Below are 55,168 nucleotides of genomic sequence, written 5' to 3' on the forward strand. Positions count from 1 at the left end.
GTCAGTTCGCGTTTCATGTAGGCGTACAGCACCGGTGCGGCAATCACACCGCCCACCCCGAACAGCGCCTCCATCACGATCAGCGCGAGAATCAGCTCCCAGGCACGCGCATCGATGCGGCTGCCGATGATGCGCGCATTCACGAAGTACTCCAGCTTGTGCACCACCACCAGGAAGACGAGCGACGCCACCGCCAGCTCCAGCGACGCCGTCACGCTCATCAGCACGATGGCCGTGTTGGAGATCAGATTGCCTGCCACCGGAACCAGCCCGGCCACGAAGGTCAGCAGGATCAGCGACTTGGAATACGGCACGTGCTGCCCGAACAACGGCAGCGCCCCCAGCAGGTAGATGGCCGCCAGCGCCGTGTTAAGCGCGGAGATCTTCACCTGCGCGAACACCACCGCCTCGAACGCGGCCGTCAGCCGCCCCAATCGGTTCAGCAGGGCCGCAGCCAGCGGCTTGTGACGCGCCGGATCCGGCGTATCGGACCACGCCACCATCGCCCCCAGGATCAGCCCGACCAGCATCAGCGCACTGGCACGCAACCCGTCGATACCGATGGTCGACACTTGGTGCCCGTGCTCCTTGAGCATCTGTACGAGCTGCACACGCAGCTCAGACACGGACTGCGGCACATAGTCGACCACCGCCGCCGGCAGCGATTCGCGCAGGTTGTCGAGCACATCGGCAATGCGCGTGAGCATGCCCTCAAGCCCGTGGCCGTGTTCGACCAGGCGGCCGATCCCGATGCCAAGCCCGGCAAGAATCAGTGCCGCGATCAGGAACACACCGCCCACCGCGATCGCCTTGGCGCTCTTGGACAGCGTGCGCCGCTCACGCAGGCGCACCTCCAGCTTGCGCGCGAGCGCATGGACAAGAAAGCCGGCAATGGCGGCCGGCAGCAGATGCAGCCATAGCACAGACGCGATCATGGCGGCCACCAGCACATAGCTGACGGTATCAATGGTGCGGGAATGCATGGGCGGAGGAAGCATCGTCATGAGAACAGGCCGGCAGCGATGTTGATGGAGAGCGCGAGGATGCTCGTATTGAAGAAGAACGACAGCAGCGACTGCCCGAGCACCGCCCGCCGCATGGCGCGCGAGCGGATAGCGACGTCGGCCGTCTGGCTAGCGACCGCGATCGTAAAGGAGAAGTAGAGAAAATCCCAGTAATCGGGCTCGATCTCCCGGTCGGGAAACACCAGCGTCGGCTCGTTCGGCTTGTGGTAGTACAAATGCGCGTAGTGCACGGTAAACATCATCGGCACCATCAGCCAGGCACCTACCACCGTCACGCCGGTCAACGCGTAGTGCCACGCCTGTGCGTGTCCCGCTGACTTGGCCGTCACCAGTTCAAAGGCAATCGCCACCATGCTGGCGACCACGCCCAGGCAGACCACCGCCAGCACCGCAGAGGCACGCTCATCCTCACGACGGGCCACCGCGCGGATACGGCGCGGGTCGGCCTTGAGCATCATCACCGAGACCAGCACCAGATACGTCCACACGGCAACGTCCCAGCCGAGCAGCGCGCGTGTGAGCCAGCCGTGCGCGGTCGGCATCAGCACAGCAACAACGATGCCCAGCGCGAACGCACCCAGCAGGCGCGGCCGCGATGAGGCGAAGCGGGGGATCGGAAAGGACTCGTCCTGCGGGTTCACATGGGCCTCGTGCGTGCGTTCTGGCAAGGCGACATGGTAGCTGCTCAGGCTTGAACGCCCAATGCCGGTTCAGGGGCGCGTCAGGACGACGTGAGCATCGACGCGAGCGAACGCTTGCACTTCTCCTTCACGCGCTCGTGCGTCTTCAGTTGCTCGGCAGTGATGATGGCTTCCGGATAGACGCGGCACATGCCGACGATGGCGATATCCAGCGAGTCCGACGAGCCGGCCTGGAACTCGAACTGCTCGAGCACCGTGTCATCCGTATCGCGCACGGTGATCTGGAACGGGCCGGGGGTGACGAAGGTGGTGCAACCGGCCAGCATCGTGGCCGCCGCAGCCAGAGCGATGCACAGCATAGAACGGGTTTTGCCAACAAGGCGGCGGGCACGGGTCATCGAGAGCTCCAGGCGTGAATGCCAGTCAGACGCGGCGACACTATATCGGTTCACAAAAACAAAAACGCCCGCAAATGCGGGCGCTCTTACGAATTATGTGCGCTGGGCGTCTTCGCCCAGGCGACGGCCTCAGGCATTGGCACCGTCGGTGAACGTGTTGAACTTGTCGCCAACCTTGGCACCTTCCGTGTAGGTATCGAACTTGCCAGCACGGGCCAGTGCACCTTCGGTGTACGGATCAAACTTGCTGCCAGCCTTGGCACCTTCCGTGTAGGTGTCGAACTTGCCGGCGCGGGCCAGTGCACCCTCGGTGTACGGATCAAACTTGCTGCCGGCCTTGGCGCCTTCCGTGTAGGTGTCGAACTTGCCGGCACGTGCCAGTGCGCCTTGGCTGTAGACATCAAATTTGTCGCCCACCTTTGCACCTTCGGTGTACGGGTCGAACTTGCTGCCTGCCTTGGCGCCTTGCGTGTAGACGTCAAAACGTTGGCCGGCTGCGGCGCCTTGGGTGTACACGTCGAACTTCGTAGCGGCCAGGGCGGGCACGGTGGCCAGGGCGATCAGGGCAGCGATCAGGGTGCGTTGGGCTTTCATGATGTCTTCTCCAGATGGGCGCAGCGCGTCGGGCAGATATCCGGTACTTCTCTTGGACTGTTTCGCTGCGGCGCCGCATTCGATGGAGTCATCGTAGGCGAGCCTGTTCAGACAATAAATGTCGCGACAGACAATTTATTGTTGCTATATTAGAAATTACGGGAAAACCCGCATCACCATTGGTTTTGTGGCTTGCAGCAAGGCGTAGCGGGTTTGTTTGCGCAAACGGAAGATGTGACTTTTCTGGCAAAAGCCAGCTTTGTGCGCCCGCCGAACGGTTCGGGTTGCTTCACCTTCGTGCGGCGCACCAACTGCATGTGCGCCGCACAGATTGTCATTTCCCGATACAAACACGCACAGGTTTGTAGGCGGGCCTGTGCCACACTGCGCGACATTCGCTTTCGACTTCTTTATCCCCACACGATGAAACGCTTTCTGCTGGCCGTAGTCCTTCTTGGCACCGCACTCCTCTCTGGCTGCGGCGTGGTGGCAGCGCCTTGCCGGATCGCCTCGGCTGGGCTGAAGATGGTGCCGCTGGTGGGGCACGTGGCCGCAGCCCCCACCGATGCCTGTGCGGACATCATCGATTGAAAACAAGAGGCGCACGTCATAGTCCTGCGTACCCACCTATCCGGGAGCGACAAAATTGCATTCGCGAACTGATCGTGTGGGCTGAGGGCCAGGCCAGCCACAGCGATACCCAAGAGGGCTGTGGCGAGTCGATAAGCGTCACTTCGTCCGCCTGCTCTTGGGATAGGTCTGTAGAACACCGCAGACCGCAGGCATGGCTAGTGCCGATCGCAACATAGAGGCCCCGCTCGAGGTGACCATGAGATTCCGCGACACCGGAATCTACAGCTTGTCGATGCGCAATTTGGGAGTAAGCGCAACGGAGTGAATATCACGCTCCCTAATAGCGATGTCACGGCGGTGCCCAATTCACGCCACGACCTATTACAACGCTCGCTGCATGAGCAAGCAGTCGAGCCAACGCTCGAACTTGTAGCCCACCTTCTCCAGCACGCCCACCTCGCGAAACCCGCAGCGCGCGTGCAGCTTGGCAGACCCAGGGTTCTCATACCCGCCGCCCACCACGGCCACCATCTGCTTGAACCCGCGCGCCTGGCATTCCGCAATGAGCGTCTGCAGCAACAGCGTACCGACACCCCGCCCCTGCGCGGCCGCATCCAGGTAGATCGAGTCTTCCACGGTATTGCGATACGCCGGCCGCGCGCGGTGTGGGCCAGCGTAGGCGTAGCCGAGCAGTTGACCGTCGGCCTCGGCCACGATGTAGGGCATGCCAACATCCTGCAGCGCCTGGAAGCGTCGCGTCATCTCGGTCAGGTCGGGCGGGTCGATTTCAAAGCTGGCTGAACCGAACAGCACGTGCTGCGTGTAGATGGCGACGATGACCGGCAAGTCAGCCACCGTGGCCGGGCGGATGCTGATGGCGAGGGCAGCGGAAGCGTGAATGGGCGATGCGGAGGACATGGCGACAAATGCGAGCGCGAAAGCATCATTGTCGTGCCAATTTCACATGGCAGACATGTCCCCCAGCGTGGCAGGCAGGTATGTCTATCGGACGACGCCGGAATGCGGTAATTTGGCAGACGCATTTGCCACGCAGCGCGCCCTCCCGTCTTTCTATGCACGACCTGTTTCCCCTCCTCGCTGAATACGGTGCACTTGCCGTGTTCCTGAACGTGTTGCTCACGCAGGCCGGTGCACCGCTGCCCGCGGTGCCAACACTGCTGGTGGGCGGCGCGCTCACCATGATCGGTCCCCTGCACTTCATGGAGCTGCTGCCCGCTGCCGTCTCCGGCGCGCTGCTGGGCGATGCCCTGTGGTACGTGGCCGGCAGGCGCTACGGCCGACACGTGATGGCGCTGCTGTGCCGCGTGTCGCTGTCGCCAGATTCCTGTGTGCGGCGCACGCGCACGCAGTTCGAGCGCTGGGGTGCGCCGCTGCTGTTGATCTCGAAGTTTGTACCGGGGCTGTCGACGGTGTCTTCCGCGCTGCTGGGCACGATGCGCACGCCATTCAGCGTATTCGCGGGGTACAACCTGGCCGGCTCAGCACTCTGGGCGGCAATCTGGCTGATGCTCGGGCGCATGGCGCATGACAGCATCGACCAGGCGCTGCGCTTGCTCGACCAGCTTGGCAGCCGCGCCATCGCGCTGATCGTGGTGCTGGCAGCGCTCTACGTGGCTGGGCGTTGGCTGCAGCGCTGGCGTTTTCGCAAGATGCTGGAGATGGTGCGCATCTCGCCCGACGAGTTGCACGCGCTGATCGAATCGGGCTCAGCGCCGGTCATCATCGATGTGCGCAGCGACAGCTCGCGGCAACTGCAGCCGCAGCGCATTCCGGGCGCGATGCTGTACGACATGTCGAGCAAGCACAACGCCATCGAGATCGACGGCCCCGACCGCGAAGTCATCATCTACTGCGCCTGCCCCAACGAAGCCTCCGCCATCATGGTGGCGCGCACGCTGATGGGCCGCGGCTTCAAGCACGTGCGCCCGCTGCACGGCGGCATCGATGCTTGGGTGGAACGCGGCTACGGCGTGGAGCACGTGATCTCCGTATCGCCGGACACACTCACCGCGGCCGAAGCGCGCGCCTGAGTTCACGCCTTTTGTGGCGCCACACAGTCGGGCGCCACAAAAACAAAAAGCGCACCTTTCAGTGCGCTCTCCCGTAAGTACGGCAAACATGCGGTGCGCCAGCCCCCCGGCTCGGACACGCCGCATCGGTCCGTTTGCATCCACCCGAGGGCGGATGTGGCGAAGTGATCCCCGTTTGATCCCGTCTTCGCCGGTCGGACTTGACCCCCTTGTTATTCATCGCAAAGCCACCGTTGCTGCCGGTGCATTCGCGTTGTTATTTCCCGTCCTTTTCTCTACTTTCGTCGCCTTAACTTTCGTCACTCAGGCTGGCCATTGTCATGGCACTTCTGAGGAGTAACGGCAGGCCTTAACAGAACTTTAGGCATGGGCTCGCTACGCTCATGCAAACGTGTCGATGGCGCCGTCGTGACCGGAAGCACGCTGCGGCGCGGCGGCCACGGTGCTGGTGATATCCGCACGACCTTGCGCGTTGCTGCCATAGCGGCTGCCACTACCACCACTGCCACTGCCCGAACCGTTGCCCTGTGCCGACGCGCCTTGCCAGGCACCCTGCTGCTGGCTGAAATCGCCCGTGCTGACCGTCGTTTGCGCAAGCTGCATGCCGCCTTGCTGCATGGCATCACGCAGACGCGGCATGGAGTCCTGCACGAGTTCGGCCACGGCCTGGTGCTGGCATACGAAGCTGGCATTGACGGCACCGTTGTCGACATCCAGCTTGACATGCAGCCCACCCAGTTCCGCCGGGTTCAACTGCAGTTCGGCCGACGACTGACGGTGCACCTGCATGAAGGCAAGCTGGCTCGCCATGCTCTGTGGCCAGGCCGCGTCGCCAAACGTGGGCAGCGTGTGAACCTGCGCCGGCGTGATGGCGGCGCCGGCAACATTGCCCGCCGCGCCCGCGGTGCCAACCGCAAAGGTCGGCGCCGCAGCGATGGCATTGCCATCCGCACGCGCCAGAACGCCCTGGAACTGCGTACCACTGCCCTGTGCATCCGCCTGCGTGCCGGTGTTACCACCATTGCCCGCGCGGCCGTTGGCATCGGCCACGGCAGCCGCGGCGGTTTGCGAGACGTTGCTTTGCGTGTTGGATTCCGCACGCTTGGGCAAGCCATGCTCGCCGTTGGCGTTTTGCGTTGACGCGGCACTGCCAAGCTGGCGCACCGCAGGCGGCGTGTTGTCAGACACGGCACGCGTGCGAGCCAACGTCTGGGCCAGCGTATTGCCGTCGGGCAGCGGCGTGGCAGGCGGCGTTGGTGTGTTGTCGTTGGCGGCGGCGCCTGCGGTCTTGGCACCCTTGGCCGCCTGCAGCGCTGCCTGACCAGCCGGCGTAGTTGCGGCGGCGGCACCCTGCGCGCCATTGGCGGCAGCGTTCAGTGCGGCCAGCGCGGCGGCATCGGCTGCGTTTGCGTTGCCGGTGCCTTGTGCAGCCGTGGCGTTCGTATCGGCATTGGTATTCGACTGCGTGCCGAGCCGCGTCGCTGGCAGTGTTGTTGCCGATGCGGCAGCGGTCTGCTGGGCGACTTGCTGAGCCGCCTGTTGAGCCGCTTGACGTGCAGCCTCGATCTGCGCGGCCAACTGCGCGGCCGGATCCACAACGGCTTGCGCCGCAGCGGCATCCAGGTCCTTGGCATCGGCAGGTTGCGTCGGCTTGGCGCTGGCAGCGTCCTGCGTGCCGGTTGCCGGCACGGTCTGAGGAAGCGCCGTCGCAGCCGGTTTGATGTCTTGGCTATTGCGCGCGCTGGCGTTTGCAGCGTCCTTGCGGGCGATGTCTGCGCGGCGGCTGGCGGCATCGTCAGCCGCCGACTGTGCATCGGCACGACGACGCGCGGCATCCTGCGCCATGCGATCTGACAGCAGGTTGCCGAACATATCGCCGTTGGACGACGACGCACTCTGCGACTTGTCGGCGGCAGCATTGTTGCTGGCAGACAGCATGCCGCTCAGGTCTTGCGCGGCGGTGTTGGGGGTAGCACTCAAACCCACGTTGGCTCCGTCTTCCATCTGCGTACGTGTACGCTTGTTCAGTTGCCGCCCTGCGCCGCACGCATGCGGATCACCTTGGCGGCGTGTTCGTCGTTCTCGCGCTGGTCGCGGCGCTCCTGATCCAGGCGCTGTTCTTCGATGTGACGCTGGCGCAGGATGTCGAACGATTGCTCGCGGCGCTGCTTCTCGATCCAGTTGGCGCGGCTCGCTTCGAGCTGGTTCTCCAGCGCGTTGATCGTGCCCTTCTGCTGGTCCACGGCGGCGCCCAGCCGGTCAATGAATGCGGTGTAGTTGCGCAGGCGCGTGATGTCGATGCCACCCTCGGCGTTGGCCGTGTTCAGCATCTGCTGGTGATAGTTGTTGCGGTAGTCGGACAGCAGGGCCAGCTTCTGGGTGGCGGCCTCGCGCGTGTTCATCAGGCGGCCGACTTCCTGCGTGGCTTTTTCGGTGTCCTTCTGGGCCAGTTCCAGCACCGTATTGAGGCGGAACGGCTTACTCATGGTGGTCATGGTCGAACCTCCAGATTTCCACTACATCAACCCATCGGTTACAAGCTGCCTGGCTTTAGCCCGAGGCTTTGGCCAGGCTTACGTCTTCACACTGTCAAGCGAGCACCGCGTTCATCTTCTCCAGCGTGTGCTCACGGCTTTCGTTCTCAAACATGCCTTGCTGCAGAAACGCCTCCATGTCGGGATAGCGGGCGATGGCCTGGTCGGTCATCGGGTCGCTGCCGCGCGCATAGGCACCCACCGCAATCAGGTCGCGGTTGCGCTGGTAGCGGGCGTAGAGCTGCTTGAAACGGCGGGCGGTATCGAGCTGCTCGCGCGGCACGATGGCCGACATCACGCGGCTGATCGACTGTTCAACGTCGATGGCCGGGTAGTGCCCCTGCTCGGCCAGCTTGCGCGAGAGCACAAAGTGGCCGTCCAGAATCGCGCGCGCGGCGTCCGCAATCGGGTCCTGCTGGTCATCGCCTTCGGCCAGCACGGTGTAGAAGGCGGTAATCGAGCCACCGCGGCCGCTGGCGTCCACCATGCCGTTGCCGGCACGCTCCACCAGCGCGGGCAGCTTGGCAAACGCCGAAGGCGGATAGCCCTTGGTGGCCGGCGGCTCGCCGATGGCCAGGGCGATCTCGCGCTGCGCCATCGCATAGCGTGTGAGCGAATCGACGATCAGCAGCACATTGCAGCCGCGGTCGCGGAAGTACTCGGCGATGGTGTGTGCGTAGGCGGCGCCCTGCAGGCGCATGAGCGGCGAGTTGTCAGCCGGCGCGGCCACCACGGCCGAGCGGGCGAGACCCTCCTCACCGAGGATTTCGTCAACGAATTCCTTCACTTCGCGGCCGCGCTCGCCGATCAGGCCAACCACCACCACGTCGGCCTGCGTGTAGCGGGCCATCATGCCCAGCAGCACGCTCTTACCGACGCCGGAGCCGGCAAACAGGCCCAGGCGCTGGCCTTGGCCCACGGTCAGCAAGCCATTGATGGCGCGCACGCCCACGTCGAGCACATGCTCGATCGGTTTGCGCTTGAGCGGGTTCAGCGGTGCCGGGGCCAGCGTGCCCCAGGCCAGATCTTCCTGCGGCCCCAAGGGGCCCTTGCCGTCCAGCGGCTCGCCGTTGGCATCCACCACACGGCCCAGCAGGCGCGGGCCCACGGGCAGGAACTTGCTGTGCGCGATGGTCGGGTCGGCGGCGTCGGTCGGCACGTGCTGCGGCTCCAGCGGGAACACGCGCGCGCCGGGCACCACGCCCACCAGATCCGTCTGCGGCATCAGGAAGGCGCGCTCTTCAGCAAAGCCCACCACTTCGGCCAGCACGTAGCGTGCTGCCCCGCTTCCGTTCGGCAGTTCCACACGGCAGGCGCTGCCCACGGGCAGCTTCAGGCCGACCGCCTCCATGACCAGGCCAGCCACGCGCGTGAGCTTGCCGCACGTCACCACCGGGCGGGCCAGGCGGGCACGCTGCGCGGTCTGGCGCAGGTGCGCCTGCCACACGCGCACGTTGGGGTTGTTGGCAGCGGCTTGGGCGGTGGAGTGCACGGTCTCAAGCGACATGGAGCGCGCCTCCTGCCACACGCTCTGCTTCGGCGCGCTCACTGGCGATCCACGCGGTATCGCGGCCCAGCGCGCGGGTCAGTTCTGCCCAGCGGGTCTGCAGCGTGGCATCGGTCTCGCCAAAGCGGGTTTGCACACGGCAGCCGCCGCGCTCGATGGCGGCGTCAACGATGATGGTCCAGCCGGCGGCAGCCAGCTCAGCACCCAGCATCTGGCGAATCAGTTCGGCATCGTCCGCATGCACGCGCAGCATGGCGGGTGCCGGTGCGGTGGGCGCATCGCCCAGTACCTCGCGGACGAGCGGCAACACACGCTCGGGCTGCGCATGCAACGCACCCCGCAGAAACTGCTGCGCGAGCTGCAGCGCCAAGTCCACCAGCTCGTCGGCAACGTTGCCATTCAGTTGATCGATCGCGTCACGCACGGACTGCATCAGCGCCGCGATCTGCTTGGAATCTTCCTCGCCCTGGCGACGGCCTTGCTCGAAGCCATCCTGGAAGCCCTGGGCAAAACCATCGCGACGGCCTTCGTCGCGGGCAGTGGCCAGTTCGGCATCCAGCATCGCCTGCCATTCCTCTTCGGACATCGGCGGCTCTTCGGGTTCGGCCTCCGGCGGCGGGGGCGGCGGCGCGGCTTCAGCGGCGGCCTGCTTAGCCTGGCGCTCGAAGTCGGTCGGCTCCCATGGCTGGTATTCGACCAGCGTATCGCGCGGAATGATCGGCGGGCGCGGCATCTCAGCGCTCCATCACGAACAAGGAAGCCAAGCGCGCGCGATCAGACATACGCGTCCTCTGCCTTGCGGCCGATGGTGATTTCGCCCTCGTCGGCCAAGCGGCGCGCGATCACCAGAATCTCCTTCTGCTGCGCTTCGACTTCCGACACCTTGACCGGGCCGAGCACTTCCAGCTCTTCCTTGAGCATCATGCCGGCACGCTGCGACATGTTGGCGAATACCTTGTCGCGGAATTCCTGCTTGGCCCCCTTGAGCGCCACCACCAGCACTTCCTGGCTGACCTCGCGCAGCAGCGTCTGCAGGCTGCGGCCGTCCAGGTCGATCAGGTTGTCGAAGACGAACATCTTCTCGACGATGGCGTCGGCCAGTTCCGGATCGCGCGAGCGCACGCCTTCGATGACGGCGGACTCCACCGCGCTCGGCACCAGGTTGAGGATTTCTGCCGCCGTGAGCACGCCACCCATCGCGTTCTTCTTGCGGTGGTCGTTGCCTTGCAGCAGCTTGGTCAGCACGTCGTTCAGTTCGCGCAGGGCGCTCGGCTGAATGCCGTCGAGCGTGGCAATGCGCAGGATGGTGTCGTTGCGCAGGCGCTCGGTGAAATAGGTCAGGATTTCCGAAGCCTGGTCGCGGTCCAGGTGCACGAGGATGGTGGCGATGATCTGCGGGTGCTCGTTGCGGATCACTTCCGCCACCGACGATGCATCCATCCACTTCAGGCCTTCGATGCCGCTGGTGTCACCGCCCGAAAGGATCCTGTCGATGATGTTGGCGGCGCGGTCGTCGCCCAGCGCCTTGCGGAAGACGGTGCGGATGTACTCGTTGGAGTCCACGTCCAGCGGCAGGTCTTCAGCCTCGACAAAGAAGGCGTCAAAGGCGTCGAGCACGCGCTCGCGCGAGACGTTCTTGAGCGCGGCCATGGTGGCGCCCAGCTTCTGCACTTCGCGCGGGCCCAGGTGCTTGAGCACTTCGGCGGCTTCGCTTTCGCCCAGCGACATCATCAGGATGGCGCTGCGTTGGAGTCCTTCGGCGCTCATTCGTTACTCACCCATTGCTTGATGACGGCCGCGACGGCGCGCGGGTTCTGCTGGGCGACACGACGCATCGTCTCCAGCTTCTTCTCAAAGTCGTTGTTCTTGAGCTGCGGCAGGCTGTCGGGCATTTCGCCTTCCTCACCGGTGGCCGCCGACGGACCTTCCAGCTCCGGCCCGGCCGAAGCCGCGGCACCAGTGATGATCGGTGCGTTCGGGTCTTCGCCTTCGCGGCCCACAAAGGTGGGCGTGGCGGGCTCGGCCTTCTTGCCCATCGAGCGGATCGCCGGGCGGATCACCCCAAACACCAGGATCAGGAAGCCGATCGCCAGCGCCAGGTACTTGGCCCCTTGGATTGCGTACTGGATCATGTCCGGCTGCTTCCACAGCGGCAGGTCGTCCTTGGCCACCGGCAGCGTGCCCGAGAACTGGCTGTTCACCACGTTCACGGAGTCACCACGCTTGGCGTCAAAACCCACGGCATCCTTGACCAGCGCGTTGAGCTTGGTCATATCGGCGTCAGACAGCGGCTTCCAGGTCTTGCCATCGGCACGGTAGTTGACCACCACGGCCACCGACAGGCGGCGCACGGTACCGACTGCGGCGCGGGTGCGGCGCACGGTCTTGTCGACTTCGTAATTGGTGGTGGTGTCGCGGGTGCTCGACGAGTTGCCGCTGGTGGTCGTGCCGGTGGCGCCTGTATTCGCACCTGCGGCAGCGGGCTGCTGCAACGGCTGGCCATTCGGGCCCGTGGCGGCCGGTTGCGATGCCGGTGCCGGCGCGGTCGGCAGCATGCGCGGCGCGGTCGGCGGCTGGTTGGACAGCGCACCCGGCACACCACCCTGGGCGTCGGCCTTGTTCTGCGTGGCTTCAGCGGTATGCATGCTGCGCACGGCAGCGTTGGCCGGGTCCTGGTTCGGACGGTACGTCTCGGCCATCTGTTCGGTGTTGTCCAGATCGACGTCGGCCGTCACCTGGGCACGCACATTGTCATCGCCCACCACGGGGCCGAGGATGGCCTCAATGCGCTTGATATAGCCCTGCTCGATCTCGCGCACGTAGTTCAGTTGCGTCGGGTCCAGGCCCGAGGCGTTGTCCTGGAACGCGGTCGACAGCAGGCGGCCGGACTGGTCGACCACCGTCACGTTGGCCAGCGGCAGGTTCGGCACGCTGCTGGAAACAAGATGGCCGATGGCCTGCACCTGCGAGCGATCCAGCATACGGCCCGGATACAGCGTCAGCAGTACCGAGGCGCTGGGTTTGGCCTGCTCGCGCACGAACACCGAGGGCTTGGACAGCGCCAGGTGCACGCGGGCGGACTGCACCTCTTGCATGGCCTGGATGGTGCGGGCCAGCTCGCCCTCCAGGGCGCGCTGGTAATTGACCTGCTCGGCAAACTGGCTGGTGCCGAATTTCTGGTTTTCCATCAGCTCGAAGCCGGCCAGGCCGCCCTTGGGCAGCCCTTGCGACGCCAGCTTCAGGCGCGTCTCGTGCACATTGGCCTCGGGCACCATGATGGCCGTGCCGCCGTTGGCAAAGCGGTACGGCACGTTCATCTGCTGCAGGGCAGCAATGATGGCGCCGCCGTCGCTGTCGCTGACGTTGCTGAACAGCACGCGGTAGTCAGGGGCGCGGCTCCACAGCATCGCAGCCGCAATCACAGCCACCAGCGCGGCCCCGCCGATCATCATCAGCAGACGCGGCGACAAACGGCCGAGCGGGCCCAGAGAGCCCAATGCTCCCCCGTTCTGGCGCGTCATCGCGCCTTGGCCCACCGCCGGCATATCGACCGTACCGAGCGTGTCGGCGACAGCAACCGAATCGGCTGTCGTTGGCATCCCAAATCTCCTGACTGACTGCGTTGCTGGAGCAACCAAACCCGCAAAAAGGGCAAAGCTCCGTGGTTGCCATTATCGGCAGTGGGTAGGCAAGCAATTCGGCAAGAAGAGGGCCTTTTCCCGCTCTTTTGGGCGCTTGGGAACGGCAGGCGGGCGGCTACCTTTGCATCACCGTGGCGCCATAGCGGCCCGAAGTTCGCTCTTCGCCGGCCAACAGACGGCGCCACATGCAAGAGACGCAACAAAAGAGGAGTCCTCTTCACATGGATATTACGAACGCCAACTCGGTGGTGTCGCTGATGAACAGCGTGCTGGCACCGTCGAGCAAGGTCGGCGGTCTTGGCAGCGCCAGCGGCGCAGACGGCGATGGCGCCAAAGTCAGTGTCGACTTTGGCGCGGTGCTCAAGTCGTCGCTGGATAAGGTCGATGCCTCGCAACACAAGGCCGAATCCATCTCGCGTGGTTTCGAAATGGGCAACAGCGACGTGGATCTGCACGACGTGATGCTCTCGCTGCAGAAGGCCAACATCGACCTGCAGACCGCCGTGCAGGTGCGCAACAAGTTCGTCTCGGCCTACCAAAGCATCATGAGCATGTCGATCTGACGCCACACGCGCCGGATCTTTATTTTTGTCTGCACCAACTGGCAGTTGCCGTTGGGAGTCCGCATGTCCAAACACGCCAAACACCGCCGCACGGGGTCAACCCGATCCGAGATTGCGCTGGTGGTCATCGCCCGCAATGAGGCCGCCTGCATCGAGCGCTGCCTGCTGAGCGCCAAGCCACATGTCGACCGCATGATCGTGCTCGACACCGGCTCCACCGACGACACCGTGGCGATTGCCCAGGCATGCGGCGCGCAGGTCCACCATTTCACCTGGGTTGACGACTTCTCGGCCGCCCGCAACGCTGCCCTGGCCGCCGCCAACGCCGACTGGAACCTCGTGCTGGACGCGGACGAGTGGATCGAGAGCGGCACGGAAGAGCTGCGCGACGCCTGCACCTTCGGCCCGCTGTTGGGCGTGGTGTGCATCCGCAGCGAGTACGACCTCTCGGGCCACGTGGAGCACTCCAACAGCTGGATTGCCCGCCTGTTGCCGCGCGGCGTGCGCTACAAGGGCCGCATCCACGAGCAACCGGCCGCCAACCTGCAGCGCGTGCGCCTGCCGCTGGTGATCGGCCACGACGGCTACATGAACGCCAAGCTGGACCGGAAACGCGGGCGCAATCACGCCCTGCTGCAACAAGAGCTGGCTGAGCATCCGAATGATCCGTACATCCTTTACCAGCTTGGCAAAGACTTCGAGATCAACCTGAAAGACCCCGCACAGGCCGCCGCGCACTACCAGCGCGCCCTGACGACGGCACCCAAGACGGCGCCGTATCGGCATGACCTGTGCATCTGCCTGCTGGCGTGTCTGTCCAAAACCAAGCAACTGGATGCGGCCATCACCCTGGCTGGTGAGTGGATGGAGGAGTGGTCCGGCTCGCCCGATTACTTCTACATGCTTGGCCACCTGATGTTCGAAGCCGCCGCGCAAAACGCCGCGCAAGCCGAGAAGCAATGGCTGCCGATGGCGGAGTCCGCCTTTTTGAAGTGCCTGGAGATTGGCGAGCAGCCCAAGCTGGACGCCGCCGTGTTCGGGCGCGGCAGCTTTGCCGCCGCGAAATATCTGGCGCTGACCTACCGCGCCCAGGCCGACACACTGGCCATCAAAGCCAACCACTTTTCCAATCTTGCCCGGCAGATGCAGGAGAACACCGCATCCGCAGCCACACCGGTGGCCGCATGAATGGACGCACAAGCAGGCGCATCAGCGAGCACTGAACCATGAAAACAGTCATTCTTGCCGGCGGCCTGGGCACGCGCATCAGCGAAGAGTCGCACCTCAAGCCCAAACCCATGATCGAGATTGGTGGCCGCCCGATCCTGTGGCACATCATGAAGATCTACGCGGCCCACGGCATCAACGATTTCATCATCTGCCTGGGTTACAAGGGCTACGTGATCAAGGAGTACTTCGCCAACTACTTCCTGCACATGTCGGACGTGACGTTCGACATGTCCAAGAACGAAGTGACCGTGCATGAGCGCCATGCTGAGCCTTGGCGTATCACACTGGTGGATACCGGCGAGCAGTCCATGACCGGCGGGCGCCTGAAGCGTGTTGCCGCCTACCTCGACCCGAACGAGCCGTTCTGCTTTACCTACGGCGACGGTGTGTCCGACGTCGATATCACCAGCGAGATCGCCTTCCACCGCGCGCACGGCAAGATGGCCACCGTGACGGCCGTGCAGCCGCCGGGCCGCTACGGCATGCTCCAGCGCGATGGCAACCGCGTGACCGGTTTCACGGAGAAACCACCCGGCGACGGCGGCACCTGGATCAACGGCGGCTTCTTTGTGCTGAACCCGGCCGTCATCGAATACATCGCGGGTGAAGACACCCACTGGGAAGGCGAGCCGATGAATCGCCTGGCCGAGATGGGCGAGTTGAACACGTTCGAGCACCAGGGCTTCTGGCAGCCGATGGACACGCTGCGCGACAAGAACAGCCTGGAAGCCATGTGGCAATCGGGGAGTGCACCGTGGAAAAAGTGGTGATGCTCCACCCCGCTGCCTGGGCCGGCAAGCGCGTCTTCCTGACCGGGCATACTGGTTTCAAGGGGAGCTGGCTGGCGCTGTGGCTGTGTCAACTCGGCGCGGAAGTCTATGGCTATAGCCTGGCACCGGAAACCAACCCCAGCCTGTTTATGCTGGCCGAGGTGGAGTCCGCTCTGGCCAGCCATACGCTGGGTGACATTCGTGATGCGGGTAGCCTGCGTGAGGCCATGGCTGCGGCCCGACCCGACGTCGTCTTCCACCTGGCGGCACAGCCGCTGGTGCGCGCGTCCTACCGAGACCCGGCCGACACCTACGCCACCAACGTGATGGGCACGGTGAACGTGCTGGAAGCCGCGCGCGGCTGCACGAACCTGTCGGCCATCGTGGTGGCCACCACCGACAAGTGCTACGACAACCGCGAGTGGGCCTGGGGCTACCGGGAGACCGACGCGCTGGGCGGCCATGACCCCTACAGCGCCTCCAAGGCTTGTGCAGAACTCGTGGCCGCGAGCTACCGGCGCGCGTTCTTCGCCAACGGCCCGCTGCTGGCTACCGGCCGCGCAGGCAACGTCATTGGCGGCGGCGATTGGTCGGAAGACCGGCTCATCCCCGATGCCGAGCGCGCCATGCGTGCTGGTACACCGCTGGTCATCCGCTCACCGCACGCCACGCGGCCGTGGCAGCACGTGCTGGATTGCCTGCACGGCTATCTGGTGCTCGCGCAACGCCTGTTGGCCGGTGATGCATCCTGCGCCACCGCCTGGAATTTCGGCCCGGACAGCGCCGCTACGCGCACCGTCGAGCAGGTGCTGCAAGGCTTGCAACAACATTGGCCCGCGCTGATCTGGCAGTTGGATGCCAGCGCCGCCACGGGCAAGCACGAGGCCGGCATGCTGCATCTGGATGCCAGCCGGGCACGCCAGCAACTAGGCTGGCAGACAGCGTGGTCGTTCGAAACCGCGCTGGAGCACACCGCCGCCTGGTACCGCCAACTGCATGACAAGACCGCAGATGCACGCGCGCTGTGCGACCAACAGATCGACCGCTTCACCGCCGCCGCATCGATTGCCACATCCAGGAGCGCCGCATGAGCCGCTTCACCATCGCGCCGACACCGTTGGCCGGCGTGGTTGAAATCGACCGAAAGATCATCGGCGACCATCGCGGCTACTTCACCCGCTTCTTCTGCGCAGAAGAACTTGCCGCCGCCGGTTTCGACAGCCCGGTCGCGCAGATGAACCACTCCCACTCTGCCAAGCGCGGCACTGTGCGCGGACTCCATTTTCAATACCCGCCGCATGCTGAGATCAAGCTGGTGAGCTGCGTGCGCGGCCGCGTGTTCGACGTGGCTGTCGACCTGCGCGCGGGTTCGCCCACCTTCCTGCAGTGGCACGCCGTGGAACTATCCGCCGAGCGGCACAACAGCCTGCTGGTGCCCAAGGGGTTTGCCCACGGCTTCCAGACGCTCGAAGACGATTGCGAACTGCTGTACCTGACATCAACACCGTATGCGCAGGCCGCTGAAGACGGCCTCAACCCGAACGACGGCCGGCTGGGCATTGCCTGGCCACTCGCCATGACCGAATGTTCCGACCGGGACCGCGCCCATCCGCCGCTGACCAACGCGTTCACGGGGATTGACCTGCCGGCCCTGCGCAGCCACTGACGCCTGAACCACAGGAACAGCCATGACCCAGAAGATTCTGTATTCCAAGCCATCAATCACCGAGCTGGAAGTCGAGTACGCCACCGATGCCGCCCGCAACGGCTGGGGCGACCAGTGCTACGCCTATATCAACCGCTTCGAAAAACAGTTCGCCAAGTTTGTCGGCACGCAGTACGCCATTGCCACGTCGAGCTGCACCGGTGCCATGCACATGGGCCTGGCGGCGCTGGGCATCGGCGCAGGCGACGAGGTGATCCTGGCGGACACCAACTGGATTGCCACCGCCTCGCCCATCACCTACGTGGGTGCCACCCCGGTGTTTGTCGACATCCTGCCCGACACGTGGTGTGTGGACCCGGCGCTGGTGGAAGCCGCCATCACGCCGCGTACAAAGGCCATCGTTGCCACGCACCTCTACGGCAACCTGTGCGAGATGGACCGCCTGCTGGACATTGGCAAGCGCTACGGCATTCCCGTGATTGAAGACGCGGCCGAAGCCCTTGGCTCGCGCTGGGGCGCACATGCGGCGGGCGCGCAAGGCATCTTCGGCACGTTCTCGTTCCACGGCACCAAAACCATGACCACGGGCGAAGGCGGTATGTTCGTCACCAACGACCGTGCGCTGTACGACCGCGTGATGACGCTGAACAATCACGGTCGCGTGCCGGGCGGCAAGCAGTTCTGGTCTGACTTCATTGGCTTCAAGTACCGGATTTCGAATATCCAGGCCGCCATCGGCTGCGCGCAGCTTGAGCGGGCCGATGCGCTGGTCGCACGCAAGCGCGAGATCTTCGCGGCATATGCGCAGCACCTTGGTGGCATCAGCGGCATTGCGCTCAACCCGGAAGCACCCGGCACGCTGAACAGCTACTGGATGCCCACGGTTGTGTTTGACGAGTCGCTGGGTATCACGCGCGACGGGCTGCTGGCAGCGTTCTCGCGCCGTGGCATTGATGCGCGCGTGTTCTTCTACCCGCTCAGCCAGACCGAGCTCTTTGGTAAGCCGGCAGGCAACACGCCCAACAGCTACGCGATTGCGGAGCGCGCCATCAACCTACCGTCGTATCACGACATGTCGAGCGAGAATATCGAGACCGTGTCGCAGGTGGTGCTCGATCTCGTGCGCGAACATCAGGAGAAGCTGTCATGCCTGGCCTCCTGAGCCCGGAGCAAGTCGAGACCTTCCGGCGCGACGGCCTGCTGATCGTGCCCGGTTTCTACGCGCCAGCGCAGATCGAACCGATTCAACGCGCCATCTACAACGTGATCGGTCTGATCATCGAAAAGTACCGGCTGGACATCGCGCGCGTGCCGTTTGCACCGGACTGCTTTGACGACGGGTATCAGGCGCTGATCCAGGCCAAGCGATCCTACGGCGGCGAGGTGTACGACGCGGTCAAGCAGATCCCCGCGTTTGTACGCTTGCTGGCCGACCCGCGCCATGAGCAATTGGTATCGGAACTGCGCCCCGGCGCGCTGCCTGGCATTGCCGGCGGCGGCTACGGCATTCGCATCGATAACCCACGCGAAGAGAAGTTTCGCGCCAACTGGCATCAGGAGTACCCCGCGCAGCTGCGCAGCCTTGATGGCGTGGTGTTCTGGAGCCCGCTGGTGGAGATCACCCCCGAGATCGGTCCGGTCGAGTTCTGCCCCGGTTCGCACCGCGAAGGGCCGCTGCCGGTCGTCAGCGCAGACCCAGACAACGCCGGCAAGCAAGGCGCCTACGCGCTCATGCTCAAGGACGAGGCCGACTATCTCGCGCGCTATCCGCATGTATCGCCGCTGACCAAGCCCGGCGATCTGGTGCTGGTCGATTTTCTGGTGCTGCACGCATCGGGACACAACACCAGCCATCGGTCTCGCTGGTCAATGCAGTTCCGCTATTTCAACTTCCGCGAGCCGACTGGCCGTGCGCACGGTTGGAAAGGCTCGTATGCGAACGGTGTCGACTTCCGCACCGTCCACCCCGAACTTTGCGCGGAAAACCCATCATGAGTGCGCAACCATGCAACGTTTGCCAGACACCACTGGCAGCCCCGATCTACACCGCGGCCCCGCAAAGCTCGCTGTCTTCATTGCAGCGGTCGATGGAGGGCACGCTTGAGGTGTTCTGCTGCGCGGCGTGCGGCCACATCCAGACCGTCGAGCTGTGTGACAACGGGAGTTTCTACGACACCGAGTACGACATCCTCGTCAAGAGCGAGGAGGAAGATCAGATCTACGCGGTCGAGCACGGCGAGAAGATCTTCCGTGCCGATCATCAGGTGGCACTCCTCCAGCGCAAGCTGGCGTTGCCCGAAGGCGCGCGCGTGCTCGACTTCGGCTGCGCAAAGAGCGCCACGATGCGGCGGCTGTTGCAGCAGCGGCCGGACGTCAACGTCCACCTGTTTGACATCAGCGACCGCTATGTCGGCTTCTGGGAGAAATTTGTCAGCCCGGAACACTGGGCCACGTACACCATCCCGCCGGCATGGCAGGTCTCGTTCGATGTGGTCAGCTCGTTCTTCTCGCTCGAACACATTCCGGACCTGACAACCGCGTTGCGCACGATCCGCAGCCTGCTGCGCGAAGGCGGGCGGCTCTACGCCATCGTGCCGAACACGTTCACGAATACCGCCGACTTCCTGGTGGCGGATCACGTGAACCATTTCACGCGCACATCGCTGCAAGCCCTGCTCGCAACCCACGGGTTCGATCTGCTTGACCTGGATGAGCGTAGCCATCGTGGCGCGTTTGTCGTCACGGCCATGCGCACCGAGGTGGCTGACCGTGCCCCGTTCGCTATCGAGCCGCAGCCGCTGGCAGACACGATCGCGGCTGCCAACCACCTGGCCCGGTTCTGGCAGCACGCGGCGAACCATCTGGGCGATTTCGAATCGCGCCACCAAGGCGCCCCCGCGGTGATCTATGGCGCAGGCTTCTACGGCACCTACACAGCCAACAACCTGCAGCACCCGCATGCGCTGCGTGCCTTTGTGGATCAGAACCCCTATCTGCAAGGTTCGTCATTGGCAGGCAAGCCGGTGATTGCATTGGCCGACATTCCGGCGGAAGTTGAACTGGTGTATCTGGCCGTCAACCCGGTGATTGCCGATGAGGTCAAACACACCGTGGAGGCGGCATTTCCCAACCGCTTCCGCTACTTCCAGTTCCAGCCATGATTGCGCGCGGCAAACTCCTGCTTCGGGAATGGCGCGAGAGCGACATTGCGCAACTGCTGCCGCTTCGCAACGATGTGCCAATGCAGCTCCAGTTGATGACACGTCCGCGGCCCAACTCCGTGGCCAGCGTGCGCGACTGGTTGATCGGAAAATCCAAGCAGAGCGAGGTAGTGCTGTTCATCATTGCCAGCCAGACGGATGACAGCGTGTTGGGCTATCTCCAGTTGAACCACATCGATGCGGTCAACCGGCATGCTTCGCTTGGCATCTGCCTGGCGCAGGCCGCACAGGGTCAAGGGTATGGGCGCGCCGCATGCGAAGCGGCATTTGCCTATGCCAGCGAAACACTGTGCCTGCGCAAGATCACGCTGGAAGTTCTGGCCGAGAACACGCGCGCCATCGCACTGTACGAGAAGCTCGATTTCCGGCATGTCGGCACGTTGCATGCGCACTACCTGCAAGCCAATCGCTGGCATGACGTTGTTCTCATGGAGCGGATGCTGGCGCCATGAACGTCGTCATTACCCAACCGATGCTGTTCCCCTGGGTCGGCCTGCTTGAGCAGATCGTGCTGGCGGACGTGCTCGTCAACTATGCCGACGTGCAGTTCTCCAAGGGCAGCTTCACCAACCGCGTGCAGATCAAAGAGCCCGCCGGCACGCGCTGGATGACGGTTCCGCTGGAAAAATTTCACCTGGGCGCGCGCATTGACGAGGTCAAACCCGCCGTCAACGTCGACTGGCGCGCGCAGCATCTGCGCATGCTGGAGCAGGCCTACGAGGCCGCGCCTTATGCTGGCGACATGCTGGCGCTGGTGGGCACGGTGTACGCGGTGGAGTACCCGAACATGGGTGCGCTGGCGCTGGCCTCCATGCGTGCGGTGTGCGGCTATCTGGGCATCGAACTGGACCGCAAGTTTGTCGACTCGCCTGCGTTGAACATCCCCGGCCGCAACACAGACCGCGTGCTGGCCATCGTGCGCAAGTTGCAAGGCACCAAGTACATCACCGGACACGGTGCCAAGAACTACCTGGCCCACGCCGAATTCGAGCAGCACGGCATCACCGTCGAATACATGAACTACGCCATGCGCCCGTACCAGCAACTCCACGGCGCATTCACCCCTTTTGTCAGCAGCCTCGACCTGATTGCCAATCACGGCACGGCAGGCAAGCAATACCTGAGCCCACAGACCCTCAACTGGCGCGAATTTACCCATGAATGACATCGAAAAGTTCCAAGGCGAAGTCCAGCAGAACATCCGCTCGCTGGGGCAGGACAAAGACCTGCAGGCACTGTCGCGCATCTGGCTGCGTGAAGTGACCACGCACAAGTACCACTACAACTTCACGTGGATGGGCGTGCCCATCATCCAGTGCCCGCAAGATGTGCTGGCCATGCAGCAACTGATCTGGGAAGTGAAACCAGACCTGATCATCGAAACCGGCATCGCGCGCGGTGGCTCGATGATCTTCTATGCGTCGATGCTGGAACTGCTGGCCCAGAGCGGCCATGGCGACGGCAAGGTGCTGGGGATCGACATCGACATCCGCCAGCACAACCGCGAGGCGATCGAGGCGCACCCGATGGCGCGACGCATCCAGATGCTGCAAGGCTCCAGCATCGATGCGGGCATCATCGAGCAGGTCAAGCAGATTGCCGCGGGCAAACAACGGGTGCTGGTGGCGCTGGACTCCAACCATACCCACGACCATGTACTGGCCGAACTGGAAGCCTACGCACCGCTCACCAGCGTGGGCAGCTACTGCGTGGTGTTCGACACCGCCGTCGAAGACATGCCGCAAGCGATGTTCCACGATCGCCCGTGGGGCGTCGGCAACAACCCGAAGACCGCCGTGCATGCCTACCTGCGTGACCACCCGGAATTCGTGATCGACGCCGACATCCACCACAAGCTCCTGATTACCGTCGCACCGGACGGCTATCTGAAGCGCGTTGCCTGACCCGTTGTCAACGCATAGGTTCCTGAGATGGACTCCACCAAGACGACGCCGACCCACGCCATCGCGCTAAGCATCTGCATCCCGACCTACAACCGGGCGCGCTACCTGGAAAATTTGCTGGAAGAGTTGGTCGCACAAATCGGCGTGCTGAAACACAGCTATGAGCTGCTGATTGGTGACAACTGCTCAGGCGACGCCACCGAACAGGTCGTGGCGCGTTACCAGGATCGGCTGAACATCCGGTATTTCCGGCGCCCGTCCAACCTCGGTTCCGCTGAAAACCTGAACCAGCTCTACCGCAGCGCACAGGGCAAATACGTCCTCTACCACGCCGATGACGACCTGCCGATTCTGTCCGAGATCAACAACAACCTCGATATCTTCGAGCGCAACCCTGGAGTAGGCGTCATCTTCGCGCCGTGGATGATTCACGACCTGCCCGACCGGCGGGACATCATGCCCTTCTACCACCAGGACGACGACTATCTGATCGAGCAGCGGGACTACCCCAAGCTGCTGGCGCTGATCCTGTCGCACCACATCTTCCCGGAGATCTACCTGGCGCGCCGCGAAGTCCTCGACACACTGTACTTCAGCGCACCGGAACACGCGTTCTGGGCATTCGCGCACTCGGCGGAAATGCTGGGGTCGTACGCGCTCTATTTCAGCAAGACGCCGTTCTACCGATCCGTGACGCGTTACTTTGCTGACGAAACCCGCGCCCAGGCAGGCACGGAAGAGGTCAAGCACGCATGGGACCGCTATCGTGGCGGCTTGGAATACGTGTTCGGCAAGTTCTCGCACACACTGCAACCGCAAGAGCGGCAGGAGTGGCTAAACGCCATCAACCAGTTCGTCCTAACGCGCATGAAGGTAGCGCTGCGCCTGCGCACGAATGAAGGTGGCAACTGGATCGACAACTACTACATCGCCAACCGCGTTCGCGCGCTGGGTGAGGTGGCTGATCTGCCCGCTCCTTATGACCTCTACCGCGTCAACGCCGCGTTTGAATACCTGGCCAAGCTCGATCCGTTCAAGCCTCAGCCGCCGAAGTACGCCACCCTGCGCCGCGCGCCGCTGCAGATCTTCCATCACGCGCACGGTTTTGCCGGGACGGAGTTCCTGGTGCTCGACGACGACGCAGCCATTCCGCATCACACCATCGTCGTAACGCCAATTCCGATGGACATTCCGGTGCCAGCCGGCCGCGAAGTCCGCTTCGTGTCGGAACTCGAAACGCTCGCCAAATTTCCCTGAGTTGAACCCAGCATGGATTTCTCCAACGCCAATTCCGTGGTCTCGCTGATGAACAGCGTGCTGGCACCATCCAGCGCGGTCGGCAGCGGCACTGCCAGCGGTAGCGCCACGCAACCCAGTGTCGACTTCGGCTCGGTGCTCAAGTCGTCGCTGGACAAGGTCGATGCTTCACAGCAGAAGGCCGAGTCCATCTCGCGCAGCTTTGAGATGGGCAACAACGATGTGGACCTTCACGACGTGATGCTCTCGCTGCAGAAGGCCAACATCGACCTGCAGACCGCCGTGCAGGTGCGCAACAAGCTGGTCTCGGCATACCAGAGCATCATGGGCATGTCGATCTGACGTGACCCTGCCGTCGCTTGCGCTGCGCGGCCACATCGAGCGACGGCAAAAGCGCTTACAACTGCCGCCTCCTGCGCGTGCCCAATTCGCATGCCGTCCGTGGCAATATTGACGTCCCATTGCATTCGGTCACGCGCCAGCCGCCTGCCCAGGCTGCTGCGGCACGCGCCGCACAGGCGCCAGGACCGTCCCCGGGAGTCTTCCGTGAACGACGTGCTGGCGCTCGATCAGCAGCTCTGTTTTCCTCTGTACGCCGCCGGCCATCTGCTGACGCGCCTGTACCGTCCGCTGCTCGACGAGCTGGATCTGACCTATCCGCAATACCTCGTGATGCTCGCCTGCTGGCAGCAGACACCGTGCGCCGTGGGCGATCTGGGACGCACGCTGTACCTGGATACCGGCACGCTCACACCGTTGCTCAAGCGACTGGAAGAACAGGGTTTGCTCACACGCACGCGCGATCGGGACGACCAGCGCCGCGTTGTCATCGAGCTGACCGAGACCGGCCGCGCGCTCAAGGAGCGCGCCACCAAGGTGCCGCCAGCGCTCACGTGCAAGATTCCGCTTGAGCCCGACGAGATCAGCGCCACGCGCGAAGTGCTGCACAAGCTGCTGAATGCGCTTGCTGCGGCCGACGACCGCGGCTAGCCACGCTCACCTGACCGACAGGCCAGGACGCATCCCGAATCTTCATTTTTCCGACACACCGTGCAATCCACTCCCACCAACCTCGCGCTGGTTGTCATCGCGCGCAATGAAGCCACCTGCATCGAACGCTGCCTGCTCAGCGCCAAACCGTTTGTCGACCGCATGGTGGTGTTGGATACCGGCTCCACTGACGACACCATCGCCATTGCCCAGGCATGCGGCGCGCATGTCAGCCAGATGACTTGGCAGAATGATTTTTCAGCAGCCCGCAACGCTGCGCTGGAGGCCGCCAATGCGGATTGGAACCTCGTCCTGGATGCGGATGAATGGCTGGAAAGCGGTGGTGAACATCTGCGCGCCCTCAGCAACGCCAACCCGATGCTGGGCATCCTCTGCATCAAGAACGATACCGATGCGGCCAACTCCGCCAGCCAGTTGATTGCATGGCTCCCCCGCCTGCTGCCACGTGGCGTGCGCTATGTGGGCCGCATCCATGAACAGCCGGTGTCTTCACTGCCGGCGCAGCGCCTGTCCATCGTGCTGCGGCACGATGGCTATACCGCCGCCAAGATGCAGAAGAAAGGCGAGCGCAATACGCAGCTCCTGCTCGACGAACTCAAGCATCGACCTGATGATCCTTACGTGCTATTCCAGCTCGGCAAGGAAATCGAGTTGCATCAGGAAGACTACGCTCGAGCCACGGACTATTACGCCCGCGCTTTCGCCCTCGCGCCGCAAGACGCACCGTACCGCCGCAGCCTCGCACTGCGCTATCTGTATAGCCTGGGCAAATCGGATCGACTGGACGAGGCGATGGCCCATGCGGATACCAGCATCCATGCATGGCCGGATTTTCCGGATCTGTGTTTCGCGCTGGGCCTGGTGTTGGTGGATGCGGCGGTCAAACATCCTGAGCACGCCAGCACGCAATGGCTGCCGTTGGCGGAGCAGGCATTCTGCCGTTGCCTGGAGATTGGCGATCAGGCGGGGATGGACGGCAGCGTTGTTGGGCGAGGCAGCTTCCTGGCTGCCCAGCAACTCGCTACCGTGTATCAGATGCAGGCCAACGTGCTTGCCCGCAAATCCGAGCAATACCTGGCGCTGTCGAGGCAGATGCAAGGCGCGCCTGCGCCTCGCGAGGTTTGAGTGATCCTGTAGATCAGTAGCGTGCCATGCTGCCGTAGGCGTTGCTGGCAGTGTTGGCACGGCGTGCCGTGTCGATGCGCTTCTGCAGGCGATCCAGACGCGGATACACCATCGCGCGTACGCGGGCGTCGTCTTCAAGAATGCGCACGAGCAACGTACGTTTGCGCTCGATGTCGTCGCGTGACAGCGTAGGGTGCGGCTCAGAACGGCGCAGCGCATCCACATAGGCGGCGCTTTCGCTCTCCAGCGTACTGACGATCTCCCAGTTGCCCACTTCAGCAGCATTGACCATCTCGGCAGTCAGGCGCGCGATGGCTTCGTAGCAGACGAACAGACTTTCGCTGTCCTTGATCGGGATGTGGCGGTGCATGTTGGCTCCAGTTGGGCCGAATTCAATCAAAAAATCGCTTTACTGCGCGGCCAGCCGCGTCAGCTCACAACACTCAGACGGTTGCTGGGCGCCGCAGCACCCGGCTGACCGATGGCAAGCCAGGCTTCCTGCAACGACGCCAGCAGACCGTCAACTTCGGCAAGCATCGTCAGGTCGTTGGTGCCGTTGGCCACCACCAAACGGCGCATCATGTAATCGTACAGACCATTGAGCTGCGCGGCGATCTCGCCCCCACGCTTGTGGTCGAGACTGGCCTGCAGGCCCTGGCCAATGATCGAGATAGCCTTGTCAAAGGCACGCAGCTTGGTGGGCAGGTCGCCGCGCTCGATGGAGGCGGCGGCCAGCTTGACAGCGGCGCGTGCACCATCGAACAGCATGGCGATCAGCCGGTGCGGGTTAGCGTCAACCACAGACGTCTCGATACCGACTTGCGCATAGGCACCGATGGCGCGGCGTGCTGCGTACATGAAAAAGGTCCTCGCTGTGATCTTGTTATGGGTGGTGCTCAGGGTCGTGTTTCAACCCTGACTTAGTTGCTCTTGGTCTGGTTGGCGATGGCCGCGAGCTGCGTGGTCAGGTAGGTACTGGTATTCGTCATGCTGGCCACCGCTGCAGACAACGCATTGAACTGCGTGTAGTACAGGGCCTGCTTGTTGCTCAACTGCAGTTGCATGTTGGTGATCTGGCTGGCGATCGAGGTGAGCGAACTGTTGATCGCGTCCGTCTCGTTCTGCACCATGCCGTTGCTCGACAGCAGGTTGGTCATGACTGTGTTGAGCTGTGCGGCGTAGCCACGCTGCACTGTCACCGTGCCGCGGTTGCCCAGCGCACCGCCGGTCACCTGCACGGTCAGGCCATCGACGGCCGTGCCGGTGGCGCCATACAGGTTCTGACCCGAACTTGTAGCCGCCACGCCGTTGATGGTGCCCTGCACATCTTGGCCGTTCGTTGCAGTGGGGCTACCGAACAGAGACGAAGCGCCATTGCCCGACACCGACACCGCCGAGATCGAACCAAACTGGTTGTCGGTAACCGACAGCACGCCGCTGGCGTTGGCCGAAACCGACGCGGTGACCTTGGCGGACTGCAGGCTCGACGACGCGTTGATCTGGCTCTGGATCTGCGCAGCCAGGCCAGCAGCGCTGTAGCTGCCAGCCGGCACCGTCACGTTGACGGCGATGCCGCTGATATTGAAGGCCAGCGTGTCGTTCGTGCCGGCCGTGATGGTCGTGTTGGCTGCCGCCGAGCCCGTGAGCGAGCCCTGCGTGGCCAGTTGCGTCACGTTGACGGCGTAGCTGCCTGACTGCGTGGTATCCGAGAAGGTCGGCACGTTGACCAGCGCATCCGTAGCCGTACCAGTGCCGGCAAACAAGCCAGCCACCTGGCTGGGCGATGCGGCAATAGCCGCCGACAGCGTGGTGTTGTTGATCGACAGCGTGCCGTCGGAATTCATCGTCACGCCCACGCTGCCCAACGACTGGTAATTGCCACTACCGACCGCCTGGCCCAGCACGTCCGTAATCTGGTTGATGAGCGTTTTGGTGCTCACATCGCCAGCCAGCGGGCCATTGTTGGCCGCGTTGCTGGTGTCGATGTTGGTGAGCGAATTCAGTTGCGTGCGCAGCGCGTTGTAGCCGTTCACGAAGTTCGTGACGGCTGTGGTCGTGGCGGTCGGGTCATTCGCCACCGTCACGGTGGTGCTGCCGGTCTTGGCCAGCGTGAACGACGTGCCAGTCACCACGTTGGACAACGTGTTGGTCGGGCTCTGCACAGCAATGCCATTGATCGTGGCCTGGGCGTTCTGGCCCGTGGTCACCTCGGTCATGTTCTGCGTGCCGGCCGGATCTTGCGAGAGCAGCGAAGACAGCGTCGAATCGCCCGACACGGAGATCTTCATCTCCGAGTTGGAGCCGCCCGCCGTGGAGGTCAGCACCAGGCGGTACGGGTTGCCGCTGCCATCATTGACGATGCTGGCCGACACACCCAGGTTGGCCGAGTTGATCGCATCACGAATGCCGGCCAACGTATTGTTGGACGAATTGATCGTGATCGAACCGCCCGGCAGGCTGCCGTTCTGTGTGAACGTGGAGCCCGTGTACTTGCCGCTGGAGAAGCTGCCGCCCGACACCGTGCCGAACGAGAAGGAGATCGTGGTGGACGTGCCGCTACCGATGGACGTCGTGGTGGACGTCTGCCCTTGCGCTGCCAGCACCTGCGATTGCGCAAGCTGCGTCACATTGACGGCGTAGGAGCTGGCCGCGGCCGAGCCGGTGACCGACGCGCTCAACACCGATGTGTCGTAGCCGCTCGCCTTCATGGAGCTGTAGTTCGACAGGCTGCTCAGGTTCGACAGCGCAGTCTGGAAGGTCGACAGCGAACTCTTGAGCGTACCCACGGCCGAGAGCTGCGTCTGGTACGAGCTCTGCTGGGTCTGCAACTGTGTCAGTGGCCGGCTTTCCACGCTCATCAGGCTGGAGACCAGCGTGTTGACGTCGATGCTCGTCCCAATACCGGGGATCGAGATCGGCGGTACGTAGTTGCTGGTGGTGGAAGAGGTCGTTGTGGTCGCCATGATCGAATCTGGTGAGCGGCTGCTTGGCGGGAAGTCTTTCTTCTCAACGGCAGTGCCTGCCACTTCTTTAGGGCATGGCGCCCATACGCCACCCCTGATGAAGGGGGGTATCCGACCAAAGAAAAAGGCCGGCGCCCCGAAGAGCGCCGGCCTTTGTCCCAGCCGTCTGTCGCCAGACAGGCCGGGCCAGTATCAGCCTGCTATTAGCCCTTCAGCAGGTTCAGGATGCTGTTCGGTGCCGAGTTGGCTTGCGCCAGCATGGCCGTACCCGCTTGCTGCAGGATGTTCTGACGCGTCATGTTCGACGTTTCCGACGCATAGTCCGTATCGATCAAGGACGACTTGGCAGCCGACAGCGCAGTGTTGTTCGACGTCAGCGTGTTGATGGTCGAGGTCAGACCACTTTGCTGAGCACCCAGGCTGGCGCGAGCTGCCTTCAGGTTGGTCAGGTCGGTGGCGATGGCGGCTTGGGCTGCCGTGGCGTTGGCGGCGCTGGTCACGCTCGTACCAGCCAGCGTGCCGAAGGTCGACAGGTTGGCGTTGGAGACCGTGGTCACATCGGTCGCCGCATTCTGGCCGTACTGGAACGCCGTGGACGTGACCGAACCGTCGAACAGCTTGTTGCCGTTGTAGTTCGCGTTGGTCTCGATGTTCTTGTTGGCGGTGGCCAGCTTCTGGTATTCCTTGTCCAGGTTGGCCTGGTCGGTGGTCGACAGACCGCCGTTGTTGGCTTCCACAGCCAGCTGGTTCATACGCTGCAGGTTGCTTTCAACTTGGCTCAGGTACGAGTCGGCCGTTTGCAGATACGACATCGCCTGGTTGGAGTTCTGGATACCTTGCGTTTGCGAGTTCAGCGTGGTGGTCAGGCTGGAGGCCACAGCGTAAGCGGCGGCATCGTCCTGGGCGCTGTTCACGCGCAGGCCGGTCGACAGACGTTGCAGCGACGTGTGCAGAGCGTTCTGCGATTCCGACAGAGCTTGCTGCGTTTGCAGGGACGAGATGTTGGTATTAAGGCTGAGGGACATGACGGCTCCTAAGTTTCCCGATGGCGTTGTTGCCCGTTTGGTTGCTCGTTCCGGCTAGGCCGGGCAACGTGACCTGCAACTTGAAGGGGATCAGGTCTGCGTTGTACTCAGGTTATCGGTGGCCGCGGCAGAAAGTTTAGGGGCAACTTGACAAATTTGTGCGCGAGCGGCGGTTTGGCTCCGGCGGCACCTCCTACTTCCGCCCCCCACCAAAAGAGGCGCCGGGCCGCCTTCTTGGCAGATACGCGCTCGGCTATACTCGATCGACCAGTTCAGAGGCGCCCGCATCCCTGTATAGAGAGCGCCATCGCACAGATGGGGAGTTGCAAGCCCGCCGGACCAGCCCAAAACCTGCCGGCGGTTAGAAGAGCTCAAGTCGAGCCCGTTTGACCGCAACGCCCACCATGCTTAACGTTCTGATTGTCGAACCGCACGATATTGCCCGTGCCGGCTTGCGCCAAATCCTCAAGGATTCACGCCTGGCCCGGCAGATCGAGGCTGTACCCGACCTGCACAACACCAACCAAGACCTGCTTGCCGAACGCGAGTGGGACGTCATGCTGTTCTCGGTGGAATCTGCCACCGGTGACGAATTCCTGACCATCAAGGCCGTCCGCCAGCAGCATGCGCGCCTGGCCGTGCTGGCACTGGGTCGCCACCCCGAGGCGCTGCTGGCCGTGCGCGCACTCAAGGCCGGCGCATCCGGTTATCTGCCGATGGACGCCAGCCAGCCGCAGTTGCTCGCGGCCGTCAACGCCATCTCCAAGGGCAAGAAGTACCTGCCCTCCGACCTGGTGGAAGTGCTGGCCGACAACCTGAACGTCGACTGGGACAAGCCCCGCCACGACGTCCTGTCCGACCGGGAATTCCAGACTCTGCGCATGCTCGGCTCCGGCCGCACGCTAAGCGAGATTGCCGAGGCACTGCAGATCAGCGCCAAGACGGTCAGCGTGTATCGGGGGCGGGTACTCTCGAAGATGAAGCTGCGCAACAACGCCGAGGTGACCATGTACGTGGTCAGCAACGGCTTGCAGCTATAGGTTGCCCTGCAAAGCTACTGCGCGATCCGATCTTGGCTCTGCGATGCTCGCCGTACGCGTGTACGGCTGCGCTTCTCGAACCAACCGCGGACCGCTCGCTACGCTTTTCAGGGCATCCTAAAAAAGATCGAAAATCACAGGAGACGTGGCTCGCGCAACCCACAGCGGCGCACGTTCTCGCGCACCAACTCCTGCACGGCGGAAGGCTCCAGCGGCCGCGTGAGCAGGTAGCCTTGATACTCGTCGCAGCCGACTTCGCGCAGGAAATCGAGTTGCCCGGCGGTCTCCACGCCCTCCGCCACGGTCTTCATGCCCATCGCCTGCGCCATCATGATGATGGCCCGCGTGATGGCGGCACGCTCGGCCACGTGCGGTAAATCCTGCACGAATGAGCGGTCGATCTTGAGCGTGTCGATCGGGAAACGGTGCAGATACGACAGCGATGAATATCCGGTGCCGAAATCGTCCAGCGCCAGCGACACCCCCATCGCGCGCAGCTCGGTCAGCAGCGCATGCAGCGACGGATCATCGCGGATCAGGATGCCCTCGGTCATCTCCAGCTCGACTGCGTCACCGGGCAAGCCGCTGGTGGACAACGCCCCGCGCACCATGGTACTGAGCTGCCCCGAGCTGAAAGCCTGCCCTGACAAGTTGATCGACATGCGCAGTTGCGGCAGCCCGATGCGGCGCCAGCGTGCAAGTTGATCGCAAGCGGCGCGCAGGATCCAGCGGTCGATCTCGACGATCAGGCCGGTTTCTTCCGCATCCTGGATGAACTGGCCGGGCATCATGCGGCCGAAGTCTGCCGAGTTCCAGCGGATCAGCGCCTCGACGCTGACGATGCGGCCGCTCTTCACGTCCACGCGCGGCTGGTAGTCGGCGTAGAACTCGTTGCGGTCGCTGGCGCGGCGCAGGCCCGATTCAATGCGGAACCGGCGCGAAACACGGTCGTCCAGATCGCTGGTAAACGTCTGAAAATTATTGCGGCCGCGCTCCTTGGCCAGATACATGGCCGCGTCGGCCTTGCGCAGCAAGGTGTTGGGGTCGTCGCCGTCGTGGGGTGCCACGGCAATGCCGATCGACACGCCCAGGAACAACTCCTGCCCTTCAATGTAGAACGGCGCGCTGATGGCCGAGAGAATGCGCTCGGCCACGCGGCGCGTGCCCAGGCCGTCGAGCGATTCGAGCATGACGACGAATTCGTCGCCGCCCAGGCGCGCCACTGTGTCGGCCTCACGCGCACAGGCCTGCAGGCGGGCCGCCACTTCACGCAGCAGCATGTCGCCAAACTGGTGGCCCAGCGTGTCGTTGACGTTCTTGAAGCGATCCAGATCCAGGAACATGACCGAGACGCGCGTACGGTTGCGGCGCGCGATGGCCAGTGCGTGCTCCAGGCGGTCTTCCAGCGCGGAGCGGTTCAGCAAGCCGGTCAGCGTGTCGTGCGTGGCCAGATGCCGGATGCGCTGCTGCGCCTCGCGGATCTGCGTAATGTCGACCAGCGACACCAGCACGGAGTACGGCGGCATGCCCGCATTGGATCCAGCCGCCGGCACCGCAGTCATCGCGTGGCCGCCCTCGGTGTACAGCGGCGTCCAGTTGCTCGACACCCACACGGTGCGCCCGTCCTGGCAATGCAGCCCGAAAATCTGGTTCAACTGCGGCAGGCCTTCGGCCATCACGTCGATGTCGGGCCAGTCGGCGTCGTGGATCGGCGTCTCAAACTCGTCAACGGCCGACAACACCACCTGCGGCAGCGTGCGGCCAATCAGATCGGCCACCGGCACACCCAGCAAGCGCGCGGCGCTGGGGTTGGCGTAGGTCACGCGCCGCTGGCCGTCGCACACCAGAATGCCCTCTGTCAGCGCGTTGACCATCGACAGCAGATCGAGCTTCGGGCAGAAGCCTGGTGGCTCGCCGCGTGCCGGACAGTCAGCCGGCAGCCCGTCGGCATCGACGGCGCCAAGAGCAGCTCGGGTGGGAAAGGGCAAGGAATTCAAGACGGCTTCCGGCAGGACGTGTGTGCGGCGCCGAAACCTGCCCGGCGCCCTTTGCAGAACTACAACGGCACGCACGGGCAAATCTTTCGGGCCGACATCACTTTTACGCAGCGGTGTGCGCGCCGGGAGATGAGGAAGGCGCATGGGGACGAGATATGCCACCATAAAGTGACTTATGAATTACTTTTCGATAACCAGATTCCCCCATCTCTTTGCCGCAAACCCCCGAGATAGACGGGATTGACCGCGTTTCTTGCCGGAATGAGCTGGACAGAGGTGAGGAAGAATGCCATCCGAGAACCCGACTCTGGAATTTCCGAATTTCGAGCCGGGCAGGTCTTCCCCCCGATCGTTGTCCCATTAGCTCCGAGTGATCCCCATGGCCGAAGCCGCTGCCGCCACGACTGCCCCCGCCCCTGCTGCCAAGGGCGGCTCCACCAAGCTGCTGCTGATCATCCTGATCGTGCTCGTGCTCGTCGGCATGGGCGGCGCCGCTGCCTGGTTCTTCCTGGGAGGCGCCAACCACGCCGCGTCCCCCGCCGCACCGGCCAAGCCCAAAGAGCCGGTGTTCGTGCCAATGGATACCCTGACCGTCAACCTCAAGCCCGAGGAAGGCAACGATCGCTATCTGCAGATCGGTATCACCTTCAAGAGTTTTGACAAGCACGCAGAAGAAGGCATCAAGACCTACACGCCCGAACTGCGCAGCCGAATCCTGACGCTGCTGGCCAGCAAGTCGCCCACCGAGCTGTATCCGGCAGAGGGCAAGGCCGCGCTGGCCAAGGAAATCGTCGAACAATGCGAGCAGGTGTTCAAGGCTGTCGGCAAGGAATCGCCGGTGGCGGACGTCCTGTTCACCAACTTCGTGATTCAGTGACATGCTCAAGGAAGAGTTTCTTTCCCAGGAGGAGATCGATGCGCTCCTCAAGGGCGTCACCAACGAGGTCGACGAGGAACCTGTCGCGGCCGACCCGTCTGGTGTACGCACCTACAACCTGGGCTCTCAGGAGCGCATCGTCCGTGGGCGCATGCCCACGCTGGAAATCATCAACGAGCGGTTTGCGCGCAACTGGCGCCTGGGGTTGTTCAACTTCATGCGCCGCAATGCGGAAATCTCCGTTGGGCCGGTGAAGGTCCAGAAGTACAGCGAGTTCATCCGCAACCTGGTCGTGCCGGCCGCCATCAACCTCGTGCACGTCAAGCCGCTGCGCGGCACGGCGCTGTTCGTGTTCGACCCCAACCTGATCTTCCTGGTGGTCGACAACCTGTTCGGTGGCGACGGGCGCTTCCACATGCGCGTGGAAGGCCGTGACTTTACCGATGTGGAGCAGCGCATCATCCAGCGCATGCTGCAGCTCGTGTTCGAGCACTACGCCAAGGCCTGGCAACCGATCTACCCGATCGAGTTCGAAGCGCTGCGCATGGAAATGCACACCGAGTTTGCCAACGTGGCCACGCCCAACGAGGTGGTCGTCAGCACCAGCTTCAGTGTGGAGCTGGGCAGCAACGGCGGCGACGTGCACATCTGCATGCCCTACACGATGATCGAGCCGATCCGCGACCGGCTCACCTCCGCCATCCAGGGCGAGGCGCTGGAAGTGGACAAGCGCTGGGTTCGCCTGCTCTCGCAGCAGGTGCAAACCGCCGAGGTGGAACTGATTGCAGCCCTGACCACCGCCCGCGTGCAGTTTTCCGACCTCCTGAACATGAAGGTGGGTGATGTCCTGCCGGTTGAGCTGGACGATTTCGTGACCGCCAAGGTAGACGGCGTGCCCGTCATGGAATGCAGCTACGGCACCTTCAACGGTCAATACGCCCTGCGGGTCAACCGCATGCTGAATATGAGCGGCAGTGAATCTGCCATGGAGTCTGAAGATGACAACTGAACCGACCATGAACCCCGAGACCAGCGCCGACGACATCGATGTCGAGATGACGATGGAAGAGGCCATGGCACTGGAGGCAGCACAACGTGCAGCCGCCAATCCGCCGGCAGCCACGCCAGCCACCGATTCGGTGTTCAAGCCGCTGGTTGTCGATAACCCCAGTGCGGCCGGCAACACGCGCAACGACATCGACATGATCCTGGACATCCCCGTGCAGTTGACGGTGGAGCTGGGCCGCACCAAGGTGCCCATCAAGAACCTGCTGCAACTGGCACAGGGCTCGGTGGTGGAGCTGGACGCACTGGCCGGCGAGCCGATGGACGTGCTCGTCAACGGCTACCTGATCGCCCAGGGCGAAGTGGTGGTCGTGAACGAGAAGTTCGGTATCCGCCTGACCGACATCATCACGCCGTCCGAACGTATCCGTAAGTTGAACCGCTGAGTTGAACCACCCAGCGTCATACACGACGCACCCTGCGCAACCACTGCTCCCCCCGGGCAAGGTATTGAAATGAACCATGCAGTTGATTGGGCCCGCACCTTGGGCGGCCTGTTTGTCGTATTGGCCATGATCGTGGCAGCCGGCTGGCTGCTGCGCAGGCTGCAACAGCGTGCGGGCATGGGCCCTGGGCGCCGCAGCCAGGTCATCTCGGTGGTGGCGCAGCAGATGCTGGGCGCCCGCGAGAAAGTCGTGGTGGTGGAAGTGGATGGCACGTGGCTGGTGCTGGGCGTTACCCAGCACAACGTCCAGACGCTGCACACGCTGCCACGGCCCATTGAGCCCGCCACGCCAGCCGAGCCGAATACTAACTCCGGCGATGGCTCCAATACCAAACCCCCTTCCTTTGCGGATGCACTGGCCGTCCAGGTCAAGCGCCACCTGACGGGGAAGTCGGAATGAACATGCGTGCTGTTTTCCGTTACCTAGCTGCGCTGGCCCTGCTGTGTGCCGCGCCCGCCGTGTTTGCGCAGGCGCAACCCGGCCTGCCGCTGCTCTCCGGCACTGCTGGCGGGCAGAGCTACACGCTGCCGGTGCAGACGCTGATCTTTCTCACGTCGCTGGGCTTCCTGCCGGCCATCATCCTGATGATGAGCAGCTTCACGCGCATCGTCATCGTGCTGTCGTTGCTGCGCCATGCGCTGGGCACGCAGACCACGCCGCCCAACCAGGTGCTGATTGGGCTGGCGCTGTTTCTCACGTTCTTCGTCATGTCCCCGGTGCTCGACAAGGTGTACACCGACGCCTACGTGCCACTGCGCGACAGCAAGATCACCGTAGAACAGGCCATGGACACGGCCGCCACCCCGCTGCGCCAGTTCATGCTCAAGCAGACGCGCGAGCCGGACCTCGCCCTGTTCGTCAAGATGGGCAACATGCCGCCCATCGCCAGCCCCGAGCAGACGCCCATGCGCGCGCTCATTCCCGCCTTTGTCACCAGCGAGCTGAAGAGCGCGTTCCAGATCGGGTTTGCCATCTTCATCCCGTTCCTGGTGATCGACATCGTGGTGGCGGCCGTGCTGATGTCGATGGGGATGATGATGGTCACGCCGTCGATCTTCTCGCTGCCGTTCAAGATCATGCTGTTCGTGCTGGTGGATGGCTGGCACCTGCTGCTGGGCTCGCTGGCCCAGAGCTTTGTGCAATAAGGAGCCGCCATGACACCCGAGTACGTATTGGATATGGCGCGCCAGGCGATGCAGGTCGCCATGATGGTGGGCGCGCCGATGCTGTTGGTGTCGCTCGTGGTCGGCCTGCTGATGGCGGTGTTCCAGGCTGCCACGCAGCTCAACGAGCAATCGCTGTCGTTCATTCCCAAGCTGGTGGCCGTGGCCGCCACCATGATCCTGGCGGGCCCCTGGCTCGTGAGCGTGATCGTCGACTACACGCGCGATCTGCTCACCAACATCCCCAACTACGTCAATTGACGTAGGCACTCCGCACCGCCAATCGCGCCACCATGATCCAGTTCACCGCCACCCAGCTCAACGGCTGGATCGCCATGTACTGGTGGCCGCTCGTGCGCATTCTGGCGTTCATCGCCATCGCACCGCCGTTTGCCAACACGGAAGTGCCGATGTCGATCAAGGTGGCGTTCGGCGTGATCCTCACAGTGGCGCTGGCACCGATCCTGCCGGTGCCGCCTGGCGTGTCCGTGGGCTCATACGAGGGGCTGTGGATCACCCTGCTGCAAGTGGCGATCGGGCTGTCGCTCGGGTTTTGTGTGCAGCTCGTGTTCAGCGCCATCAGCGGTGCGGGTGAGCTGATGTCGATACAGATGGGCCTGGGCTTTGCCACACTGATCGACCCGCAGCAGACCGAAAGCAGCATGCTGCTCGGCCGCTTCCTCAATCTCACGGCCCTCACCGCCTTCATTGCCGGCGACGGGCACCTTGTGCTGCTGCACGCCCTGTTCGACAGCTTTACTGCCCTGCCCGTTTCTGCTGCGCCGCTGGCCAACCCCGGCTGGCAGGCACTGGCCGAAGGCGGCACCATCGCCTTTGCACTGGCCGTGCGCGTCGCCCTGCCGATCATCGCCATCATGATGATCGTCAACCTGGCCTTTGCCGTGCTCGCACGCACCGCTCAGGCGCTCAACCCGTTTGCCGTGGGCATTTCCGCCACGCTGGTGGTGGGGCTGATGTTAGTGATGGTGATGATGACGTCGCTGGCGCCGGTGGTGGAGCGCTCGGTCATGAATGCGTTGGAGTTGAGTGGGCAGGCGTTTGGGCAGTTCGGGCAAAATCGGGCGTTACCTCGCTGATGCAACCCGTCATCAAGGGTGTAATCGACGTCCGCCCTTCCCGCGCTATCCACCAATGAATAGTCAAAGAATTCGATTTCTTCGCCAACGTATTCCCACTTTCGAGTGCGTCCCTGGATGCCACGACTGTTGCGGGCCCGTAACAGCCTCGACGGAAGAAATGTCGAGGCTTCCCGTCAAGAGCGACAGCGAACACGAAACCGCACTGGCAAACCTGAGTTGCCCGCATCTCGATGCCAAGGGATGCAGCGTGTATTCGGAACGCCCGTTGATTTGTCGATTATTTGGGACAACTCCACGACTCGCCTGCCCGAACGGGAAGCGGCCAGACAAGATGATCGATCCGGACATTGAAGCGGAGATTCACCGCTTCTTTGCAGAGACACGTCACGTGCTGGTCTGAGGCAACGCGGCGTAACGAGGGTTCCACGCCTCGATCGCTTCCTCCATGGCACTGAAAGCGACACGGCGCAGTGTGGTGACGCGCGCTTCGTCAAAGCAAGGGCAGACCTATCAATCAGATTCCGCCGTACCCATCTTCCCGAGATGCCAGTCGGAACATGCTCGGCGCGGCTTCCTGAAATTTGCCTGAGCCACGGTGTTAGTCTTGGGCAATCACACGTTTCCAAGCGTCACCGAAAAGGAGTCTCACCACATGAGCCGCCGTGTTCTTGTGACGGGCGCAAGCCGTGGCATTGGCCGCGCGATCGCCTACCAACTGGCATCTGACGGGTTCGACGTCTCGGTCCATTGCCGCAGCGGCCGCAAAGAGGCCGAGGCCGTCGTGGCCGACATTCAAGCGCAGGGCGGCACTGCCCACGTCTTGCAGTTCGACGTGCGCGACCGCAATGCCTGCCGCACGCAGCTCGAAGCCGACGTTGAAGCGCACGGCGCGTACTACGGCATCGTCCTGTGCGCGGGTGTAACGCGCGATGCCGCCTTCCCCGCCCTGACCGACGAAGACTGGGACATCGTGCTGGAAACGGGCCTGGACGGTTTCTACAACGTCGTGCACCCGCTCACCATGCCGATGGTGCGTGCGCGCCAGGGCGGGCGCATTGTCACCATTGCCTCCGTCTCGGGGGTGATGGGCAATCGCGGGCAGGTCAACTACAGCGCGGCCAAGGCCGGGTTGATTGGCGCGACGAAGGCACTGGCCGTGGAGCTGGCCTCGCGCAAGATCACCGTCAATTGCGTGGCGCCCGGGCTGATCGAAACCGAAATGCTGGCCCACATGGAACACATGGATCAGGCCCTGCAGGCCGTGCCGATGAACCGCGTTGGCCAACCGGCGGAGGTGGCTGCGGTGGTGGGCTTTCTGATGTCGGATGCCGCCTCCTATGTCACGCGGCAGTTGATTGGCGTGAATGGCGGGATGATCTGATCTCCGCAAAGCACTGGATGCCTATACTGCATTGCTAAGACGCTCCCCCGCAGTACGCGATGTCATGCGACGTTGACCAAACGAAGCAAGGAGACATGACAATGGACCTCATCGTGGAGCAAGTGGAAGTCTGGGCAGCCAGCATTCCAGACAAGCCAGGTGGCCTGGCAACGGTCTTGACGACCCTGCGCGATGCCGGGGCCGATCTGCAGTGGATCATCGCGCGCCGCAGCCCCGACAGACTCGGCGAAGGCGTTGTCTTCATCACCCCACTGCAAGGCGATCACGAAATGCAGGCCGCGGCGGTGGCGGGCTTCAACGTTTCGCAAAAACAGCACTGCGTTCGTGTCACGGGCCGCAATCAGCCAGGCATTGCCGCGGCACTGACCGAGGACCTTGCCGAGGCCGGAATCAACCTCCGGGGCTTCTCAGCCGCAGCGATCGACTCGCAGTTCGTTGCCTACATTGCAGTTGACTCGCAAGAGGCGGTTGACAAGGCAATGGCTGTTCTTAAGGCTGTCTGATCGCTTGAACGGCGCTGGCCAACCAGGGCGGCGCGGACCGCAAGTGCATCAAAGGCCCCGGATCCGTCAGAATGCGCGATCCACCGTCGGCCGCCCACGCTGCTTCAGATGATGTGCCGCCGAGCACAAGTCCAGCACATGCTGTGTCTCCAGACTTTGCGCACGCGTGAGCAACGCGTTCAGCGGTGGGAGTTTCCCCTTCCAGGCCAGCAAGGTGTAGTTGCCGCCATCCTCGGAAAGCCAGATGGAGAAGGACTCGCCGAACGCAGTGCGGACTTCGTCCAGGTAGAACGGAATATCCGGGTCCGTCTCCAGGAAATTGGCAACCAGCACGCCATTGTCTGCAAGCCGTGCGCGGCAATCCGCATAGAACTCCGCCGTGCCCAGTTGCGCGGGCATGCCGTATGCCAGGAAGCCATCGACCAAAATCACATCCGGCCGCGCCTCTTGGCCTTTGACGTATTCGACGCCATCGGCACAGACCACCTCGAAGCGACCGTCATCCGGCGGAATCTGGAACGCATTGCGCAAGGCGATCACGGACGGGTCGATCTCGATCGCCACCACTTTCGTATCGGGAAGATGGTGATAGCAGTACTTGGCCAGCGAGCCGCCACCCAAACCAATGATCGAAATCCGGGCAGGCGCCGGGTGCAAGAGCAAGAAGCTCATCATCGTCCGGGTATAGCCGAGCACCAGCTTGTTGGGCGCATGCCTGAGCATGAGGCTCTGGATTGCCTGCTCATCGAAATGCAGTGAAATGATCGGCCCTGATTCCAGCACCACGGGTTTCCCATCACTGGGAGAATCAACAGGAAACGCCATGTCTGCGTCAAGGAAGGCGCTGGAGGGGTCCATCGGGTGTTCTCAATCAAATATCCGCAACGGTGGCAAGGTTACAGCACCACGCCATAGCCCCCGGAATCCGAGACAACCCGCTTCAATTGCCCCCGAGCGATCTCGGCGGCCTCGGCTACCGGTTCAACCACTCCTCCCGGCTGACTTTGAGCACCGCTTCAGCCTGCCTGGATAGCGCTGCCTGGTGCTCGCGAGCGGCGTCCTCGCTGGAGCCGATCAGCACATCGCACCGGGCGATGGCAGCAGCAAAGCTGTCCTGATAGTTGTCGTGCCCAACAGCGGCCAGGATGCCCGCCTTCTCCAGCTTGCCCCTGACCCGATCGTTCGCTTCGCTGACCAGCACCGTGATGCTGCGTTTCTCCAGCTTGGCGATCACTTCCTCCAGGGTGAGTAGCCCGGTCATGTCGATAAACGGCACGCGTTTGAGCCGCAGAATCAGCACTCGCGGGTCTGCGTGGGTCTGACTCAAGGCGCGCTCGAAATTTTCGACCGCTCCGAAGAAGAACGGGCCGTCGATCGCGTAGACCAGCACGCTGGGTGGCAATTGCATCTGCCCCAATTCGGTACCGAGCTGCTGGACGGACTGCTGCGACACTTCAACCGACGAGGCCATCCGCCGCAAGAACTGCAGCGTGGCCAGGATGACGCCGATGTTGACCGCCACCACCAGATCGGCAAACACCGTCAGGAAAAACGTCATCAGCAGAATCGCGACATCGGCACGTGGTGCACGCCGAGTCATCCGCGCAAAGTGTCGGACCTCGCTCATGTTGTAGGCCACCACGAACAGGATCGCCGACAACGCCGCCAGCGGCACCTTCGACGCCAACGGCGCAAGCAGGAGGAGGATCGCAACCAGCGTCAGCGCGTGCACGATGCCTGCCAAGGGGCTGTTCCCTCCGTTGCGGATGTTCGTTGCCGTACGGGCAATCGCGCCAGTCGCCGCGAAGCCGCCAAAGAGGGGCGCCGCGATATTGGCAAGCCCCTGACCAATCAGCTCCTGGTTCGCGTCGTGGCGGGTCCCGGCCATGCCATCGGCCACCACCGCCGACAGCAGCGACTCAATCGCACCCAGCATCGCAATCGTAAAAGCGGGGCCGACCAGTTCGACGACGCGCGTCATGGTCACGTTGGGCAAGGTGATGTTGGGCAGGCCTTGTGGAAGGCCGCCGAAGGTGCTGCCAATGGTGGCCACGCCATCGAAGTGGAATGTTGCCTGCAGTGCGGTGACGACAACCATCGCCACCAGTGGACCAGGCACCCGCTTAAGACGAGCAAAGCGCGGGGTGAGGATGACCAGCAACAGGCTTGCGATGGCCAATGCCGTAGTTGCGGGATGCAGATGCGGCAGGGCTTGCAGCGTATGCCAGAGCTTGTCGTGGAAATGTGCCCCAGACGGTTTGGGTAGCCCGAAAAAATCGGGCCATTGCCCCACCCAGATAATGACGCCGATCCCCGTCGTAAAGCCGACGATGACTGGGGCCGGGATGAACTTGATGACCGTCCCCAGCCGGGCGGCGCCCATCCCCACCAGAATGATGCCCGCCATCAGCGTGGCGATCTGAAGACCATCGATGCCATGCGCGGCCGTGACACCCGACAGGATCACGATGAATGCACCCGTCGGCCCTGCGATCTGCATACGGCTGCCACCGAAGGCGGAAACCAGCAGGCCAGCGACGATGGCGGTATAGAGCCCCTGCTCAGGCTTTGCGCCGGAGGCAATGGCAAAGGCCATCGCCAGCGGTAACGCCACGACGCCGACGACCAAGCCGGAGATCACGTTGGGCAGCCAATTCTGGCGTCGCAGCAATCCAGCGCGATAAGCTTCTTGCAGTGCGATCATGGATGTGTCCTGCCAACCCGTTCGACTCATCCATGGTAATCCCGGTGCCCGTGCCGCGAGTAAAACCGTTGATGGTTTCAATGTATCCGCAACAGGCAGGCCGACATCTAGGCCGCTGACCTCGCCTGGACGTGCTCGAAGCCGAGCGCGACGCCTCACTACACGCATGGAAGCCGCTTGATCCGCCCGGGCTCGGCGCCCAAATGGGGCGAATCAAATGGGCGAATCAAGTGCGCGCTGCCCTCAATGCGGCCTACCGCCGACGCAACAGCAGATCGTCCACGATCGGCACCACAGCCAGCAGCATCAGGATCGAAGCCAGCGGAATCGTCGTTGCATAGCCGAGGTGCTTGAACCCCAGCGCCCCCGTCACGCCACCCACGAAAAACATGCCCAGCAGCGACACCAGCAGCCGCAGTTTGGGCCGGTTGGCGACCACGGTCGGCAAGTTGCGATGTCCGTGGTTCCAGTACAGCGCCTTGCCGACCTCAATGCCGATGTCGGTGGCCAAGCCGGTCACGTGCGTGGTGCGGATCTCCGCCTTTGAAATCTTGGTGATGATGGCGTTCTGCAACCCCATCAGAAAACACAGCAGCACGACGGTGGCCGGCACAAACACGACGCGGTATTGATCAAGCGACGTGCCCATCATGCCGAAGAGCAGCAGCAACCCAGCTTCGAGCATGAGCGGCAGCGCAAATTCACTCTGCGTGCGGCGTCGGCGCCCCCAGTTGACAAGCACGGCCGTACAGGCCGCCCCGCACAGGAACGCCAGCAGCGACGCAAAACCCGCGAGCAGGAGCACGATATTGCCCAGCACGAGGTCGTCGGCCATTGCCGAGACAATGCCGGACATATGCGAGGTGTACTGCTTGACGGCGAGAAAGCCGCCTGCGTTGGCGGCGCCCGCCACGAAGGCCAGTGATTGCCCCAGGCGCCGGTTGGCGTCATCGGTGCGTTGGGGGCTGGTCAGGCGGCGGAGGTATTGAATCGGCATGACCCATCCAGACGGTAACCAAGCGGTCATTATGCCCGCTCAAAGGTCACCGTCTTTAACGGAAGGTCAAGGATTGAAGTACTGGAACAGCGACATGCCCTGCATGGCCGTAAACGTCTTCTGCGCGGCCTGCAACGACACCTGCTGCTGGGCAAACTGCGAAATGGCAGTCGTGTAATCCACCGACTGCAGCTTGGAGATCTGCTCCTTCAACTGCTCGCCGTAGTTCGAGCCGCTGCTGTTGAGCGTAGTGATCTGCGCCTGCTGCGTACCCACCGTCACCTGCGCCTGCAGGGCGACTTGGTAAGCGTTGTCGAGGTTGCCCTGCGCTGTCTGCACAGCCTTCTGCAGGTTGGCAACGTCGGTGGCCTGGGTGGCCGGGTTGATTGGGGTGGACAGCGCCGTGATCAGGTTTTCGTACGTCTTGAAGATGCTTTGGTTGGCGCTCGGGTTGGCCGGGTCCTTATTGGCAATGCGCACGAACACCGAGTCACCCGACACCGAATTCGGCATCGATACATTTTGCGAAACCTGCACCGTGGGCGGCTGACCGCTACCAACGTACTGCACGCTGCCGCCCGTGTTGACGAACGGGTCGGTCGTGCCGTTGGCGCCACCGAACAGCGCCACGCCCGAGGCATCGCGCTGGTTGGCGGTGGCGAGCAACTGCTGATACTGCAGCTTGACCTGCGCCAGCACACCAATGCGCTGCGAATCCGTCATCAGCGAGGTATTGGCCGACACCAGGCTCTGCTTGCCCTGCTGCAGCGTGGTCGCCAGGTTGGTGAGCGCTGACGACACGTTGGTCAGGCGCGCATCGGTGGCGTCGCGGTTGACCTGGTACTGATCGTTGGCGTCCTGCGTCTGCTGCAGCTGCGACATCTGGCCAAACGCGCTCGGGTTGTCACCCGCGCTGGTGAGCGCAATGCCGCTCGCAATCTGCTGCTGCAGCGTCATCAGGTTCGACTGCGCGTTCTGCATGGAAGCAGTGGATGCAGCAAAGAATTGGGCGGTACTGACTCGCATGATCGGTCCGGACGAAGGGCTTTAGGACGTTATCGGCACGTTGGCGCGATTCTTCAGTCGTTGCGTTAGCCGCCGGCAATCGACAGCAGCGAACCGAACAGCGTATTTGCCGTCTGCATCACCTTGGCCGATGCCTGGTAGGCCTGCTGGTACTTCATCAGTTTCATCGCCTCCTCATCCAGGCTCACGCCCGACACCGATTGCTGCTGCTGCGTGGAGCTTGCCAGCAGCGCCTTCTGCGACGTCAGGTTGCTGCTGGCCGTGTTGGCCTGCACACCCACCTTGGTGACGAGGTTGTTCCACGACGAGCCGATCGAGGTGGTGCCGCCGTCGAGCAGCGTGGCATTGCGCAGCTTGGCCAGCGCGCTGGCGTTGCCGCCGTCGGTGCTGTTGGCGGTGTTGGCCGAGATGGCAAACGTGTCGTTGTTGGCCGGCGTGCCCGACAGCGTCATCTGCACGCCATTGAACGAGTACGTCGCACCCTGCGTGTACGGCGCCGTGCCGCCGCTGTAAGTCGTGTTGGTGCCGTTGACGTTGACCGTCACGCTGCCCGGGAACCCCGAGAGCGAGCCACCCACCGCCGAGCTGTAGGTCAGGTTGACCGGCGAGGTCAGCGGCGAGCCGGCGTACGTGCTGTCCACACCAATGGACGACCCCGTGGCGCTGCCCGTGTTGTTGCTGCCCTGGTTGAGCACCACCGGTGTAGCGGCGGCCACGTTGTGATAGTCGGTGGTGAGCGTCTGCATGCTCGACGCCGCATTGGCGGTCGGGCGCACCAGGAACGAATCCCCACTGTTCATGGTGCCCGACAGGTTCATCGTGACGCCATCGATGGTAGTCGGCCAGCTCGTCACCGTCACGGAGGCAGAACCATCCGGGTAGTGCGAGACGGTGTAGGCGCCGCCCTGGTACTTGATCTGGTAGTCGTAACCTTGGCCCGCGTTGGCGTTGGTGATGCTGGCCGTGACGGTAGCGCTGCCAGTGTTGTTGCTGCTGGCGGCAACGGTGGGGCCAGCCACGGAGAAGAGGTTCGTCCCCATCTTGCCGTTGGCGTCCATGCCCAGGCTGTTCTGCGCGTTCACATCGGCCGACACGGCTGCCGCCAGTTTGCCCAGGCTGTTTTGCGCCGGGAGGAGCGTGTTGCGGCGGAAATCCAGCAGCCCGCCCAGGGCGCCGCCGCCCAGTTGGCTGTCATCAATGTTGACGGTGCCGGCCGGGCTCTTGTAGCCCACCGACAGCTGCGTCGGGTCGTACTGCGACGGCACGGCTGTCAGCTGGTAGCTCTGGTTGCCCTGCACCAGCGCCTGACCGTTACCCACGTAAATGTTGTACTGGCCGTCGCCGGTCTGCACCACGCTGGCCTTGATCGACTTGTTGAGCGTCTGCACGAGCTGGTCGCGCTGGTCACGCAGGTCGTTCGCAGGCTGGCCGGTGGAGGCTTCCGCCTTGGAGATCTGGTCGTTCAGGCCGGCAATCTGCTGCGCCACGCTGTTGACCGAGCTGATCTGTGTCTGCACCTGCGTGTTGACCTGGTTCGACAGCGCGTTCAACTGGCCGGCAATGGAATTGAAACGGCTCTGCAGGCCGGCGGCGGCGTTCAGGAACACCTGGCGCGCCGTGGTGCTCGACGGGTTGGACGTCAGACCGTCGGCCCCATTGAAGAAGCTGGTCAGCGCCGAGCTCAGGCCGCTGTTGCTGTCCGACATGTACTGGCTCAGGCCGGACACCAGGCTATTGAGCTGATCAGCCGAGCTGGTGGCGGCCTGTCCGCTCTGCACCTGGGCCGTCAGGAACTGGTCGTAGATACGCTTGACGGTCGTCACATTCGCACCCTGCCCCAGATAGCCGACGCCGGCGTACAGCGGAATGTTCTCCGTCTGCACGGCCTCCTGGCGCGAATAGCCAGGCGTGTTGGCGTTGGCGATGTTGTTGCCGGTCACCTGTAGGTTGATATTGGCGACCTGCAGGCCGGTCGCGCCAATATTCAGGAGGGAGCTGCTCATGTTTGTCTCGGTGCAGGCAGCACAGTGCCGCCAAGATGGACCCTACAAACAACATCGGCCGGCCAAGAACAAACTTGAGCCGGCCGATGCTATCGCCTTGAAATTTTGATAGCGAACCTCAAACGATCTGTTTGAGCACCGCCATGATCTTGTTGGCGTAGTTGGGGTCGGTGGCATAACCAGCACGCTGCAGGCCCTTGGCAAACGACGCCGCATCGTTACCGTTGCCCGCTGCCACGACGTTGCTGTAGCGCGGGTTGTTGGCCAGCAGGTTGGCGTAGTCCTTGAACGCCTCGGCGTACGAGCCGTAGGCGCGGAACTTCTCCTGGACCTTGTGCGCGACGCCGCCCACGTATTCGGTGGTCGTCACCGTGGCAGTCTTGCCCGTCCACGAGCCGCCGGCCTTGATGCCAAACAGGTTGTGCGTGTTGGTGCCGTCCTTGCTCTTGATTTCGCGGCGGCCCCAGCCGGACTCCAGTGCGGCATGGCCGATCATGAAGTTGGCAGGAATGCCGGTTTCCTGCGCAGCCTGCGAGGCGTGGCCGATCAGCTTGTTGTAGAAGCTGGCCATGCGATCACCGCGCGGCTCGGCGGCGACGGAAGACAAGTCGACATCCGGCGGCACGCTGCCCGCCTGCCCACTCTGGTCTGTCCCGGCCTGCTTGCGCAGGGCGGCCAGGGCGCGCTGCACACGCTCTTCCAGGCCCGGGCGCGGCACGGTGCTGATGCCCGAGCCGTCGTCTTCCCCACCCGACACCGTCGGCGCAACCGCCGCGGCCATGCTGTTGAGCGACGAGCGGGCGATGGCCTTGGCGGCGTCCGACGTGGAGCCGGCGGCCCCCGGCAAGGCGGTATTCGTGGCGGTGGTGTTGGACAGCGCGGTATTCACCGGCCCACCGGCATCCGGGTTCACGTGGTTGGCCTGACGCAGCATCTGCTTGAGCAACTGATCGGCCACGCCCACGCCGCGCGATGCCATCGTCTGCGAGAGCTGCTGGTCGAGCATCGACGTATACATCTTGGTCGACGACGAATCGAACGGCCCATTCTGCGGCGATGCATCGCGCATCTGCTTGAGCATCATGTTCACGAAGATCGCGTCGAACTGCTTGGCGACAGTCTTGGCGGCGCCGGTCGGGTCAGTGCGTGCGGCCTGCTTGAGCGACTCGAACCCTGTGGAGTCGAGCGCCAGGCGGCTGGTGAGGTCGGTCGGGTTCATCGCGTCGGCCCCTGCTTTAGATGATTTCCAGCTCGGCGCGCAGGGCGTTGGCCGCCTTCATCGCCTGCAGGATCGAGATCAGGTCTTGCGGGTTGGCGCCGATCGCGTTGATGGCCTTGACCACATCCGCCAGGTTGGTACCGCCCTTCACGTTGATGAGGCTGCCGCCCGCCTGCTTGACCTCAATGTTCGAACGCGCCGCCGCCACGGTCTGGCCTTGCGAGAACGGCGCCGGCTGGCTGACCACCGGCTCAGTGCTGATGGTGACCGACAGGCTGCCGTGTGCCACCGCGCAGGGCTCAAGCTTGACGAGCTGGTTCATCACCACCGAGCCCGTACGGGCATTGACCACCACGCGTGCGGCGGCCAGCGCCGGCGTCACGTCAATGTTCTGCAGCTTGGCGAGAAACCCGACGCGATCCGATGCCAGCGCCGGTGCACGCACGTTGATCGTGCGGCCATCGGCGGCCTGAGCGGTGTCGGTGCCGAACTGCTTGTTGATGGCATTGACGATGTTCTGCACCGTACCGAAGTCCGTCGTGCCGGTGTCGAGCTGGATGCTACCGGCTTCGCCCACCGTGGCCTGCACCGCGCGCTCCACCGTCGCCCCATTGGCGATGCGGCCGGCGCCCAGCTGGTTGATCTGCACCTTGCTGCCATTGGCCGACGCACCTGCGCCGCCAATCACCACGTTGCCTTGTGCCAGTGCATAGAGCTGGCCGTCCACGCCCTTGAGCGGCGTGAGCAGCAGCGTACCGCCGCGCAGGCTCTTGGCGTTACCAATGGACGAGACCGTCACGTCAATGGTCTGCCCCGGCCGCACGAACGCGGGCAGCGAGGCCGTCACCACCACGGCGGCGGTGTTCTTGAGCTGGATGCTGGCGCCGGCCGGCACGTTGATGCCGAACTGCGTGAGCATGTTGTTGAAGCTCTGAATCGTGAACGGCGTCTGCGTGGTCTGGTCACCACTGCCATCCAGGCCGACGACCAGGCCGTAGCCGATCAGCGCGTTCTCGCGCACGCCGGCAACGCTGGTCAGATCCTTGATGCGGTCAGCATGCGCCGCAGTGGGCGCAAACGCCGAGATCGCACTCAGTGCCACCAGGGCCGCGCCGATGATTCGATGCAAGTTCATGGCTGGGTTTCCCAAATGCGCCTCAGAACGGTGACACGGTCAGGAAGAACCGCGACAGCCACCCCATCTGCTGGGATTCGGACACATAGCCCGTGCCGCGGTATTCCATGCGCGCGTCTGCCACCTGGGTAGACAGCACGGTGTTCTGGTTGTTGACGGTGGTCGGGTTGACCACGCCCGAGAACTTGACCGACTCGGTGCCCTGGCCCACGGCGGTCTGCTTCTCGCCGCTGACCACCAGGTTGCCGTTGGACAGCACCTCCACCACCGTCACCGTAATGGTGGCGGTGAAGTTGTTCTGCGCACCGTTGGCGCCCTTGCTGTCGAACTTGTTGGCATCGCTGGCCGACACGCCCAGCAGCGACAGCACGCCAGGGTTCATGCCGGCGAATGTCGGCACCGAAGCGGTCATGCTGCCGGTGCGGTTCACGCTGCCGGAAGTCTGCTTGCTGGCCGCCGTATTCTCGGTGATCACGATGGTGATGGTGTCGCCCACCATGTGTGCACGGCGGTCTTCGAACATGCCGCGAAAGCCGCCGCTGCCTGATGCCACTTCCTGGTAGATCGCCCCGTTCTGGCGCGGTGCCATGACAGGCATGGGCGGGCGGGCCGTGGTCGGGCCTTGCACGATTGGCTCGGGCGGCGGCAGCATGCCGCAAGCACTGGCGAGCACGGCAGCGGCGCCAAGCACAACCAACTGAACCGCTTTGTGCACCGTCGGCACAGCGCGGCCGCCGTGCGAGAGCGAGTAGACCGGGGGGGTTTGCATCGCGTGACTTCCTTAAAGCAGCACTGTCGAGCTTAGAGCTGCGCCAGCTTTTCCAGCATCTGGTCGGACGTCTGCACCGACTTGCTGTTGATCTCGTACGCACGCTGCGTCTGGATCATGTTGACCATCTCTTCCACCACGTTCACGTTGGACGTCTCAACGTAGTTCTGGTTGAGCACGCCCGTGCCGTTGGAACCCGGGTTGGCCAGGTTGGCCGTGCCGGCGGCTTCGGTCTCTGCATACAGGTTCTCGCCCATGCTGCGCAGACCGGCCGGGTTGATGAAGTTGGCCAGTTGGAACGTGCCCACCTGGGTGCTGTTGACCGTGCCCGGCGTGGTCACCGTCACCACACCGTCCTTGCCAATGGTGAGGCTGGTGGCGTTCTGCGGAATGGTGATGGCCGGCTGGATCGGGTAACCGCTGGAGGTCACCAGCTGCCCCTGCGCGTTGACCTGGAAGCTGCCATCACGCGTGTAGGCCAGCGTGCCGTCCGGCATCTGCACCTGGAAGAAACCGTTGCCGTTGATGGCCACGTCGGTCGAGTTGCCGGTCTGCGTCAGGTTGCCCTGCGTGTGCAGGCGCTCGGTGGCGACGATGCGCACACCCGTGCCGATCTGCATGCCCGAAGGCAGCGTGGTCTGTTGCGACGACTGCGCACCCGGCTCACGCACGTTTTGGTACAGCAGGTCTTCGAACACGGCGCGCGAGCGCTTGAAGCCCGTCGTGTTGACGTTCGCCAAGTTGTTCGAGATGACATCCAGCTGCGATTGCTGGGCATCCATCCCGGTCTTGGAAATCCACAGGGAGCGAATCATGTTCGAGTCCTTGGTTGATTCAGTTCACACGCGCCGCATCAAGCGTGGCGCAGCAGTTCATTGGCCGACTGTGCGTTCGAGTCGCTGGTGTGCAACGACTTCATCTGCATCTCGAGCTGGCGAGAGATCTCAATCATGTTGACCAGCGAATCGGTCAGATTGACGTTGCTGCCCTCCAGCGCACCGCCCGTAATGCGCACCTTTTCGTCCACGGCGGCATCCTGGCCGTCGCGCTGGCGGAACAGGCCGTCTACGCCGCGGTCGATGTTGGCCGGCTCGATACTCACCAGCTTCAGACGGCCGAGCGCCACGGGTGGCGTGCGGTTGTCGGCGCTGATCGCGTTGACCGTGCCGTCCTTGGCAAACTGCACCGTGGTATCGGGCGGCAACGTGATCGGGCCACCGTCACCTAGCACGGGCTGGCCGGAGAGCGTCTGGATCGTCCCATCCGGCCCCAGCTGGAACGTGCCGGCGCGGGTGTAGGCCTCGCTGCCATCGGGCGTTTGCACGGCAAAAAAGCCTTGCCCGTCGATGGCTACGTCCAGGCTGCGACCGGTGGTTTCGATCGGGCCGGGCGTGAGGTCCGTGCCGATGGCCGAGGCCATCACATAGCTGCGCGTGGGCGAACCGTCGCCCTGCACGCCCACCGAATGGAACGCATCGATCTGGGCCTTGAAACCCGTCGTGCTGGCGTTGGCGAGGTTGTTGGCGCTGGCCGCCTGTTGGTCGAACAGGTGCTTCACGCCAGTCATCGACACGTAGATCGAGCGATCCATTGTGGTGGGCTCCTGCTATGGCTTAACGCATGCTGACCAAGGTCTGGAGGATCGTGTCCTCCGTCTTGATGGTCTGTGCATTGGCCTGGTACGAACGCTGGGCGACGATCATGTTGACCAGCTCCTGGCTCAAGTCCACGTTGGATTGCTCCACCGCCGACGATTGCAGCAGGCCGAACGAACCCATACCCGGCGTGCCCAGGTTGGGGGCGCCGGAGTTGGACGTCTCCACCCACTGGTTGCCGCCAATGTTCTGCAGGCCTTCCGGTGCCTTGAAGTTGGCCATGGCGACCTGGCCCAGCACGGCGGTGCGGCCGTTGGAATAGCGCGCGGTGATGGTGCCGTCGGTACCCACCGAGTAGCTGGCCAGGCGGCCAGTGGCGTAGCCGTCCTGCGAAACGCCGGGGGCGGTGTCGTTGTAGCCGCCGCCGTATTGCGTGGTGCCCGTGAAGTCCATGCTGGCGATGCTCATGCCACCGAAGGCCACGGCGATCTTGCTGGGGTTGGTGGTCAGTGCACCGCTGGCATTGAAGGTCAGCGTGGAGACCGGGTTGCCGCCGGTGGGGTTGTTGCCGTCCACCTGCGAGTAGACGTCCCAGCCGGTGGCGGTGCGCACGTAGTAGTTGGTCAGCATGTGCGCCGTGCCCGTGCCGTCGTACACCTGCTCCGACACGGAGTGGTTGAACGTGGCCGAGTTGGCATTCGAGAACGGCGTGGTGGTCGGCGGGGTGGCGGCAGCGTCCAGGTTCACCCCGAACGCGGTGTTGGTGGTGGCCAGCGGCGCCAGATCATTGACCGGAATTTTCAGGTTGGTCAGCACGGCGGTGTTGACCTTGCCGGTGTTATCCACACCGTAACCGGTCAGGTTCTGGCCGGTGGCGGAGATGATGTAGCCGTTCTTGTCGGTCTGGAACTGGCCGTTACGTGTGTACGACACCTGGCCGCTGCTCGCATCCACCATGCGGTAGAAGCCCGTGCCGTTGATGGCGATGTCCAGCGGGTTGCCGGTGTTGGTCACGTTACCCTGCGTGAACGACTGCGACACCCGGGTCACGCTCACGCCCTGGCCGACCTGGTTGTCGGTAGCGCCCACCAGCGAACGTGCGTACACGTCGCCAAACTCGGCGGTCGATTTCTTGTAGCCGACGGTGTTGGCGTTGGCAACGTTGCTGCCGATCACGTCGAGATTTTGAGAGGCGGCGTCGAGACCGCTCAGGCCTTGCTGGAATCCCATAGTGTTCTCCCGAGAATAGAAATGCGGCGGGCGTGTCTGAGACGGACCCGTTACTGAATAGAAGCGACGTCAGACAGCTTGGCCGTCCCGCCGGATGCCAGCACCAATTGCATCGTGCCGTTGTTGATGGTCACGCCGGCCACCTTGTCGACGCCCAGCGCGTTTGCCGTAACGATCTTGCCGCCCTGCGTGGCCGACACACCGATCGTGTAGTTGCCGTCCGCCAGCTGGTTGCCCTTGTCGTCCTGACCGTTCCAGGTGTAGTTGCCGGAACCGGCAGTCATCTGGCCCAGATCGACGGTACGTACGGCAACCCCGGCGGCGTTCTTGATGGTGACGACCACGTCGTCGGCGCCGGTGGGCACCGACACACCAAAGTTGGCCTTGCTGGACGTCAGCGTGAGGTTGGATGACGGCACCTGCACCGTCCGGCCGATCATCGACGAAGCCTGCGTAGCCGCGTTCTGCGTGAGCATGCTGGACATCGTGGTGTTCAACTGCTGGATCCCGTTGACGGTGTTGATCTGCGCCAACTGCGAGGTCATCTGCGAGTTGTCCATCGGGTTGAGCGGATCCTGGTTCTTCAGCTGCGCGACCAGCAGCTGCATGAACGTGTTCTGCAGATCGGTGCCGCTGGTGATGGCAAGCTGGTTGCCGGTGTTCGTGGTGCTGCCGGTGCTGCTGGTTGCGCTGACGGTCATGTTCGTATCTCGCTAGGACGGGGGCCGCTTACTGGCCCAGGGTCAGGGCCTTGGAGGCCATCGTCTTGGTGGTGTTGGCGACTTCCACGTTGGCCTGGTACGAGCGCGAGGCCGAGATCATGTTGACCATTTCTTCGACCGGATCCACGTTCGGCATGGTCACGTAACCATCGGCATCGGCCAGCGGGTTGCCCGGCTGGTGCATGCGCTTCATGGGGGTGACGGTGTCTTCCACCACGCGGTCGACCGACACGCCCGTGGCATAGGCATCGCCGTCGGTCTGCTGCGCGGGGGTGAATACCACCTGCTTGGCGCGGTAGGCGGTGCCGTTGGGCCCCGTCACGCTCTCGGCGTTGGCCAGGTTGGAGGCCACCACGTTCATGCGCTTGGACTGCGCGGTGAGCGCGCTGCCAGCCACATCCATCACCTTGAATAGCGACATGTTGGTTCCGCTGTCTGAATACTGTTTGCTGTTGCCGGATCGGTCCGGTGTTGTGTGGGCGCTCTCCGGGCCAGACTGCCTGGCCCGGGGCGCCGCATCACTCCCGCCCCTCTTTCGTCGCGCCCGGGACTGCAGCGCGATCGTCCTACCCTGTCTTGCTCTGTTCTGCTCGGTCCTGCTTTGTCGCGCTAGCTGTTCTGAATGGCCGCCAGCATCGACTTGATCTTCTGCGTCACGATGTTCAGATCGGCCTCGTAACGCACGGTGTTGTCGGCAAAGCGCATGCGCTCACCGTCCATGTCGACCGTGTTGCCGTCAATGGAAGGCTGCTGCGAGGTGCGGTACTGCACTTCGCCCTGCAGCGACTTGGCCTGCTGCGAGAGCGAGGCCTGCATCAGCGTCACATCACCGGCAGGCGCGCCGTCCGCCGTCAGGTGGCCGGACGCCGTGGCCGTCATCGGCAGCGTGTTGCCGCTTTGCTGACCGACCGCCTTTTGCAGCGCCGACTGGAAATCGAAGTCGCGCGCCTTGTAGTTGGGCGTGTCGGCATTGGCGATGTTCGAGGCCAGAATCTGGTGCCGCTGCGAACGCAAGTGCAGCGCCTGCTCCTGAAAACCGAACAACTGATCCAGCTTGTCGACCATGTCTGTCATTCCTCGCGCGTGGCGTCGTGTTGCTGCCTGAACCGGCAACCCCGCCGCCGCGTTTGTTTGGTATTCCGAATGCCGTGGGGTTGGAGAAGCAGGCATCGGCAGCCCCTTCAAAACCGCCGATGCCGTCTCCAGAACCGCTGTATTGCTGAGTTGCCGTCATGCAGCCTCAGTGGAGAGGGCCTTGTCTGCTGGTCCGGGGGCTGGCCGGGAAACCCGCCATCCGGGGCAGGTTGCGCAGCAAATGGAACGGCACCGCGCAACGCCAGGGACTTCACCACGTTGCAAAGTCTAGGGGCCACCTGGCAAGAGCATTCGTCCGAATAAGGGGGGGATTGGCCGACATTTCCGCATTTGGCCCTCCCGCGCGCGTGGCTACACTTCACCGGACTTTCGATGGAGGGCTTTATGTCCACGCGGTTTGTACGCAGCGCCCAATACCCGACCTTTGCCGTTGTCCGCCGCCGCGGCGCCACGGCAATGCCGTTGGCCGCACGCCGGCGCACGCTGCTGCTGGCCCTGGCGCTGGGCGTCCTGGCAAGCCTCGCCCATCCGATCCTGGCGCATGCGCAGGGCATGACGCGCGTCGGCTATGCGCCGGCAGCCGCCAACATGCCGATGCCCGCCCAAGCGGCACAATCTGCACAACCCGCGGCCACCACCATCCAGGGGCCGAACGCCATCCAGATGCAGATCCAGCAGCAACTGCAGTCGCAGCTGGACATCCTGGGCGGCACCAATGACGCCGGCGCCCCGCGTGCCTCGGTGGAAGTCGGCCCGATCGACCCGCGCGTGGCCAACCAGCCCTGTGACCAGATCGACCTGATGCTGCCGGCGGCCAACCGCCTGCGCGGCCGCATTCAAGTTGGAGTGCGCTGCAAATCACCACACGCCTGGGCGGCGTGGGTGCCGGCCACCATCCAGATCACCGGGACGTATTACGTGGCTTCGCACCAGCTCTCGCCGGGCAAGACGCTCGACATGAGTGATCTGGAAGCCCGCACAGGGGATCTCTCGATGCTGCCGCCGTCCGTCGTGCAGCAGCCCGCCGATGTGGTCGGGCGCGTATTGATGACCAGCGTGGCGGCCAACCAGCCACTGCGCGCCGAAAGCCTGCGCTTGGCCGTTGCCGTGCAAGCCGGCCAGACCGTCAAGCTCGTCGCCGAAGGCGGCGGCTTCCAGGTAACCAGCGACGGCCGGGCCATGAACCAGGCAGCCGTGGGCCAGGTGGCGCAGGTGCGCACGGCCAACGGCAACGTCGTTTCCGGCATTGCGCAGTCCGCCGGTGTGGTCGCGATCCAGTTCTGAGATCGATTTGAGATCAGTCGATCACACACACTGTGATGCGCAATCGATATCCCCCGCTAAAGTTTGGACGGGGGTTGGCCGATATGGGTGATAGGAT

59 protein-coding genes (1 of these 59 only partly in view) are annotated in these 55,168 nt (G+C 63.4%); 29 read left to right on the plus strand and 30 right to left on the minus strand.

Annotation, left to right across the window (positions count from 1 at the left end; genetic code table 11):
- The 4 genes from V6657_RS18515 to V6657_RS18530 all read right to left on the minus strand — a co-directional run.
- On the minus strand, positions 1 to 1,004 hold the 5' portion of the coding sequence (locus V6657_RS18515; RefSeq protein ID WP_048935543.1) for an AI-2E family transporter. 22 nt of this gene lie to the left of the window's left edge; only the first 1,004 of its 1,026 coding nucleotides appear in the window; the start codon lies at positions 1,002 to 1,004; its stop codon lies beyond the left edge, outside the window.
- Entirely contained in the window at positions 1,001 to 1,666 is a 666-nt protein-coding gene (locus tag V6657_RS18520; RefSeq protein ID WP_137884796.1) for a DUF1345 domain-containing protein, read from the minus strand. Before V6657_RS18520 ends, V6657_RS18515 begins: the two co-directional genes overlap by 4 nt.
- A gap of 80 nt (positions 1,667 to 1,746) precedes the next feature.
- Positions 1,747 to 2,064, minus strand: a complete 318-nt coding sequence (locus V6657_RS18525) for a hypothetical protein (RefSeq protein ID WP_048935545.1) — start codon at positions 2,062 to 2,064, stop codon at positions 1,747 to 1,749.
- 129 nt (positions 2,065 to 2,193) lie between these two features.
- A complete protein-coding gene (locus V6657_RS18530; protein WP_021193515.1) occupies positions 2,194 to 2,658 on the minus strand; it encodes a hypothetical protein in 465 nt (154 codons plus the stop codon).
- Between the two features lie 423 nt (positions 2,659 to 3,081).
- On the opposite strand from V6657_RS18530, the gene V6657_RS18535 reads away from it, so the two are divergent.
- Positions 3,082 to 3,249, plus strand: coding sequence for a DUF6726 family protein (locus tag V6657_RS18535; protein WP_182601026.1), 168 nt, complete (start codon positions 3,082 to 3,084; stop codon positions 3,247 to 3,249).
- Positions 3,250 to 3,612: 363 nt separating this feature from the next.
- Here the strand turns inward: V6657_RS18535 and V6657_RS18540 are convergent, their stop codons facing one another.
- Complete coding sequence (locus V6657_RS18540) at positions 3,613 to 4,149, minus strand: GNAT family N-acetyltransferase (protein ID WP_048935546.1); 537 nt, start codon at positions 4,147 to 4,149, stop codon at positions 3,613 to 3,615.
- A 155-nt stretch (positions 4,150 to 4,304) separates the two neighbouring features.
- Between V6657_RS18540 and V6657_RS18545 the strand changes: the two genes are divergently transcribed.
- The gene (locus V6657_RS18545; RefSeq protein WP_048935547.1) at positions 4,305 to 5,282 is read left to right on the plus strand and encodes a DedA family protein/thiosulfate sulfurtransferase GlpE; all 978 of its coding nucleotides are present in this window, start codon (positions 4,305 to 4,307) and stop codon (positions 5,280 to 5,282) included.
- A 381-nt stretch (positions 5,283 to 5,663) separates the two neighbouring features.
- Here V6657_RS18545 and V6657_RS18550 read toward each other — a convergent pair whose 3' ends face one another.
- From V6657_RS18550 to fliF, 6 genes are all read right to left on the minus strand, one after another.
- Positions 5,664 to 7,268: a flagellar hook-length control protein FliK gene (locus V6657_RS18550; RefSeq protein WP_048935602.1), complete on the minus strand. Its 1,605-nt coding sequence runs from the start codon at positions 7,266 to 7,268 to the stop codon at positions 5,664 to 5,666.
- Between the two features lie 38 nt (positions 7,269 to 7,306).
- Positions 7,307 to 7,777, minus strand: coding sequence for a flagellar export protein FliJ (gene fliJ, locus V6657_RS18555; RefSeq protein WP_048935548.1), 471 nt, complete (start codon positions 7,775 to 7,777; stop codon positions 7,307 to 7,309).
- Between the two features lie 94 nt (positions 7,778 to 7,871).
- A complete protein-coding gene (fliI, locus tag V6657_RS18560; protein ID WP_048935549.1) occupies positions 7,872 to 9,323 on the minus strand; it encodes a flagellar protein export ATPase FliI in 1,452 nt (483 codons plus the stop codon).
- Complete coding sequence (gene fliH / locus V6657_RS18565; RefSeq protein ID WP_048935550.1) at positions 9,313 to 10,056, minus strand: flagellar assembly protein FliH; 744 nt, start codon at positions 10,054 to 10,056, stop codon at positions 9,313 to 9,315. Before fliH ends, fliI begins: the two co-directional genes overlap by 11 nt.
- A 41-nt stretch (positions 10,057 to 10,097) precedes the next feature.
- Entirely contained in the window at positions 10,098 to 11,090 is a 993-nt protein-coding gene (fliG, locus tag V6657_RS18570; protein WP_338755481.1) for a flagellar motor switch protein FliG, read from the minus strand.
- Positions 11,087 to 12,922, minus strand: a complete 1,836-nt coding sequence (gene fliF, locus V6657_RS18575; RefSeq protein WP_048935552.1) for a flagellar basal-body MS-ring/collar protein FliF — start codon at positions 12,920 to 12,922, stop codon at positions 11,087 to 11,089. Before fliF ends, fliG begins: the two co-directional genes overlap by 4 nt.
- Before the next feature lie 263 nt (positions 12,923 to 13,185).
- On the opposite strand from fliF, the gene fliE (V6657_RS18580) reads away from it, so the two are divergent.
- The 15 genes from fliE (V6657_RS18580) (at position 13,186) to V6657_RS18650 (ending at position 25,711) form a co-directional block, all read left to right on the plus strand.
- Positions 13,186 to 13,527, plus strand: coding sequence for a flagellar hook-basal body complex protein FliE (gene fliE, locus V6657_RS18580; protein WP_048935553.1), 342 nt, complete (start codon positions 13,186 to 13,188; stop codon positions 13,525 to 13,527).
- Between the two features lie 63 nt (positions 13,528 to 13,590).
- Positions 13,591 to 14,715 (plus strand): glycosyltransferase family 2 protein, encoded by a 1,125-nt coding sequence (locus V6657_RS18585; protein WP_048935554.1) that lies wholly within the window; start codon positions 13,591 to 13,593, stop codon positions 14,713 to 14,715.
- Positions 14,716 to 14,753: 38 nt separating this feature from the next.
- Positions 14,754 to 15,527 carry a glucose-1-phosphate cytidylyltransferase gene (rfbF, locus tag V6657_RS18590; RefSeq protein WP_048935555.1) on the plus strand — a complete coding sequence of 258 codons (774 nt, stop codon included), beginning with the start codon at positions 14,754 to 14,756 and terminating at the stop codon, positions 15,525 to 15,527.
- Positions 15,527 to 16,618: a CDP-glucose 4,6-dehydratase gene (rfbG, locus tag V6657_RS18595; RefSeq protein WP_048935556.1), complete on the plus strand. Its 1,092-nt coding sequence runs from the start codon at positions 15,527 to 15,529 to the stop codon at positions 16,616 to 16,618. The genes rfbF and rfbG overlap by 1 nt, the downstream gene beginning before the upstream one ends.
- Complete coding sequence (gene rfbC / locus V6657_RS18600) at positions 16,615 to 17,193, plus strand: dTDP-4-dehydrorhamnose 3,5-epimerase (protein ID WP_048935557.1); 579 nt, start codon at positions 16,615 to 16,617, stop codon at positions 17,191 to 17,193. The genes rfbG and rfbC overlap by 4 nt, the downstream gene beginning before the upstream one ends.
- A gap of 22 nt (positions 17,194 to 17,215) precedes the next feature.
- Complete coding sequence (locus V6657_RS18605) at positions 17,216 to 18,355, plus strand: DegT/DnrJ/EryC1/StrS family aminotransferase (RefSeq protein WP_048935558.1); 1,140 nt, start codon at positions 17,216 to 17,218, stop codon at positions 18,353 to 18,355.
- Positions 18,340 to 19,188, plus strand: a complete 849-nt coding sequence (locus V6657_RS18610) for a phytanoyl-CoA dioxygenase family protein (protein WP_048935559.1) — start codon at positions 18,340 to 18,342, stop codon at positions 19,186 to 19,188. The genes V6657_RS18605 and V6657_RS18610 overlap by 16 nt, the downstream gene beginning before the upstream one ends.
- Entirely contained in the window at positions 19,185 to 20,354 is a 1,170-nt protein-coding gene (locus V6657_RS18615; protein WP_048935560.1) for a class I SAM-dependent methyltransferase, read from the plus strand. Before V6657_RS18610 ends, V6657_RS18615 begins: the two co-directional genes overlap by 4 nt.
- Positions 20,351 to 20,866 carry a GNAT family protein gene (locus V6657_RS18620; protein ID WP_048935561.1) on the plus strand — a complete coding sequence of 172 codons (516 nt, stop codon included), beginning with the start codon at positions 20,351 to 20,353 and terminating at the stop codon, positions 20,864 to 20,866. The genes V6657_RS18615 and V6657_RS18620 overlap by 4 nt, the downstream gene beginning before the upstream one ends.
- A complete protein-coding gene (locus V6657_RS18625; RefSeq protein WP_048935562.1) occupies positions 20,863 to 21,579 on the plus strand; it encodes a WbqC family protein in 717 nt (238 codons plus the stop codon). The genes V6657_RS18620 and V6657_RS18625 overlap by 4 nt, the downstream gene beginning before the upstream one ends.
- A complete protein-coding gene (locus V6657_RS18630; RefSeq protein ID WP_048935563.1) occupies positions 21,572 to 22,318 on the plus strand; it encodes a cephalosporin hydroxylase family protein in 747 nt (248 codons plus the stop codon). Before V6657_RS18625 ends, V6657_RS18630 begins: the two co-directional genes overlap by 8 nt.
- 27 nt (positions 22,319 to 22,345) lie before the next feature.
- Positions 22,346 to 23,575: a glycosyltransferase family A protein gene (locus tag V6657_RS18635; protein WP_048935564.1), complete on the plus strand. Its 1,230-nt coding sequence runs from the start codon at positions 22,346 to 22,348 to the stop codon at positions 23,573 to 23,575.
- 12 nt (positions 23,576 to 23,587) lie between these two features.
- Positions 23,588 to 23,917 carry a flagellar hook-basal body complex protein FliE gene (gene fliE, locus V6657_RS18640; RefSeq protein ID WP_048935565.1) on the plus strand — a complete coding sequence of 110 codons (330 nt, stop codon included), beginning with the start codon at positions 23,588 to 23,590 and terminating at the stop codon, positions 23,915 to 23,917.
- A gap of 204 nt (positions 23,918 to 24,121) precedes the next feature.
- Positions 24,122 to 24,565 carry a MarR family winged helix-turn-helix transcriptional regulator gene (locus tag V6657_RS18645; RefSeq protein ID WP_048935566.1) on the plus strand — a complete coding sequence of 148 codons (444 nt, stop codon included), beginning with the start codon at positions 24,122 to 24,124 and terminating at the stop codon, positions 24,563 to 24,565.
- A gap of 60 nt (positions 24,566 to 24,625) precedes the next feature.
- Positions 24,626 to 25,711 (plus strand): glycosyltransferase family 2 protein, encoded by a 1,086-nt coding sequence (locus tag V6657_RS18650; protein WP_048935567.1) that lies wholly within the window; start codon positions 24,626 to 24,628, stop codon positions 25,709 to 25,711.
- 13 nt (positions 25,712 to 25,724) lie between these two features.
- On the opposite strand, the gene V6657_RS18655 is transcribed toward V6657_RS18650, so the two are convergent.
- From V6657_RS18655 to V6657_RS18670, 4 genes are all read right to left on the minus strand, one after another.
- Complete coding sequence (locus V6657_RS18655; protein ID WP_048935568.1) at positions 25,725 to 26,081, minus strand: flagellar protein FliT; 357 nt, start codon at positions 26,079 to 26,081, stop codon at positions 25,725 to 25,727.
- Positions 26,082 to 26,140: 59 nt separating this feature from the next.
- A complete protein-coding gene (gene fliS, locus V6657_RS18660; protein ID WP_048935569.1) occupies positions 26,141 to 26,569 on the minus strand; it encodes a flagellar export chaperone FliS in 429 nt (142 codons plus the stop codon).
- 62 nt (positions 26,570 to 26,631) lie between these two features.
- Positions 26,632 to 28,674 carry a flagellar filament capping protein FliD gene (gene fliD / locus V6657_RS18665; RefSeq protein WP_048935570.1) on the minus strand — a complete coding sequence of 681 codons (2,043 nt, stop codon included), beginning with the start codon at positions 28,672 to 28,674 and terminating at the stop codon, positions 26,632 to 26,634.
- A 203-nt stretch (positions 28,675 to 28,877) separates the two neighbouring features.
- Positions 28,878 to 29,699 (minus strand): flagellin, encoded by an 822-nt coding sequence (locus V6657_RS18670; protein WP_048935571.1) that lies wholly within the window; start codon positions 29,697 to 29,699, stop codon positions 28,878 to 28,880.
- 404 nt (positions 29,700 to 30,103) lie between these two features.
- Between V6657_RS18670 and V6657_RS18675 the strand changes: the two genes are divergently transcribed.
- Complete coding sequence (locus V6657_RS18675; protein ID WP_048935603.1) at positions 30,104 to 30,739, plus strand: response regulator transcription factor; 636 nt, start codon at positions 30,104 to 30,106, stop codon at positions 30,737 to 30,739.
- A gap of 134 nt (positions 30,740 to 30,873) precedes the next feature.
- Here V6657_RS18675 and V6657_RS18680 read toward each other — a convergent pair whose 3' ends face one another.
- Positions 30,874 to 32,613 (minus strand): EAL domain-containing protein, encoded by a 1,740-nt coding sequence (locus tag V6657_RS18680; protein ID WP_048935604.1) that lies wholly within the window; start codon positions 32,611 to 32,613, stop codon positions 30,874 to 30,876.
- 502 nt (positions 32,614 to 33,115) lie between these two features.
- On the opposite strand from V6657_RS18680, the gene fliL reads away from it, so the two are divergent.
- The 10 genes from fliL to V6657_RS18730 all read left to right on the plus strand — a co-directional run bounded on the left by fliL (position 33,116) and on the right by V6657_RS18730 (position 39,292).
- Positions 33,116 to 33,613 carry a flagellar basal body-associated protein FliL gene (fliL, locus tag V6657_RS18685; protein WP_048935572.1) on the plus strand — a complete coding sequence of 166 codons (498 nt, stop codon included), beginning with the start codon at positions 33,116 to 33,118 and terminating at the stop codon, positions 33,611 to 33,613.
- A 1-nt stretch (position 33,614) separates the two neighbouring features.
- Complete coding sequence (gene fliM / locus V6657_RS18690) at positions 33,615 to 34,622, plus strand: flagellar motor switch protein FliM (protein ID WP_048935573.1); 1,008 nt, start codon at positions 33,615 to 33,617, stop codon at positions 34,620 to 34,622.
- A complete protein-coding gene (fliN, locus tag V6657_RS18695) occupies positions 34,612 to 35,064 on the plus strand; it encodes a flagellar motor switch protein FliN (protein ID WP_048935574.1) in 453 nt (150 codons plus the stop codon). Before fliM ends, fliN begins: the two co-directional genes overlap by 11 nt.
- A gap of 69 nt (positions 35,065 to 35,133) precedes the next feature.
- On the plus strand, positions 35,134 to 35,523 hold the full coding sequence (fliO, locus tag V6657_RS18700; protein WP_048935575.1) for a flagellar biosynthetic protein FliO: 390 nt from the start codon (positions 35,134 to 35,136) through the stop codon (positions 35,521 to 35,523).
- Positions 35,520 to 36,269, plus strand: a complete 750-nt coding sequence (gene fliP / locus V6657_RS18705) for a flagellar type III secretion system pore protein FliP (protein WP_048935576.1) — start codon at positions 35,520 to 35,522, stop codon at positions 36,267 to 36,269. The genes fliO and fliP overlap by 4 nt, the downstream gene beginning before the upstream one ends.
- A 9-nt stretch (positions 36,270 to 36,278) precedes the next feature.
- On the plus strand, positions 36,279 to 36,548 hold the full coding sequence (gene fliQ, locus V6657_RS18710; protein ID WP_021193480.1) for a flagellar biosynthesis protein FliQ: 270 nt from the start codon (positions 36,279 to 36,281) through the stop codon (positions 36,546 to 36,548).
- A 32-nt stretch (positions 36,549 to 36,580) separates the two neighbouring features.
- Positions 36,581 to 37,384, plus strand: a complete 804-nt coding sequence (gene fliR, locus V6657_RS18715) for a flagellar biosynthetic protein FliR (protein ID WP_048935577.1) — start codon at positions 36,581 to 36,583, stop codon at positions 37,382 to 37,384.
- Between the two features lie 55 nt (positions 37,385 to 37,439).
- Positions 37,440 to 37,787: a YkgJ family cysteine cluster protein gene (locus V6657_RS18720; protein ID WP_082170298.1), complete on the plus strand. Its 348-nt coding sequence runs from the start codon at positions 37,440 to 37,442 to the stop codon at positions 37,785 to 37,787.
- A gap of 252 nt (positions 37,788 to 38,039) precedes the next feature.
- Entirely contained in the window at positions 38,040 to 38,768 is a 729-nt protein-coding gene (locus V6657_RS18725; RefSeq protein ID WP_048935578.1) for a 3-ketoacyl-ACP reductase FabG2, read from the plus strand.
- 101 nt (positions 38,769 to 38,869) lie between these two features.
- On the plus strand, positions 38,870 to 39,292 hold the full coding sequence (locus tag V6657_RS18730; protein ID WP_048935579.1) for an ACT domain-containing protein: 423 nt from the start codon (positions 38,870 to 38,872) through the stop codon (positions 39,290 to 39,292).
- A 66-nt stretch (positions 39,293 to 39,358) separates the two neighbouring features.
- On the opposite strand, the gene V6657_RS18735 is transcribed toward V6657_RS18730, so the two are convergent.
- The 14 genes from V6657_RS18735 to flgB form a co-directional block, all read right to left on the minus strand.
- Positions 39,359 to 40,150 (minus strand): fused MFS/spermidine synthase, encoded by a 792-nt coding sequence (locus tag V6657_RS18735; protein ID WP_048935580.1) that lies wholly within the window; start codon positions 40,148 to 40,150, stop codon positions 39,359 to 39,361.
- A gap of 115 nt (positions 40,151 to 40,265) precedes the next feature.
- Complete coding sequence (locus V6657_RS18740; protein ID WP_048935581.1) at positions 40,266 to 41,996, minus strand: SulP family inorganic anion transporter; 1,731 nt, start codon at positions 41,994 to 41,996, stop codon at positions 40,266 to 40,268.
- 253 nt (positions 41,997 to 42,249) lie between these two features.
- A complete protein-coding gene (locus tag V6657_RS18745; protein ID WP_048935582.1) occupies positions 42,250 to 42,993 on the minus strand; it encodes a YoaK family protein in 744 nt (247 codons plus the stop codon).
- Positions 42,994 to 43,059: 66 nt separating this feature from the next.
- Positions 43,060 to 44,019, minus strand: coding sequence for a flagellar hook-associated protein FlgL (gene flgL / locus V6657_RS18750; RefSeq protein ID WP_048935583.1), 960 nt, complete (start codon positions 44,017 to 44,019; stop codon positions 43,060 to 43,062).
- A 65-nt stretch (positions 44,020 to 44,084) separates the two neighbouring features.
- Entirely contained in the window at positions 44,085 to 46,022 is a 1,938-nt protein-coding gene (gene flgK, locus V6657_RS18755) for a flagellar hook-associated protein FlgK (RefSeq protein WP_048935584.1), read from the minus strand.
- A 118-nt stretch (positions 46,023 to 46,140) separates the two neighbouring features.
- Positions 46,141 to 47,241 (minus strand): flagellar assembly peptidoglycan hydrolase FlgJ, encoded by a 1,101-nt coding sequence (flgJ, locus tag V6657_RS18760; protein ID WP_048935585.1) that lies wholly within the window; start codon positions 47,239 to 47,241, stop codon positions 46,141 to 46,143.
- 16 nt (positions 47,242 to 47,257) lie between these two features.
- Positions 47,258 to 48,376, minus strand: coding sequence for a flagellar basal body P-ring protein FlgI (locus V6657_RS18765; RefSeq protein WP_048935586.1), 1,119 nt, complete (start codon positions 48,374 to 48,376; stop codon positions 47,258 to 47,260).
- Positions 48,377 to 48,398: 22 nt separating this feature from the next.
- Positions 48,399 to 49,145: a flagellar basal body L-ring protein FlgH gene (locus V6657_RS18770; protein ID WP_048935587.1), complete on the minus strand. Its 747-nt coding sequence runs from the start codon at positions 49,143 to 49,145 to the stop codon at positions 48,399 to 48,401.
- Positions 49,146 to 49,177: 32 nt separating this feature from the next.
- A complete protein-coding gene (gene flgG, locus V6657_RS18775) occupies positions 49,178 to 49,960 on the minus strand; it encodes a flagellar basal-body rod protein FlgG (RefSeq protein ID WP_048935588.1) in 783 nt (260 codons plus the stop codon).
- 38 nt (positions 49,961 to 49,998) lie between these two features.
- On the minus strand, positions 49,999 to 50,736 hold the full coding sequence (gene flgF, locus V6657_RS18780) for a flagellar basal-body rod protein FlgF (protein ID WP_048935589.1): 738 nt from the start codon (positions 50,734 to 50,736) through the stop codon (positions 49,999 to 50,001).
- A gap of 22 nt (positions 50,737 to 50,758) precedes the next feature.
- Positions 50,759 to 51,970 carry a flagellar hook protein FlgE gene (gene flgE / locus V6657_RS18785; protein ID WP_048935590.1) on the minus strand — a complete coding sequence of 404 codons (1,212 nt, stop codon included), beginning with the start codon at positions 51,968 to 51,970 and terminating at the stop codon, positions 50,759 to 50,761.
- Between the two features lie 50 nt (positions 51,971 to 52,020).
- Complete coding sequence (locus tag V6657_RS18790; protein WP_048935591.1) at positions 52,021 to 52,671, minus strand: flagellar hook assembly protein FlgD; 651 nt, start codon at positions 52,669 to 52,671, stop codon at positions 52,021 to 52,023.
- Between the two features lie 28 nt (positions 52,672 to 52,699).
- On the minus strand, positions 52,700 to 53,113 hold the full coding sequence (gene flgC / locus V6657_RS18795; RefSeq protein WP_048935592.1) for a flagellar basal body rod protein FlgC: 414 nt from the start codon (positions 53,111 to 53,113) through the stop codon (positions 52,700 to 52,702).
- Between the two features lie 188 nt (positions 53,114 to 53,301).
- Positions 53,302 to 53,757 (minus strand): flagellar basal body rod protein FlgB, encoded by a 456-nt coding sequence (flgB, locus tag V6657_RS18800; protein ID WP_048935593.1) that lies wholly within the window; start codon positions 53,755 to 53,757, stop codon positions 53,302 to 53,304.
- A gap of 414 nt (positions 53,758 to 54,171) precedes the next feature.
- Between flgB and flgA the strand changes: the two genes are divergently transcribed.
- A complete protein-coding gene (gene flgA, locus V6657_RS18805) occupies positions 54,172 to 55,071 on the plus strand; it encodes a flagellar basal body P-ring formation chaperone FlgA (protein WP_048935594.1) in 900 nt (299 codons plus the stop codon).
- The last annotated feature ends 97 nt before the right edge of the window (positions 55,072 to 55,168 follow it).

The organism is Ralstonia sp. RRA (assembly GCF_037023145.1).
In the GTDB taxonomy this organism is placed as follows: domain Bacteria; phylum Pseudomonadota; class Gammaproteobacteria; order Burkholderiales; family Burkholderiaceae; genus Ralstonia.

Excerpts from the sequence above, each read along its gene's own strand:
- V6657_RS18525 (WP_048935545.1), bottom strand. The coding sequence starts at position 2,064 with ATGACCCGTGCCCGCCGCCTTGTTGGCAAAACCCGTTCTATGCTGTGC.
- V6657_RS18530 (WP_021193515.1), bottom strand. The coding sequence starts at position 2,658 with ATGAAAGCCCAACGCACCCTGATCGCTGCCCTGATCGCCCTGGCCACC.
- V6657_RS18535 (WP_182601026.1), top strand. The coding sequence starts at position 3,082 with ATGAAACGCTTTCTGCTGGCCGTAGTCCTTCTTGGCACCGCACTCCTC.
- V6657_RS18540 (WP_048935546.1), bottom strand. The coding sequence starts at position 4,149 with ATGTCCTCCGCATCGCCCATTCACGCTTCCGCTGCCCTCGCCATCAGC.
- V6657_RS18545 (WP_048935547.1), top strand. The coding sequence starts at position 4,305 with ATGCACGACCTGTTTCCCCTCCTCGCTGAATACGGTGCACTTGCCGTG.
- fliJ (WP_048935548.1), bottom strand. The coding sequence starts at position 7,777 with ATGACCACCATGAGTAAGCCGTTCCGCCTCAATACGGTGCTGGAACTG.
- fliI (WP_048935549.1), bottom strand. The coding sequence starts at position 9,323 with ATGTCGCTTGAGACCGTGCACTCCACCGCCCAAGCCGCTGCCAACAAC.
- fliH (WP_048935550.1), bottom strand. The coding sequence starts at position 10,056 with ATGCCGCGCCCGCCGATCATTCCGCGCGATACGCTGGTCGAATACCAG.
- fliG (WP_338755481.1), bottom strand. The coding sequence starts at position 11,090 with ATGAGCGCCGAAGGACTCCAACGCAGCGCCATCCTGATGATGTCGCTG.
- fliF (WP_048935552.1), bottom strand. The coding sequence starts at position 12,922 with ATGCCAACGACAGCCGATTCGGTTGCTGTCGCCGACACGCTCGGTACG.
- fliE (WP_048935553.1), top strand. The coding sequence starts at position 13,186 with ATGGATATTACGAACGCCAACTCGGTGGTGTCGCTGATGAACAGCGTG.
- V6657_RS18585 (WP_048935554.1), top strand. The coding sequence starts at position 13,591 with ATGTCCAAACACGCCAAACACCGCCGCACGGGGTCAACCCGATCCGAG.
- rfbF (WP_048935555.1), top strand. The coding sequence starts at position 14,754 with ATGAAAACAGTCATTCTTGCCGGCGGCCTGGGCACGCGCATCAGCGAA.
- rfbG (WP_048935556.1), top strand. The coding sequence starts at position 15,527 with ATGCTCCACCCCGCTGCCTGGGCCGGCAAGCGCGTCTTCCTGACCGGG.
- rfbC (WP_048935557.1), top strand. The coding sequence starts at position 16,615 with ATGAGCCGCTTCACCATCGCGCCGACACCGTTGGCCGGCGTGGTTGAA.
- V6657_RS18605 (WP_048935558.1), top strand. The coding sequence starts at position 17,216 with ATGACCCAGAAGATTCTGTATTCCAAGCCATCAATCACCGAGCTGGAA.
- V6657_RS18610 (WP_048935559.1), top strand. The coding sequence starts at position 18,340 with ATGCCTGGCCTCCTGAGCCCGGAGCAAGTCGAGACCTTCCGGCGCGAC.
- V6657_RS18615 (WP_048935560.1), top strand. The coding sequence starts at position 19,185 with ATGAGTGCGCAACCATGCAACGTTTGCCAGACACCACTGGCAGCCCCG.
- V6657_RS18620 (WP_048935561.1), top strand. The coding sequence starts at position 20,351 with ATGATTGCGCGCGGCAAACTCCTGCTTCGGGAATGGCGCGAGAGCGAC.
- V6657_RS18625 (WP_048935562.1), top strand. The coding sequence starts at position 20,863 with ATGAACGTCGTCATTACCCAACCGATGCTGTTCCCCTGGGTCGGCCTG.
- V6657_RS18630 (WP_048935563.1), top strand. The coding sequence starts at position 21,572 with ATGAATGACATCGAAAAGTTCCAAGGCGAAGTCCAGCAGAACATCCGC.
- V6657_RS18635 (WP_048935564.1), top strand. The coding sequence starts at position 22,346 with ATGGACTCCACCAAGACGACGCCGACCCACGCCATCGCGCTAAGCATC.
- fliE (WP_048935565.1), top strand. The coding sequence starts at position 23,588 with ATGGATTTCTCCAACGCCAATTCCGTGGTCTCGCTGATGAACAGCGTG.
- V6657_RS18655 (WP_048935568.1), bottom strand. The coding sequence starts at position 26,081 with ATGCACCGCCACATCCCGATCAAGGACAGCGAAAGTCTGTTCGTCTGC.
- fliS (WP_048935569.1), bottom strand. The coding sequence starts at position 26,569 with ATGTACGCAGCACGCCGCGCCATCGGTGCCTATGCGCAAGTCGGTATC.
- fliD (WP_048935570.1), bottom strand. The coding sequence starts at position 28,674 with ATGGCGACCACAACGACCTCTTCCACCACCAGCAACTACGTACCGCCG.
- V6657_RS18670 (WP_048935571.1), bottom strand. The coding sequence starts at position 29,699 with ATGTCCCTCAGCCTTAATACCAACATCTCGTCCCTGCAAACGCAGCAA.
- V6657_RS18675 (WP_048935603.1), top strand. The coding sequence starts at position 30,104 with ATGCTTAACGTTCTGATTGTCGAACCGCACGATATTGCCCGTGCCGGC.
- V6657_RS18680 (WP_048935604.1), bottom strand. The coding sequence starts at position 32,613 with ATGGTCAACGCGCTGACAGAGGGCATTCTGGTGTGCGACGGCCAGCGG.
- fliL (WP_048935572.1), top strand. The coding sequence starts at position 33,116 with ATGGCCGAAGCCGCTGCCGCCACGACTGCCCCCGCCCCTGCTGCCAAG.
- fliM (WP_048935573.1), top strand. The coding sequence starts at position 33,615 with ATGCTCAAGGAAGAGTTTCTTTCCCAGGAGGAGATCGATGCGCTCCTC.
- fliN (WP_048935574.1), top strand. The coding sequence starts at position 34,612 with ATGACAACTGAACCGACCATGAACCCCGAGACCAGCGCCGACGACATC.
- fliO (WP_048935575.1), top strand. The coding sequence starts at position 35,134 with ATGAACCATGCAGTTGATTGGGCCCGCACCTTGGGCGGCCTGTTTGTC.
- fliP (WP_048935576.1), top strand. The coding sequence starts at position 35,520 with ATGAACATGCGTGCTGTTTTCCGTTACCTAGCTGCGCTGGCCCTGCTG.
- fliQ (WP_021193480.1), top strand. The coding sequence starts at position 36,279 with ATGACACCCGAGTACGTATTGGATATGGCGCGCCAGGCGATGCAGGTC.
- fliR (WP_048935577.1), top strand. The coding sequence starts at position 36,581 with ATGATCCAGTTCACCGCCACCCAGCTCAACGGCTGGATCGCCATGTAC.
- V6657_RS18720 (WP_082170298.1), top strand. The coding sequence starts at position 37,440 with ATGAATAGTCAAAGAATTCGATTTCTTCGCCAACGTATTCCCACTTTC.
- V6657_RS18725 (WP_048935578.1), top strand. The coding sequence starts at position 38,040 with ATGAGCCGCCGTGTTCTTGTGACGGGCGCAAGCCGTGGCATTGGCCGC.
- V6657_RS18730 (WP_048935579.1), top strand. The coding sequence starts at position 38,870 with ATGGACCTCATCGTGGAGCAAGTGGAAGTCTGGGCAGCCAGCATTCCA.
- V6657_RS18735 (WP_048935580.1), bottom strand. The coding sequence starts at position 40,150 with ATGGACCCCTCCAGCGCCTTCCTTGACGCAGACATGGCGTTTCCTGTT.
- V6657_RS18740 (WP_048935581.1), bottom strand. The coding sequence starts at position 41,996 with ATGATCGCACTGCAAGAAGCTTATCGCGCTGGATTGCTGCGACGCCAG.
- V6657_RS18745 (WP_048935582.1), bottom strand. The coding sequence starts at position 42,993 with ATGCCGATTCAATACCTCCGCCGCCTGACCAGCCCCCAACGCACCGAT.
- flgL (WP_048935583.1), bottom strand. The coding sequence starts at position 44,019 with ATGCGAGTCAGTACCGCCCAATTCTTTGCTGCATCCACTGCTTCCATG.
- flgK (WP_048935584.1), bottom strand. The coding sequence starts at position 46,022 with ATGAGCAGCTCCCTCCTGAATATTGGCGCGACCGGCCTGCAGGTCGCC.
- flgJ (WP_048935585.1), bottom strand. The coding sequence starts at position 47,241 with ATGAACCCGACCGACCTCACCAGCCGCCTGGCGCTCGACTCCACAGGG.
- V6657_RS18765 (WP_048935586.1), bottom strand. The coding sequence starts at position 48,376 with ATGAACTTGCATCGAATCATCGGCGCGGCCCTGGTGGCACTGAGTGCG.
- V6657_RS18770 (WP_048935587.1), bottom strand. The coding sequence starts at position 49,145 with ATGCAAACCCCCCCGGTCTACTCGCTCTCGCACGGCGGCCGCGCTGTG.
- flgG (WP_048935588.1), bottom strand. The coding sequence starts at position 49,960 with ATGATTCGCTCCCTGTGGATTTCCAAGACCGGGATGGATGCCCAGCAA.
- flgF (WP_048935589.1), bottom strand. The coding sequence starts at position 50,736 with ATGGATCGCTCGATCTACGTGTCGATGACTGGCGTGAAGCACCTGTTC.
- flgE (WP_048935590.1), bottom strand. The coding sequence starts at position 51,970 with ATGGGATTCCAGCAAGGCCTGAGCGGTCTCGACGCCGCCTCTCAAAAT.
- V6657_RS18790 (WP_048935591.1), bottom strand. The coding sequence starts at position 52,671 with ATGACCGTCAGCGCAACCAGCAGCACCGGCAGCACCACGAACACCGGC.
- flgC (WP_048935592.1), bottom strand. The coding sequence starts at position 53,113 with ATGTCGCTATTCAAGGTGATGGATGTGGCTGGCAGCGCGCTCACCGCG.
- flgB (WP_048935593.1), bottom strand. The coding sequence starts at position 53,757 with ATGGTCGACAAGCTGGATCAGTTGTTCGGTTTTCAGGAGCAGGCGCTG.
- flgA (WP_048935594.1), top strand. The coding sequence starts at position 54,172 with ATGTCCACGCGGTTTGTACGCAGCGCCCAATACCCGACCTTTGCCGTT.